The sequence below is a fragment of the uncultured Tateyamaria sp. genome, from assembly GCF_947496075.1.
Taxonomy (GTDB): domain Bacteria; phylum Pseudomonadota; class Alphaproteobacteria; order Rhodobacterales; family Rhodobacteraceae; genus Tateyamaria.
The window spans coordinates 678,335-733,699 of the sequence record NZ_CANMBJ010000002.1 but is presented as its reverse complement, the minus strand read 5'-3'; the positions used below and the strand labels follow the sequence as shown (position 1 = coordinate 733,699).

At 60.4% G+C, this 55,365-nt stretch carries 58 protein-coding genes and 2 tRNA genes (1 of these 60 running past the window's edge); 26 read left to right on the top strand and 34 right to left on the bottom strand.

Features of this window, described 5'->3' with window-relative positions:
• Positions 1–910 carry the 5' portion of a nicotinate-nucleotide--dimethylbenzimidazole phosphoribosyltransferase gene (gene cobT / locus Q1A51_RS07595; RefSeq protein WP_299597882.1) on the bottom strand. The gene continues 98 nt to the left of window position 1, outside the view, so the window shows 910 of its 1,008 coding nt (coding positions 1–910); its start codon is at positions 908–910; the stop codon falls past the left edge of the window.
• Positions 911–981: 71 nt separating this feature from the next.
• On the opposite strand from cobT, the gene cobS reads away from it, so the two are divergent.
• Entirely contained in the window at positions 982–1,746 is a 765-nt protein-coding gene (gene cobS, locus Q1A51_RS07590) for an adenosylcobinamide-GDP ribazoletransferase (protein WP_299597898.1), read from the top strand.
• A gap of 63 nt (positions 1,747–1,809) precedes the next feature.
• Here the strand turns inward: cobS and Q1A51_RS07585 are convergent, their stop codons facing one another.
• The 5 genes from Q1A51_RS07585 to Q1A51_RS07565 all read right to left on the bottom strand — a co-directional run bounded on the left by Q1A51_RS07585 (position 1,810) and on the right by Q1A51_RS07565 (position 6,795).
• Positions 1,810–2,322 carry a CarD family transcriptional regulator gene (locus Q1A51_RS07585; protein WP_299200952.1) on the bottom strand — a complete coding sequence of 171 codons (513 nt, stop codon included), beginning with the start codon at positions 2,320–2,322 and terminating at the stop codon, positions 1,810–1,812.
• 289 nt (positions 2,323–2,611) lie between these two features.
• Positions 2,612–2,947 (bottom strand): ferredoxin FdxA, encoded by a 336-nt coding sequence (gene fdxA / locus Q1A51_RS07580; RefSeq protein ID WP_299597940.1) that lies wholly within the window; start codon positions 2,945–2,947, stop codon positions 2,612–2,614.
• Positions 2,948–2,998: 51 nt separating this feature from the next.
• Positions 2,999–3,385: an RNA-binding S4 domain-containing protein gene (locus Q1A51_RS07575; RefSeq protein WP_299597945.1), complete on the bottom strand. Its 387-nt coding sequence runs from the start codon at positions 3,383–3,385 to the stop codon at positions 2,999–3,001.
• Positions 3,386–6,220, bottom strand: coding sequence for a helicase-related protein (locus Q1A51_RS07570; protein ID WP_299597955.1), 2,835 nt, complete (start codon positions 6,218–6,220; stop codon positions 3,386–3,388).
• 17 nt (positions 6,221–6,237) lie between these two features.
• The gene (locus tag Q1A51_RS07565; protein WP_299597958.1) at positions 6,238–6,795 is read right to left on the bottom strand and encodes a tetratricopeptide repeat protein; all 558 of its coding nucleotides are present in this window, start codon (positions 6,793–6,795) and stop codon (positions 6,238–6,240) included.
• Between the two features lie 74 nt (positions 6,796–6,869).
• On the opposite strand from Q1A51_RS07565, the gene Q1A51_RS07560 reads away from it, so the two are divergent.
• The 6 genes from Q1A51_RS07560 (at position 6,870) to Q1A51_RS07535 (ending at position 13,544) form a co-directional block, all read left to right on the top strand.
• Entirely contained in the window at positions 6,870–7,160 is a 291-nt protein-coding gene (locus Q1A51_RS07560; RefSeq protein WP_299200962.1) for an SCP2 sterol-binding domain-containing protein, read from the top strand.
• A complete protein-coding gene (locus Q1A51_RS07555; RefSeq protein ID WP_299597965.1) occupies positions 7,160–8,101 on the top strand; it encodes an alpha/beta hydrolase in 942 nt (313 codons plus the stop codon). Before Q1A51_RS07560 ends, Q1A51_RS07555 begins: the two co-directional genes overlap by 1 nt.
• Before the next feature lie 38 nt (positions 8,102–8,139).
• Positions 8,140–9,144: a ligase-associated DNA damage response exonuclease gene (locus Q1A51_RS07550; RefSeq protein WP_299597968.1), complete on the top strand. Its 1,005-nt coding sequence runs from the start codon at positions 8,140–8,142 to the stop codon at positions 9,142–9,144.
• Positions 9,141–10,733: an ATP-dependent DNA ligase gene (locus Q1A51_RS07545; RefSeq protein WP_299597971.1), complete on the top strand. Its 1,593-nt coding sequence runs from the start codon at positions 9,141–9,143 to the stop codon at positions 10,731–10,733. Before Q1A51_RS07550 ends, Q1A51_RS07545 begins: the two co-directional genes overlap by 4 nt.
• A complete protein-coding gene (locus Q1A51_RS07540) occupies positions 10,726–11,583 on the top strand; it encodes an amidohydrolase family protein (protein ID WP_299597974.1) in 858 nt (285 codons plus the stop codon). The genes Q1A51_RS07545 and Q1A51_RS07540 overlap by 8 nt, the downstream gene beginning before the upstream one ends.
• Before the next feature lie 140 nt (positions 11,584–11,723).
• On the top strand, positions 11,724–13,544 hold the full coding sequence (locus tag Q1A51_RS07535; RefSeq protein WP_299597977.1) for a M3 family oligoendopeptidase: 1,821 nt from the start codon (positions 11,724–11,726) through the stop codon (positions 13,542–13,544).
• Positions 13,545–13,565: 21 nt separating this feature from the next.
• On the opposite strand, the gene Q1A51_RS07530 is transcribed toward Q1A51_RS07535, so the two are convergent.
• From Q1A51_RS07530 to Q1A51_RS07520, 3 genes are all read right to left on the bottom strand, one after another.
• The gene (locus Q1A51_RS07530; protein WP_299597980.1) at positions 13,566–14,336 is read right to left on the bottom strand and encodes an alpha/beta hydrolase; all 771 of its coding nucleotides are present in this window, start codon (positions 14,334–14,336) and stop codon (positions 13,566–13,568) included.
• A gap of 167 nt (positions 14,337–14,503) precedes the next feature.
• Entirely contained in the window at positions 14,504–14,773 is a 270-nt protein-coding gene (locus Q1A51_RS07525; RefSeq protein ID WP_299597983.1) for a DksA/TraR family C4-type zinc finger protein, read from the bottom strand.
• A gap of 48 nt (positions 14,774–14,821) precedes the next feature.
• Positions 14,822–15,823: a Gfo/Idh/MocA family oxidoreductase gene (locus Q1A51_RS07520; RefSeq protein WP_299597987.1), complete on the bottom strand. Its 1,002-nt coding sequence runs from the start codon at positions 15,821–15,823 to the stop codon at positions 14,822–14,824.
• Between the two features lie 146 nt (positions 15,824–15,969).
• Between Q1A51_RS07520 and Q1A51_RS07515 the strand changes: the two genes are divergently transcribed.
• The gene (locus tag Q1A51_RS07515) at positions 15,970–17,145 is read left to right on the top strand and encodes a membrane dipeptidase (protein WP_299597990.1); all 1,176 of its coding nucleotides are present in this window, start codon (positions 15,970–15,972) and stop codon (positions 17,143–17,145) included.
• Here Q1A51_RS07515 and Q1A51_RS07510 read toward each other — a convergent pair whose 3' ends face one another.
• From Q1A51_RS07510 to Q1A51_RS07495, 4 genes are all read right to left on the bottom strand, one after another.
• Complete coding sequence (locus tag Q1A51_RS07510; protein ID WP_299597994.1) at positions 17,146–19,224, bottom strand: SUMF1/EgtB/PvdO family nonheme iron enzyme; 2,079 nt, start codon at positions 19,222–19,224, stop codon at positions 17,146–17,148.
• Positions 19,221–19,538 (bottom strand): hypothetical protein, encoded by a 318-nt coding sequence (locus Q1A51_RS07505; RefSeq protein ID WP_299597997.1) that lies wholly within the window; start codon positions 19,536–19,538, stop codon positions 19,221–19,223. The genes Q1A51_RS07510 and Q1A51_RS07505 overlap by 4 nt, the downstream gene beginning before the upstream one ends.
• A 149-nt stretch (positions 19,539–19,687) precedes the next feature.
• The gene (gene rpoH / locus Q1A51_RS07500; RefSeq protein WP_299598000.1) at positions 19,688–20,584 is read right to left on the bottom strand and encodes an RNA polymerase sigma factor RpoH; all 897 of its coding nucleotides are present in this window, start codon (positions 20,582–20,584) and stop codon (positions 19,688–19,690) included.
• 210 nt (positions 20,585–20,794) lie between these two features.
• Positions 20,795–21,820, bottom strand: a complete 1,026-nt coding sequence (locus tag Q1A51_RS07495) for an RluA family pseudouridine synthase (RefSeq protein WP_299598003.1) — start codon at positions 21,818–21,820, stop codon at positions 20,795–20,797.
• On the opposite strand from Q1A51_RS07495, the gene Q1A51_RS07490 reads away from it, so the two are divergent.
• The gene (locus Q1A51_RS07490) at positions 21,819–22,109 is read left to right on the top strand and encodes a DUF6476 family protein (RefSeq protein ID WP_299598006.1); all 291 of its coding nucleotides are present in this window, start codon (positions 21,819–21,821) and stop codon (positions 22,107–22,109) included. The genes Q1A51_RS07495 and Q1A51_RS07490 overlap by 2 nt on opposite strands.
• A 170-nt stretch (positions 22,110–22,279) precedes the next feature.
• Here the strand turns inward: Q1A51_RS07490 and Q1A51_RS07485 are convergent.
• Both Q1A51_RS07485 and Q1A51_RS07480 read right to left on the bottom strand, forming a co-directional pair.
• A tRNA-His gene (locus Q1A51_RS07485) sits at positions 22,280–22,356 on the bottom strand.
• A 43-nt stretch (positions 22,357–22,399) separates the two neighbouring features.
• Positions 22,400–22,882, bottom strand: a complete 483-nt coding sequence (locus Q1A51_RS07480) for a GNAT family N-acetyltransferase (RefSeq protein WP_299598008.1) — start codon at positions 22,880–22,882, stop codon at positions 22,400–22,402.
• A gap of 81 nt (positions 22,883–22,963) precedes the next feature.
• On the opposite strand from Q1A51_RS07480, the gene Q1A51_RS07475 reads away from it, so the two are divergent.
• Positions 22,964–23,152, top strand: coding sequence for a DUF6324 family protein (locus Q1A51_RS07475; RefSeq protein WP_299201024.1), 189 nt, complete (start codon positions 22,964–22,966; stop codon positions 23,150–23,152).
• A gap of 155 nt (positions 23,153–23,307) precedes the next feature.
• Here Q1A51_RS07475 and Q1A51_RS07470 read toward each other — a convergent pair whose 3' ends face one another.
• Both Q1A51_RS07470 and Q1A51_RS07465 read right to left on the bottom strand, forming a co-directional pair.
• A complete protein-coding gene (locus Q1A51_RS07470) occupies positions 23,308–24,360 on the bottom strand; it encodes a hypothetical protein (protein WP_299598012.1) in 1,053 nt (350 codons plus the stop codon).
• A gap of 220 nt (positions 24,361–24,580) precedes the next feature.
• Positions 24,581–25,042: an MmcB family DNA repair protein gene (locus Q1A51_RS07465; RefSeq protein WP_299598015.1), complete on the bottom strand. Its 462-nt coding sequence runs from the start codon at positions 25,040–25,042 to the stop codon at positions 24,581–24,583.
• Between the two features lie 107 nt (positions 25,043–25,149).
• On the opposite strand from Q1A51_RS07465, the gene Q1A51_RS07460 reads away from it, so the two are divergent.
• The 7 genes from Q1A51_RS07460 (at position 25,150) to Q1A51_RS07430 (ending at position 30,387) form a co-directional block, all read left to right on the top strand.
• Complete coding sequence (locus Q1A51_RS07460) at positions 25,150–26,427, top strand: hypothetical protein (protein ID WP_299598018.1); 1,278 nt, start codon at positions 25,150–25,152, stop codon at positions 26,425–26,427.
• Complete coding sequence (locus Q1A51_RS07455) at positions 26,424–27,179, top strand: hypothetical protein (protein ID WP_299598021.1); 756 nt, start codon at positions 26,424–26,426, stop codon at positions 27,177–27,179. Before Q1A51_RS07460 ends, Q1A51_RS07455 begins: the two co-directional genes overlap by 4 nt.
• 101 nt (positions 27,180–27,280) lie before the next feature.
• On the top strand, positions 27,281–27,688 hold the full coding sequence (locus tag Q1A51_RS07450) for a cupin domain-containing protein (RefSeq protein ID WP_299598024.1): 408 nt from the start codon (positions 27,281–27,283) through the stop codon (positions 27,686–27,688).
• Positions 27,685–28,005, top strand: a complete 321-nt coding sequence (locus tag Q1A51_RS07445; protein WP_299201038.1) for a metalloregulator ArsR/SmtB family transcription factor — start codon at positions 27,685–27,687, stop codon at positions 28,003–28,005. The genes Q1A51_RS07450 and Q1A51_RS07445 overlap by 4 nt, the downstream gene beginning before the upstream one ends.
• Positions 28,002–28,421 (top strand): SRPBCC domain-containing protein, encoded by a 420-nt coding sequence (locus tag Q1A51_RS07440; RefSeq protein ID WP_299598028.1) that lies wholly within the window; start codon positions 28,002–28,004, stop codon positions 28,419–28,421. The genes Q1A51_RS07445 and Q1A51_RS07440 overlap by 4 nt, the downstream gene beginning before the upstream one ends.
• Positions 28,421–28,861 carry an SRPBCC domain-containing protein gene (locus Q1A51_RS07435; protein WP_299598031.1) on the top strand — a complete coding sequence of 147 codons (441 nt, stop codon included), beginning with the start codon at positions 28,421–28,423 and terminating at the stop codon, positions 28,859–28,861. Before Q1A51_RS07440 ends, Q1A51_RS07435 begins: the two co-directional genes overlap by 1 nt.
• Positions 28,862–29,475: 614 nt before the next feature.
• Positions 29,476–30,387, top strand: a complete 912-nt coding sequence (locus Q1A51_RS07430; RefSeq protein ID WP_299598034.1) for a pirin family protein — start codon at positions 29,476–29,478, stop codon at positions 30,385–30,387.
• Positions 30,388–30,447: 60 nt separating this feature from the next.
• On the opposite strand, the gene Q1A51_RS07425 is transcribed toward Q1A51_RS07430, so the two are convergent.
• Positions 30,448–31,032, bottom strand: coding sequence for a TetR/AcrR family transcriptional regulator (locus Q1A51_RS07425; RefSeq protein WP_299598037.1), 585 nt, complete (start codon positions 31,030–31,032; stop codon positions 30,448–30,450).
• A gap of 105 nt (positions 31,033–31,137) precedes the next feature.
• Between Q1A51_RS07425 and Q1A51_RS07420 the strand changes: the two genes are divergently transcribed.
• The 5 genes from Q1A51_RS07420 (at position 31,138) to Q1A51_RS07400 (ending at position 35,804) form a co-directional block, all read left to right on the top strand.
• Positions 31,138–31,422, top strand: coding sequence for a hypothetical protein (locus Q1A51_RS07420; RefSeq protein WP_299201052.1), 285 nt, complete (start codon positions 31,138–31,140; stop codon positions 31,420–31,422).
• 82 nt (positions 31,423–31,504) lie between these two features.
• On the top strand, positions 31,505–32,791 hold the full coding sequence (locus Q1A51_RS07415; RefSeq protein WP_299599657.1) for a homoserine dehydrogenase: 1,287 nt from the start codon (positions 31,505–31,507) through the stop codon (positions 32,789–32,791).
• A gap of 31 nt (positions 32,792–32,822) precedes the next feature.
• Entirely contained in the window at positions 32,823–33,791 is a 969-nt protein-coding gene (gene glpX, locus Q1A51_RS07410; protein WP_299598041.1) for a class II fructose-bisphosphatase, read from the top strand.
• A gap of 96 nt (positions 33,792–33,887) precedes the next feature.
• A complete protein-coding gene (gene recJ / locus Q1A51_RS07405) occupies positions 33,888–35,627 on the top strand; it encodes a single-stranded-DNA-specific exonuclease RecJ (protein WP_299598044.1) in 1,740 nt (579 codons plus the stop codon).
• A gap of 102 nt (positions 35,628–35,729) precedes the next feature.
• A tRNA-Glu gene (locus Q1A51_RS07400) sits at positions 35,730–35,804 on the top strand.
• Between the two features lie 218 nt (positions 35,805–36,022).
• Here the strand turns inward: Q1A51_RS07400 and Q1A51_RS07395 are convergent.
• The 5 genes from Q1A51_RS07395 to Q1A51_RS07375 form a co-directional block, all read right to left on the bottom strand.
• Positions 36,023–37,060 (bottom strand): diguanylate cyclase, encoded by a 1,038-nt coding sequence (locus tag Q1A51_RS07395; protein WP_299598047.1) that lies wholly within the window; start codon positions 37,058–37,060, stop codon positions 36,023–36,025.
• Positions 37,057–37,644: a heme NO-binding domain-containing protein gene (locus tag Q1A51_RS07390; RefSeq protein ID WP_299210568.1), complete on the bottom strand. Its 588-nt coding sequence runs from the start codon at positions 37,642–37,644 to the stop codon at positions 37,057–37,059. The genes Q1A51_RS07395 and Q1A51_RS07390 overlap by 4 nt, the downstream gene beginning before the upstream one ends.
• Before the next feature lie 98 nt (positions 37,645–37,742).
• The gene (locus Q1A51_RS07385; protein ID WP_299598050.1) at positions 37,743–39,305 is read right to left on the bottom strand and encodes a trimethylamine methyltransferase family protein; all 1,563 of its coding nucleotides are present in this window, start codon (positions 39,303–39,305) and stop codon (positions 37,743–37,745) included.
• 118 nt (positions 39,306–39,423) lie between these two features.
• Positions 39,424–40,146 (bottom strand): HAD family hydrolase, encoded by a 723-nt coding sequence (locus tag Q1A51_RS07380; protein ID WP_299598053.1) that lies wholly within the window; start codon positions 40,144–40,146, stop codon positions 39,424–39,426.
• A complete protein-coding gene (locus Q1A51_RS07375; protein ID WP_299598056.1) occupies positions 40,137–40,421 on the bottom strand; it encodes a DUF3572 domain-containing protein in 285 nt (94 codons plus the stop codon). Before Q1A51_RS07375 ends, Q1A51_RS07380 begins: the two co-directional genes overlap by 10 nt.
• A 94-nt stretch (positions 40,422–40,515) precedes the next feature.
• On the opposite strand from Q1A51_RS07375, the gene Q1A51_RS07370 reads away from it, so the two are divergent.
• Positions 40,516–41,913, top strand: a complete 1,398-nt coding sequence (locus Q1A51_RS07370) for a diguanylate cyclase (RefSeq protein ID WP_299598059.1) — start codon at positions 40,516–40,518, stop codon at positions 41,911–41,913.
• A 69-nt stretch (positions 41,914–41,982) separates the two neighbouring features.
• Here Q1A51_RS07370 and Q1A51_RS07365 read toward each other — a convergent pair whose 3' ends face one another.
• From Q1A51_RS07365 to Q1A51_RS07350, 4 genes are all read right to left on the bottom strand, one after another.
• Entirely contained in the window at positions 41,983–43,353 is a 1,371-nt protein-coding gene (locus tag Q1A51_RS07365) for a glutamate--cysteine ligase (RefSeq protein ID WP_299598062.1), read from the bottom strand.
• Positions 43,354–43,490: 137 nt separating this feature from the next.
• A complete protein-coding gene (locus tag Q1A51_RS07360) occupies positions 43,491–44,024 on the bottom strand; it encodes a hypothetical protein (protein WP_299598065.1) in 534 nt (177 codons plus the stop codon).
• Positions 44,025–44,027: 3 nt separating this feature from the next.
• Entirely contained in the window at positions 44,028–44,792 is a 765-nt protein-coding gene (locus Q1A51_RS07355; protein ID WP_299598068.1) for a GNAT family N-acetyltransferase, read from the bottom strand.
• Between the two features lie 89 nt (positions 44,793–44,881).
• On the bottom strand, positions 44,882–45,607 hold the full coding sequence (locus Q1A51_RS07350; RefSeq protein ID WP_299598073.1) for a 16S rRNA (uracil(1498)-N(3))-methyltransferase: 726 nt from the start codon (positions 45,605–45,607) through the stop codon (positions 44,882–44,884).
• A gap of 12 nt (positions 45,608–45,619) precedes the next feature.
• On the opposite strand from Q1A51_RS07350, the gene ubiA reads away from it, so the two are divergent.
• The 3 genes from ubiA to Q1A51_RS07335 all read left to right on the top strand — a co-directional run bounded on the left by ubiA (position 45,620) and on the right by Q1A51_RS07335 (position 48,874).
• Positions 45,620–46,582: a 4-hydroxybenzoate octaprenyltransferase gene (gene ubiA, locus Q1A51_RS07345; RefSeq protein WP_299598076.1), complete on the top strand. Its 963-nt coding sequence runs from the start codon at positions 45,620–45,622 to the stop codon at positions 46,580–46,582.
• 65 nt (positions 46,583–46,647) lie between these two features.
• Entirely contained in the window at positions 46,648–48,561 is a 1,914-nt protein-coding gene (locus Q1A51_RS07340) for an OmpA family protein (protein WP_299598079.1), read from the top strand.
• Positions 48,548–48,874, top strand: a complete 327-nt coding sequence (locus Q1A51_RS07335) for a hypothetical protein (RefSeq protein ID WP_299210472.1) — start codon at positions 48,548–48,550, stop codon at positions 48,872–48,874. Before Q1A51_RS07340 ends, Q1A51_RS07335 begins: the two co-directional genes overlap by 14 nt.
• A gap of 132 nt (positions 48,875–49,006) precedes the next feature.
• Here the strand turns inward: Q1A51_RS07335 and Q1A51_RS07330 are convergent, their stop codons facing one another.
• The 7 genes from Q1A51_RS07330 to Q1A51_RS07300 form a co-directional block, all read right to left on the bottom strand.
• Positions 49,007–49,447 carry a molybdenum cofactor biosynthesis protein MoaE gene (locus Q1A51_RS07330; protein ID WP_299598083.1) on the bottom strand — a complete coding sequence of 147 codons (441 nt, stop codon included), beginning with the start codon at positions 49,445–49,447 and terminating at the stop codon, positions 49,007–49,009.
• Positions 49,448–49,451: 4 nt separating this feature from the next.
• Positions 49,452–49,697 (bottom strand): molybdopterin converting factor subunit 1, encoded by a 246-nt coding sequence (gene moaD / locus Q1A51_RS07325; RefSeq protein ID WP_299210476.1) that lies wholly within the window; start codon positions 49,695–49,697, stop codon positions 49,452–49,454.
• Between the two features lie 5 nt (positions 49,698–49,702).
• On the bottom strand, positions 49,703–50,362 hold the full coding sequence (gene pgsA / locus Q1A51_RS07320; protein WP_299210478.1) for a CDP-diacylglycerol--glycerol-3-phosphate 3-phosphatidyltransferase: 660 nt from the start codon (positions 50,360–50,362) through the stop codon (positions 49,703–49,705).
• Positions 50,363–50,435: 73 nt separating this feature from the next.
• The gene (gene uvrC / locus Q1A51_RS07315) at positions 50,436–52,322 is read right to left on the bottom strand and encodes an excinuclease ABC subunit UvrC (RefSeq protein WP_299598090.1); all 1,887 of its coding nucleotides are present in this window, start codon (positions 52,320–52,322) and stop codon (positions 50,436–50,438) included.
• Between the two features lie 288 nt (positions 52,323–52,610).
• Positions 52,611–53,411, bottom strand: coding sequence for an SDR family oxidoreductase (locus Q1A51_RS07310; RefSeq protein ID WP_299599659.1), 801 nt, complete (start codon positions 53,409–53,411; stop codon positions 52,611–52,613).
• Entirely contained in the window at positions 53,411–54,361 is a 951-nt protein-coding gene (locus tag Q1A51_RS07305; RefSeq protein WP_299210572.1) for a calcium/sodium antiporter, read from the bottom strand. Before Q1A51_RS07305 ends, Q1A51_RS07310 begins: the two co-directional genes overlap by 1 nt.
• 179 nt (positions 54,362–54,540) lie before the next feature.
• Entirely contained in the window at positions 54,541–55,338 is a 798-nt protein-coding gene (locus Q1A51_RS07300) for a S49 family peptidase (RefSeq protein ID WP_299598094.1), read from the bottom strand.
• Between the last annotated feature and the right edge of the window lie 27 nt (positions 55,339–55,365).

Below are 55,365 nucleotides of genomic sequence, written 5' to 3'. Positions count from 1 at the left end.
CTTCACCAAGACGCAGACCAAGGGACAATAGCGGCGCCTTACCCAGAGCATCCAGCATCCGGCCATGCGCCGCTTCGGCGCTTTCATGTCCCGCCACCACGTGATCCAGCGCATCCTCTTGCGTCTTGGCAAGGCACGCAGCCGCAGCGGTACAAATGAAGCCGTCCATGATCACTGGAATGCGCAAAGCTCGGGCGCGGGCAATGGCCCCGACCATCCCGGCCAGCTCACGCCCGCCCAGACGCATCAGTACGTCGAGCCCGTCTGTCGCGGCAGCATGCAAGGCCACCCCGTCCGCAACAACCTGCATTTTGAGCGCCAGTGCGTCGCCCTCGACGCCGGTGCCACGCCCTGTCCAATCACCAGCCTCGCCACCAAACAGCTTGGCCGCGATAGCCGCGGCCGAGGTTGTATTGCCAATCCCCATCTCTCCGACCACCAACAGGTCCGCATCCTCGGCAACAGCATCCCAGCCGGCCCGCAACGCGTCTACAACCTCGGCCTCCGTCATGGCCGGGCCTTGGGTGAAATCTGCTGTCGGTGTGTCCAGATCCAGAGCCACGACGTCCATCCGCGCGCCAAAAGCCTTGGCCAACTGGTTGATCGCAGCCCCACCCTGTTCAAAATTCGCAACCATCTGCACGGTCACTTCCGGCGGAAAGGCGGACACACCGCGCGCAGCAACGCCATGGTTGCCGGCAAAGACGATGACCTGCGGCGCATCAATGGACGGGCGCGCATCGCCCCGCCAGCCCGCATACCACTGCGCCAGATCCTCAAGCCGCCCCAAAGCCCCCGGCGGTTTGGTCAACTGCCCATTGCGCTCTGCCGCACCTGCACTGGCGGCGCTGTCAGGACCGGGCATATCAGCCAATAGAACGCGCAGCGCATCCAAACTTTCAAAACTCATGGGTCTTGTCCTTGCCTGTTCGTCCCACGCTCTTTACCCAATCGGAACGCACCCGCAAGTCAGGACCGGACATGGCACAGAATGATTCCGACATTGCCCTTGCGGCACGCCTTTGGGACGTGCCGGCCGCTCTGGTCCTGCTGACGCGCCTGCCCATACCCGCACTGCCCGATCATGCCTTTGCCCACGGTGCTCGGGCCGTGTGGGCCTACCCGGTCGTCGGCTTGGTCTTGGGCGGCCTCCTTGCACTGTTCGCCGCTGTCCTGAATGGACTGGGCTTGAGCGCACCAATCGTCGCCGGTTTGACACTCGGCGCCCTTGTCATGCTGACCGGCGCAATGCACGAGGACGGGCTGGCCGACACGGCAGACGGGCTTTGGGGCGGGCACGACCGCGAGCGGCGGCTCGAGATCATGAAGGACAGCCGCATCGGTGCTTATGGCGTGCTGGCGCTGATCCTCGTGATGGGCCTGCGCTGGCTGGGACTGGCTGAGGTGACATGGACCGGCCTGATCGCAGCCCTGATGCTGAGCCGCGCAATGATGCCCCCGCTGATGCTGGCCCTGCCCCACGCGCGCGGCACAGGTCTGTCTCACAGTGTCGGTGCGCCGAACACGGGTGCCGTCGTAGCTGCGGTCCTTATCGGAAGTGTGGGTGCAATGCTGCTGACCGGAGGGGCCGGACTGCTTGCTGCCCTCGTGGCGGGGGCCGTCACCGTCTGCGTAGGACTGATTGCAAACGCCAAGATCGGTGGGCAAACGGGTGACATTCTGGGCGCGACACAGATCCTGGCCGAGATCGCGGTTCTGTTGACGCTGGCGACCTTGACCCAATAAGGCAATGTGTCCCCGCGGGGACACATTTGTTTTCAGCGGCTTACGATTTTTGTTAACCGGTTTTTAAGCAGCAATTCGGCTGCTGAGCACGTCGCCCACTTCCTTGGCGGCGGCAATCTCGTCCCCGCCTGACACGGCGGCCACTTCGCGGGTCAGACGCTCGAGTGCTGCTTCATATAGCTGACGCTCGGAATAGCTTTGCTCGCGCTGGTCGTCGGTACGGTGCAGGTCGCGGACCACCTCGGCAATGGCGATCAGGTCGCCCGAGTTGATCTTTTGCTCGTATTCCTGCGCCCGGCGGGACCACATGGCGCGCTTGACCTTGGCCTTGCCTTTAAGGGTTCTCATGGCCTGGCTTATGACATCGGGGCTGGACAGTGCACGCATCCCGATTTCGGTCGCCTTGTTGGTGGGCACGCGCAGTGTCATCTTGTCCTTCTCGAACGAGATGACGAACAATTCCAGTTCGATACCTGCCACTTCCTGCTTTTCCACGGACGTGATCTGCCCCACACCGTGCGCGGGGTAGACGACGTATTCATTGGGGCGGAAGTCGAGTTTCTTAGATTTTGTCATTCCTGATCCTCATGCGACTCCGGGTTGGCCAGCCTTTTGACAGTCAAAACCGCATCAGGCGGGGCATGCGCTGCCACGTCTTGGTGCGGTTCGGGTCAAAATTTCAGTCAAATCTGTCGCGTTGGCGACGGATCAGGGCAGCGTCCATCTGTCTGTTGTTCGAAGAGTATATCACAAAAAACGGGCTCTCGGAAGTTTACTCAAAGGAAACTTTCAGAAGTCCCTGATTTTCCAAGTCATTCCGTCTCGATTTCAGGGCAAAGGAACCACCTCAAAGCGATTCGGTCGCTCAGCCACCCTCGCCCGGATTTTCCGAGAACAGATCCATCTTACCCTCTTTGCCGTCCATCTCTTCGGCGGTGGGCAGCGGGTCCTTCTTGGTGATGATCACCGGCCACATCTCGGAATACTTGCGGTTGAACTCGACCCACTTTTCCATGTCCGGCTCCGTATCGGGGCGGATCGCGTCTGCCGGGCATTCGGGTTCGCACACCCCACAGTCGATGCATTCATCGGGGTGGATCACCAACATGTTCTCACCCTCATAGAAACAATCGACCGGACATACCTCGACACAGTCGGTGTATTTGCAGGCAATGCAGGCGTCGTTGACGATATAGGTCATAAGGGGTGTCTCATCTTGTCGGGCATAGCTTAGCTAAAGGAGTGCAGGCCATCATTCAAGATGGCGCGACCGGGAAAGATCAGCTTGCCGCCTGTCTTTCTTGGTCGGGCGTCCTTTTCCTTCGAACCTCGGGTTTTCCGGAACAGGCGTTTCCTTGGGCGGCGGTGGCGGGGACATATCATTATAAAGCGCCTGCGCTTCGGGAGCAGGTCCCCGGCGTGTGCCGATGGCTTTGACCTCGATTACCCGGACCACACGACCTTGTGAAAAGGTCAGCACATCACCGGGACTGATCGTGGTCGACCGCTTGGTGACCCGGTCGCCGTTGACGCGCACGTCACCACCGGCAACACGCGTGGCCGCCAACGACCGTGTCTTGAAGAAGCGCGCAAACCACAGCCATTTGTCCAGCCGCAGTTTGCCAGCTTCATCAGCCACTTATTTGCCGTCCTTCAACCCCATAAGGGCTGCAGCAAAGGGGTTGTCGGGATCGATTGCCTTTTCCTTCTTCGGCGGTCGGCTCGAGAAGTTCTGAGGTTTGTTGCCGCCATCACGACGCGGACCTTTGCCCTTGGGCTTGCCACCTTTGGGGCCGCCCTTACCACGTGGTTTGCCGCCTTGTTGCGGACGGCGATTCCCGGCGCTGCGACCCCAGGTGAAGGTATAGAAGACCTCCATCTCTGGCCCGACGGCTTCCTCGTCACCATCGGCAACCGGAACGTCTTCCGACGTGGCTTCGGGCGCGTCCACAGCCTCGGCACTCTCTGTTTGTGGCGCTTCAGTCTTTTCTGGCTTTTCGGCCTTTTCGGGTGTCTCCACCTCTTCAGCCGCAGTTTCTGCCGGTGTGGCCTCGGTCTCAGGTTTTGCGTCGGCTGTCGCAACTGCGTCAGCAAGTTTGACCTTTTCGCGCTCACCTTTCTCCGCCTTGTAGCCCAGCCCTTCCATCAGGCCCGAGAATTGTTCAAGCGTCATGCCGGTGATCGACAGCATATCGGCCTTGGCCTCGAACCCGCCGCGCGAATCCTCGGCGCGCAGCATGTCGGCCAGCCGTTCCAGCATGTCGATGCGGATCGCGCGCTCGCCCGCATTGCGGTAGCCCGACATCGTGTCCACACCCTGTGGGCCATCCGCCATCGCGGGCACGGTGACCAGACCGGGGGGTGGAGATTCAGGGAATTCAGAAAGCCCATTTGCCAATGACCACAGCACCAGGCGCAGGCGCGTGGGTGCGGGTTTCAACAGCAAAGGCATGAAGATGGTGAACTGACCAAAGCGGATGCCGTGCTTGCGCAGCAGCCCGCGCGCGTCCTGATCCAGCGCTTTGACGTCATCGGCGACGGCGGCGCGCGGCAGCACGCCCAGCCCTTCGATCATCTGGAAGGCAAAGCCCTTGGCCAGACCGGCCAGCGCCTCATCCTTCTGCATCGCAATCAGCGGCTCGAACAACGCAGCAACCTTGCGGTCGATGAAATGTTGCAGACGGCGCTGCACCTTCTGCGCCACCTCGGGGCCTGCAACATCATCCACAAACACCTCGACCATGGGCTTCAGCGGGTCCTGTCCCGCCACCAGCTTGCCCACGGCAGAGCTGCCCCACATCAGGCCACCCTGTTCGGTGAAATCCAGTTCGGTGTCCGGCGCATTATAGAACCGGTCGGCCCGCAGGTGGAAATGCGGCGCCAGTGCTTGCAGCGCGGCGGTCTTGATCGTCTTGGCCTCGGCCGCCCCCGCCCCCTTGTCCTGAGAAAACCGGAACCCGTCCAACTTGCCGACGAACTCGCCTTCGACAGTCACTTCACCTGCGTCATTTACTTCGGCCACCATGGCCTCCTTCTGGCCTAGCCGGCGCAAGAGCACGCTCGTGCGCCGGTCTACAAATCTTTGAGTCAGTTTCTCGTGAAGAGCATCTGACAAGCGGTCTTCTACATGGCGCGTCTCGTCCCGCCAATGGCTTTCGTCGTCCACCCAGCCTTTGCGTTGGGCGACATAGGTCCATGTGCGGATAAACGCCAATCGCTTTGATATGGCATCGATGTCACCATCGGCACGGTCAATCCGCTTGATCTGCCGCGCCATCCAGTCATTCGGGATAGATCCGCGTTCGTGCAGGTAGCGAAAGATCACGTCAAGCAGGCTGGAGTGTTCCTGATGGCTGATGCCTCTGAAATCCGGCACGCGACACACATCCCACAGCAGGCGAACCGATTGCGCATCCGTGCAGCGGGCCGTCACCTCGGCGCTTTCGGCGAGCGATTTCAAGACCTGCAAGTCGTCAGCTTCGCGCGCCTTGACCAGCACTTCGTGATCCGAGGGCGCCTCAAGGCTGCGCACCAGTGCGTCGATGGTGCCGAATTGCAGGGCATGGTTGCGCCATTGCAGCTTGCTGAGCGGGGTAAAGCGGTGGTCCATGATGGCCTGCGCAACACCCTCATCCAGCGGACTGACATCGCCCGTGACGCCAAACGTCCCATCCTTTTGCCCCCGCCCCGCCCGGCCCGCGATCTGCGCCAATTCATTGGGCGCCAGCGCGCGCATCCGCCGCCCGTCGAACTTGGTGAGCGAGGAAAAGGCCACATGGTCGATATCCAGGTTCAGTCCCATGCCAATGGCGTCGGTGGCGACGAGGAAATCCACCTCGCCGTTCTGGTACATGTCGACTTGCGCATTGCGCGTGCGGGGGCTGAGCGCGCCCATCACCACAGCCGCCCCGCCCTTTTGACGGCGGATCAGCTCGGCGATGGCATAGACATTATCAACCGAGAATCCGACAATTGCCGACCGGGGCCGCATGCGCGAAATCTTCTTCTGACCAGAATAGACAAGCTGCGACATCCGCTCGCGCCGCATGAACTGCGCCTCAGGCACAAGGGCAGAGATCGGCCCGCGCATGGTGTCAGAGCCAAGAAACAGCGTTTCATGCAGGCCGCGCGCCCTGAGCAGCCGGTCGGTGAAGACATGACCGCGCTCGGGATCGGCACAAAGCTGGATCTCGTCCACGGCCAGAAAATCACAGCCCATGCCCTCGGGCATCGCCTCGACCGTGCAGACCCAGTATTGCGTGCGGGGTGGGACAATCCGTTCCTCCCCTGTCACCAGCGCCACGACAGACGGGCCGCGCAGCGCAACGATGCGGTCATAAACCTCCCGCGCAAGCAGGCGCAGCGGCAGGCCAATCACACCTGTGCGGTGGCCCAGCATCCGTTCGATGGCATAGGTGGTTTTGCCTGTGTTGGTGGGGCCGAGAACGGCAACCACCCGCGCGTCGCCCGACATGGGCTGTCCCCCGGTACTTACAGAGTGCGGCCGATCCCTTGGGCTTTCAGCTGCTCAAGCGCCTTGGTGGCGTTTTCATGGTGCGGATGCAAGTCGAGAACCTGTTGAAAAGCCCGTTCCGCGCGCACGTTGTCCCCGAACTCCTGAAACATGACGCCCAGACCGAACATGGCATTGTAATTGTCCGGGTTCAGGGTCAGCGCCTTTTCAAGGTCACTGATCGCCGGGCCATAGAGGTCCTTCATATAAAAAGCAGTGGCGCGCGCATGCCAGCCTTCGGCAAAATCAGGAGCATGATCAATCAAGGCGGTCAGATGCTCGATCGCAATGTCCGGCTTCTGTTCCTCGAGCGCGTCGCGTCCACGACGCAGCAGCATATCAAGCGACGTGGAGCCCGATTGCGACCACTCCCGCTCGATCTCGCGCGTGAGCCGCGTGGCTTCGGCCGGTTCAGCGTCCTGCAAAGCCTGCAACTTCTCGTCAAGCGATGATTGCGCCAAGGCGGGTAAGGAATTCCCTACTGTCAGTAAAAGTGCCGTGACGACAGGGTAGAGTTTACGCAAGTGAGTGCCCATAACAATGAATGTAACAGGCCGGGCCGCAAATTCCAGAGACCGCACCCGTCCACAGACCAAAAAGGGCATCAAAGATGAGTGACACAGTGACCGAGGCCGTGGCCGTCCTGAACGAAAAGCTGGCTGGCGCAGATTTCACCGGCACCGCGAAATTCGACATCGAAGGCGAAGGCGCCATCATGATGGACGAAAATGGCGCACGTGCCGCCGATGAAGAGGCCGACGTGACCCTGTCGGCAGACGCAGACACGTTCCGCTCCATCCTCGAGGGCGACACGAACCCGACATCTGCCTTCATGACGGGCAAGCTCAAGGTCGATGGCGACATGGGCATGGCCATGAAACTGGCGTCCGTGCTGGCCTGATGACCCTGTCGGCTGCCCCCCTTTTCACCGATGTGCATCCTGCACCGCTGGACGGCACCGCCTACTGGGTGACCGCAGAGGACGGTGTGCGCATTCGGTTGGGAGTTTGGCGGCCTGACGCGGCCAAGGGGACAGTCCTGCTGTTTCCCGGCCGCACCGAGTACATAGAGAAATACGCGCCGTCGGCAGGTGAGCTTGCCGAGCGCGGCTTCGCGACAATCAGCATCGATTGGCGTGGTCAGGGTCTGGCCGACCGGATGTTGGACGATGCCCGGATGGGCCACGTTCTTGCGTTTTCCGACTATCAGCATGATGTGACCGCGATGGTCACTGCAGCCCGGGAACTGGGCCTGCCAGAGCCATTTTTCCTGCTGGGGCATTCGATGGGCGGCTGTATCGGCCTGCGCTCGCTCTACGAAGGGCTGCCTGTCAGTGCTGCCGCCTTTACGGGCCCGATGTGGGGCATCCGCATCTCGGCCCACCTGCGCCCGGTCGCCTGGGCCTTGGGCCGCATGATGCCTGCCATCGGACAGGGCCACCGCCTGCCGCCGGGCACCGTCATCGATTCCTATGTTCTGACGGCACCGTTCGAAGACAACCTGCTCACCACCGATCTCGAGATGTTCGACATGATGCGCGACCAGTTGCACGCACATCCTGACCTCGCCCTCGGCGGCCCCAGTTTCGTGTGGTTGCGCGAGGCACTGGATGAAACATTGGCCTTGTCGCGCATGGCGGCCCCGAAACTGCCTTGCGACACCTTCCTTGGAACAAACGAGCGCATTGTCCATGTGGGGCGCATCCACAACCGCATGGACAGTTGGGAAGACGGCAACCTGCACTTGATCCACGGCGGTGAGCACGAAGTGCTTATGGAAGCTGCCAAGGCCCGCACGGGCATCTTTGACACCATGACCGCCCGTTTCGCCGACGCAGCCTGAGGCTGGTCTGACCCTCCAGACATGCTAGGTTCGCTCACATGAGCGGCGCACTGACCTTTACCCCCGCAGGCATCTACTGCCCCGCAGGTGATTTTTACATCGACCCGTGGAAACCGGTGAGCCGGGCGCTGATCACCCACGGCCACGCAGACCATGCGCGCTGGGGGATGGAATCGTATCTGGCCACTGATATTGCCGCGCCAGTAATGCGCCACCGCCTCGGCGATGTGTCCATAGACACAATTGGTTATGGCGAGCGGTTACAGATCGGCGGCGCAACCGTGTCGTTTCACCCGGCTGGACACGTGCCCGGCTCAGCCCAGATCCGAGTCGAAGTGGAGGGCGAAGTGTGGGTCGCTTCAGGCGACTACAAGATGGTGGATGACGGCCTCTCGACCCCGTTCGAACCGGTCAAATGTCACCACTTCATCACCGAAAGCACGTTCGGCCTGCCCGTCTTCCGCTGGCAGGATCAGGCCGTCATCGCTGCGCAAATCAACGATTGGTGGGCGGGGTGCGCCGCAGCAGGCAAAACCGCCTTTCTCGGCTGTTATGCGTTGGGCAAGGCGCAACGGCTCATGTCCATGCTGAACCCCGACATCGGCCCGATCCTGACGCACACGGCCATCGAGAACACCAATGCGGTCATGCGGACACAGGGGATCGCCTTGCCAGACACTGTGCAAGCCGGGCCCGACCTGAACCCCAAGGATCATCGGGGCGCAATTGTTCTGGCACCGCCCTCGGCGCTCGGGTCCGCGTGGGCGCGCAAATTCGGAGCACAGGAAAACGCCTTCGCCTCCGGGTGGATGGCTCTACGCGGCATCCGTCGTCGGCGCGCAGGCGACCGCGGCTTTGTCATCTCGGATCACGCAGACTGGTCCGACCTGCTGTCCGCCATCACGGGCACCGGCGCTGAAAACATATACGTCACACATGGTTACACGGAAATATTCACGCGATATCTGAATGATCAGGGTTGGAATGCGCAAGTGCTGCAAACCGAGTTCGGCGGCGAGGATGCCGAGGACGAAGCAGCATGAAACGCTTTGCCGCGCTGTTCAACGCCATCGACCAATCCACAAAAACCACGGTCAAGGTCGCAGCCCTCGCAGAGTATTTCCAAGAGGCCCCCGAAGAAGACCGTATCTGGACCATCGCCATCTTCTCGGGCCGACGCCCCAAGCGCGCGGTCAACACCACGCGCCTGCGCGAATGGGGGGCCGAGGTGGCGGGCATCCCGCTGTGGCTGTTTGAAGAGGCTTATCCCATTGTCGGTGATCTGGCGGAAACCATCGCACTGGTCCTGCCCCCGCCCGACACTGAAACGGATCACGGATTGACGCATTGGATCAATGCGTTGCGCGACCTCTCTCAAGTCGAAGAGCCAGGCCGCAAGGCCTTCGTTCTCGACGCCTGGGCTTCTCTCGATCCCACTCAACGCTTCCTCTTCAACAAACTGCTCACCGGCGGCTTCCGGATCGGTGTCAGCCAAAAACTGATGACCCGCGCATTGGCCAGCGCCACGGACAAGGACGAGGCCGAGATGGCCCATCGTCTGATGGGCGATTGGGACCCGGCCACAACCACATGGGCACGCCTGATCCTCGAAGATGACCCCGCCGCCAATGCCTCGCGCCCGTACCCGTTCTACCTCGCCTACGCGCTGGAAGATGAACCGGAAAACCTGGGCGAACCAAAGGATTGGCAGGCGGAATGGAAGTGGGACGGCATCCGCGGCCAACTCATCCTGCGCGACGGCAAACATTTCGTCTGGTCCCGTGGCGAAGAGCTGATGACCGACCGTTTCCCCGAACTCTCCCGCGCCCGCGACTTTATCCCCGACGGCACGGTACTCGATGGTGAATTGCTGGCATGGGGCGACGGCGCCCCACAAAACTTCAACGCTCTGCAAAAGCGCATCGGGCGCAAGACGGTGCCCAAGAAGCTGCTGAGCGAAGCGCCGGTGATCCTCTATGCCTACGATCTACTCGAATGGGGCGGCGCGGACCTGCGGCAAACACCACTTCAGGACCGCCGCGCAACCCTCGAAACCCTGTGCGCCTCACTGCCCGATGACGCGCCGGTCAGGCTCTCTCCCACCGTGCCGTTCGACAGTTGGGACACGCTCGCCCAAACCCGCACCGCCGCCCGCGATGCGCAGGCCGAGGGGCTGATGCTGAAACGCAGCGACAGCCCGTACCTCACAGGCCGCAAAAAAGGCGATTGGTGGAAATGGAAGCTCGACCCGCTCACCATCGACGCCGTGATGATCTATGCCCAATCGGGCCACGGGCGGCGCGCAAACCTGTTCACTGACTTCACCTTCGCCGTCTGGAACGGCAATGACCTCGTCCCCTTCACCAAGGCCTATTCGGGCCTCACTGACGAAGAGTTCCGCAAGATCACCGCATGGGTCAAAAAGAACACCCAACAACGCTTCGGCCCTGTCCGCCAAGTCACGCCCCATCACGTGTTCGAAATCGCGTTCGAGGGCATCCAGGCCTCTTCCCGCCATAAATCAGGGGTGGCGCTGCGCTTTCCCCGCATGTCACGGTGGCGGCACGACAAACCCGTGCAAGAGGCCAACAGCCTCGACGACCTGAACGAGATGCTTGCAATTTATGGATAGCGCCCTGCCGCCGCCTGCACCAACAACCCCCGAAACGGCACTGCCCACAGGCGCATGGGACGCCCATGTGCACCTGCTGGGCGGCCCCGAACACCCCCTCTCGCCCACCCGCGCAGAAAACCCGGCCAAAGGCATCGGCTTCGATGGCTGGCTCACCCGCTACCGCGCCCACCTGGACGCGCTTGGCTGCTCAAACAGCCTTATCGTGCACTCCATCCTCTACGGCACCGACAACACCGTGACGCTCGAAGCGGTGCGCGCCATGGGCCAGGGCTTCAAAGGCGTGGGCCTTCTGCCGGATGGCGCACCGACACGCGACATCAGGCAGTTTGCAGACAACAAAATCGTCGCCGTCCGCCTGAACTACGTCCACGGCGGCGTGCTCACATGGGACGGAGCCAAGGCCATGGCGTCCACGCTGGCCGATCACGGGATGCACATCCAGATGCTGCTGCACGCCGACCAGCATATCGAGGAGCTGGCCGACGACATCTGCGCCCTGCCCGTCCCACTGGTCATCGACCATTGCGGCTGGCCCACCAACCTCAACCCGAACACAACAGCCATCGACACCCTCTGTGCCCTGCTGGCCGAGGGTCACGCCTTCGTCAAACTCTCCGCTCCCTACCGGCTGACGGACGACATCATCCAAACCCACCCTCTGATGCGCCGCCTGATTGACGCCAACCCAGATGCCTGCCTCTGGGGCTCCGACTGGCCCCACATCATGCTGAACGGCGCGCAGATGCCCCACGCCGCCACACTGGCCGACAACCTGTCATCCATCACAACTGAAGAAGAACGACAAAAGATCTTCCTCGACACGCCCAACCGCCTCTTCACCCCTTAGCCTTTCTTCTGGCCAAAAATACCTCGGGGTCTGGGGCAGAGCCCCAGCCGGTCGCCGCGCACAAGGCGCGGCGAACCCCTTGCTCCTCCCGACGACGCCCCATACCTATGGGCGCAACACGTAACCAAAGGTGCCGACACATGTTCCAACTCCCCTTCCCCGTCCGCGACGCAAACGCCTCTGCCGGGGATCAGCCCTTGGGCAACTTGCCCGAATGGAACCTCGATGACCTTTACACGGGCGAAAATGCCGCCGAACTCAAACGCGACCTCGACTGGCTGGAGGACGCATGCAAGAGCTTTGCCGCCGACTACGAAAATAAGCTCGACCAGTTGGACGCCAAAGGACTGTTGGAGTGCATCCAGCGCCAAGAGCGGATCAATCAGGTTGCCGGTCGCATCATGTCCTATGCGGGCCTGCGCTATTACCAACTGACCACCGACGCAGACCGGGCCAAATTCATGTCGGACATGCAGGAGAAGATCACCAACTTCACCACCCCGCTTGTGTTCTTCACACTGGAACTCAACCGGCTGGAAGATGACCACTTGAGCGGCCTCTTGGACGAGAACACCGACCTCGCTCGCTACAAGCCGGTCTTCGAGAAGATCCGAGCGATGAAACCCTACCAACTGTCCGACGAGTTGGAGAAATTCCTGCACGATCTCGGTGTTGTGGGCGACGCTTGGGAGCGGCTCTTTGACGAAACCATTGCCGGTCTGACCTTCGACATCGACGGCGAAGCCCTGAACATCGAGGGCACGCTGAATTTCCTCACCGACCCCGACCGCAAAAAACGGGAAACGGCGGCGCGCGAACTGGCCGAAGTGTTCTCGGGCAACATCAAGACCTTCGCCCGCGTGCACAACACGCAGGCCAAGGAAAAGGAAATCCTCGACCGCTGGCGCGGGATGCCCACGGCCCAGACCGGGCGTCACCTGTCGAACCAGGTCGAACCCGAAGTGGTCGAGGCGCTGCGCAACGCCGTCGTCGCGGCCTATCCCAAACTCAGCCACCGCTACTACGAGCTGAAACGCAAATGGCTCGGCCTCGAGAAAATGCAGGTCTGGGACCGCAACGCGCCCCTGCCCATGGAAGACCCCCGCATCGTGAACTGGGACGAAGCGGAAAAGACGGTGATGGACGCCTACAACGCCTTCGATCCGCGCATGGGTGAGCTGGCAAACCCGTTCTTCAAGAAGGGCTGGATTGATGCAGGCGTAAAGCCGGGCAAAGCCCCTGGAGCCTTCGCCCACCCCACGGTGACAGACGTGCACCCCTACGTGATGCTGAACTACCTCGGCAAACCGCGCGATGTGATGACCTTGGCGCACGAACTGGGCCACGGCGTCCACCAGGTACTGGCCGCCGGTCAGGGCGAGATGCTGTCCTCAACGCCCCTGACGCTGGCCGAAACCGCCTCCGTCTTTGGCGAAATGCTGACCTTCCGCAAAATGCTCGACGGGGCAAAGGACGACGCCCAGCGCAAGGTCATGCTGGCCGGCAAGGTTGAGGACATGATCAACACGGTCGTGCGCCAGATCGCCTTCTATGACTTCGAATGCAAACTGCACGAAGCGCGCCGGGGTGGCGAGCTGACCCCCGAAGACATCAACGACATCTGGATGAGCGTGCAGGGCGAAAGCCTGGGACCCGCCTTCGAATTCATGGACGGGTACGAGACCTTCTGGGCCTATATCCCCCACTTCGTGCACTCGCCCTTCTACGTCTACGCCTACGCCTTCGGCGACGGCTTGGTGAACGCGCTCTACTCGGTCTACGCGGAAGGCACCGAAGGGTTTGAAGACAAGTATTTCGACATGCTGAAAGCAGGCGGCTCCAAACACCACAAGGAACTGCTGGCCCCCTTCGGCCTCGACGCCTCGGACCCGAAATTCTGGGACAAGGGGCTCAGCATGATCTCTGGCTTCATCGACGAACTCGAAGCGATGGAAGACTGACAGGGTCCCGGCGGGCGGCCCTCAGCCGCCCACCAGAAACGCCCTCATCACGCGCTCGGCCTTATCCGGTTCATCGCGGTGCACCCCGTGTCCGCACCCCTCGAACATCTCGAGCGTCGCATTGCCACCCACGGCCCGCGCAATCTCCTCCGAACAGACCGGCGGCGTGACGGGATCAAGCGCGCCGCCAAGGACGAGGGTCGGGCATGTGATGCCGGAAACCTCGCCGCGCATGTCCATGTCCTTCATTTCGTGACCAAAAAAATGGACCGCAACCTCGGGCCGCTGGATCGCCCGCTTGCGAAAGCCTGCAGCATCGGGGTTTTCCGTCTGGCTGTACAGCGGCAGGCATATCTGGGCATAGCGATCAAAACGCTCCTGCGACGGGTTGGAAAAGAACTCGTTCGCCATCTCCGCGGCCGCATCGCCACCCAGTCTGCGCATCATATTCATGGTCTCGTCCAGACGGAATTGCGCACAGGTGGAGGATAATATGAGCTTGGACGGCCCATCGGGATGCCGCGCACCATAGTGCATCGCGACCATGCCACCAAAAGACTGTCCAAAGACCACCGGCCGCTTGATGCCCACCAAATCACAAAATGCGGCTATGTCATCGGCCCATTGGTCAAGCGTCCATGTCTCGGGATCACCGGTTGATCGCCCGCTGCCACGATGATCCAGATAGATCACCTGAAAATCATCGGCAAAACGGTCAAAATAAGGGCGCAAGGTCGAGTGGTCGAAACCTGGCCCCCCATGGAGCACCAGCAGCGTCGGCCGCTCTTGCATGATGTCGGGGCTAAGCTCCAGCTGGGCGCCAACAGTATCAAAAAAAATTCGGGCAGTATCGAGTTGAATATACACGCGAACCATACTCTCTAATCGTTTGAAACTTCAGATTGCCGCCTGCCGCGCGGCACTAAAAATCCTCTTTTCTCAATGGCATTAGACAAGTTTTACTTTAATTGACTGTCCTTCGACCCACGCCGATTGATGCCGCCACGCTGGACACGAATGGCATCCCGCTCAGCAACACACTCCACGCATAATTTGACTCCGGGCACGGCAATGCGTCGTGCTTCCGGGATTGGTTCATCGCATTCGGCGCAATAGGTCAGACTTTCGCCAACGGGGGTTTTGCGGGCCTGCATCCGCGCAAGCTCGTCCGAGATCGAGGCCTCGATCTGTTCCGACACAGCGCCGTCCTTGGCCCATCCCCCTGCCATGATCCCGCTCCATATTACGACCCAAAAGAATCCCCAAAAGAGGGTCGATCAACCACTGGTAGTTTTGGCTTTGGAAAACACCGCGTCAATGACCTTCTGCGTGCCACGCGCATCTTCAAGGTGCCAAGGGTATGGTGCACCATCCCGAACATGCGCCGAAAACGCCTCGACCTGCAGCACATAGTGGTCCACACCGGGAAACCGTTCTTCGGTCACCGTTGCACCGCCCGCACCGCCATGTACGTTGCGCTGTAGCTCAAGCCGCGCCGTGGCAAAGCGCGCCGGGTTGAACGGCGCGGTCAGCTTGATCACACCGTCAGAGCCGACAAAGGTCATCTCCTGAACGGGATGCATGCGCATCGAGTTGACCCAATGGGCAGAAAAGCCAGGGAACCGGACCGACACGCGGGCCAGCACATCCACGCCATTCTCGAAATCCACATCGGCATGGGTGATCTCGTCCGGTTCCTGACCCGTCAGCCAGCGGGTGCAGCCATAGGTATAAACCCCGATGTCCGGAATACCGCCGCCGCCCGTCTCAGGCCGGTTGCGCACATTGCCGGGTTCGCTCGAATTGTCATAGCCGAACAGACCCTCAACATGGATCAGCTGCCCGATGGCCCCTTCTTCGTACAGGGTGCGTGCGCGCTGCCACTGCGGGTGATGCACGATCATGTAGGCCTCGGTTGCAAAACAGCCCGACGCCTCCCGCGCCGCAATCAGCGCCTCATACTCAGCGGCGGCCATCGCCATCGGCTTTTCACACAGGACGTGTTTCCCAGCCTCCAGCGCTTTCAATGACCATTCCACATGCAAGTGGTTGGGCAGCGGGATGTACACTGCGTCAATCGCAGGATCGGCCAGCAATGCATCATAACTGTCATGGATCCGCAGGCCCGGACAAAAGGCGGAAAAGCCCTCGGCCTTCGCAGGTGATGAAGTAGCCAGGGCCGTCAATGCGGCCCCTTGGGCCGCGTGAATGGCCGGGGCCATATCATTGAGAGCAAAGTTGCTGGCCCCCAGAATACCCCACCTGATCGGATCTTTCATGGCCATCTCCCTCTCTGCATCCAACACCGTTTGCGCTACCATATCGCGCCATGATCCCGGCACAAGGCGATGCCTGCCGCCCCGTCAGTCTGGCACGCGCCACATGCACGGTCCTATGATACCATCCAGCCAAGGGAGGATACGTCATGCGTTGGATCAAACGGGGCCTGATCGGGCTTCTGGTTCTGGTGGTTGCAGGCGTTACGGCCTTTCTGGCCATCGCGCCGGGACATGTCGAACGCAGCCGAAATGCAATTGTCGCGCATGATCCCTACCCCGTGTCGGACGCCGCACAATCACTGCATGACAGCCTGATCGTGGGCGATTGGCACGCCGACAGCCTGCTCTGGAAACGCAGCATCGAAAAACGGGCCGATCGTGGCCATGTCGATGTGCCCCGCCTGATCGAAGGCGGCGTGGCGCTACAGGTCTTTGCCGCCGTCACGAAATCCCCTGCAGGACAGAATTACGAGGCGAACTCCGCCGACGCCTTCGACAACATCACGCCCCTCGCCATCGGCCAGCTCTGGCCGCCCCGCACATGGGGGTCGCTAGCCGAACGCGCAATCTATCAGGCCGAGCGTCTGCACAAGGTCGCCGCCAAGATGCCCGACCGGCTGACGGTCATCACCACGCGGGACGAACTGGACGCGCATCTCGCCGCCCGCGCTGCGGGCAGCCGCGCCGTGGGTGGTTTGCTGGGCATCGAAGGAGCGCACGCGCTCGAAGGGGACATGGCCAATCTCGACCGGTTGGAAGAGGCCGGGCACCGCATCATCGGGCTGCAACACTTCTTTGACAATGAACTGGGCGGCTCCCTGCACGGCACGCGCGACATGGGCCTGACAGAGTTCGGGCGCGCCGTCGTGGCCGAAATCGAGGCACGCGGCATGGTACTGGACCTCGCCCATGCAAGCCCGGCGGTGGCGCAAGATGTGCTGGCCCTCACCGACATGCCCGTGATTGTCAGCCACACAGGCCTGCACGGCTTCTGCCCCGTCACCCGAAATTTCGAGGATGACATCATGAAGGCCGTCGCCGCCAGCGGCGGCGTGATCGGCCTCGGCTATTGGGGCGACATCCTGTGCCGCAACGCCACGCCCGAAGCAATTGCCGCCATGATCGCCAAGGCCGTCGATACCGTGGGTGCCGATCACGTCTCGCTCGGGTCGGATTTCGACGGCTCGGTCAAGACCGCCTTCGACACGTCCAAACTGTCCAGCCTGACACATGCACTGCTTGAGGCAGGGCTCGACACCGAAACCATCGGCAAGGTCATGGGCGGCAACATGGTGCGGGTGCTGCAGGCACGCTTGAACTGATCACTCCAGATCGCGCGCCACGCGGAACCCGATATTGGTCTGGCGCCGGTCTGCGGGCACGGGTTGCCGTGTCTCCGGTGCGGCATTCTTGATCGGGTCATCAAACGACCCACCTTTGAGCGTCCCGCTCTCGCACCCCTCCAGTGCACGTGGCAAAGACAGGTTGCCCCGCCAGCAATCCGCCACCCATTCCCACAAATTGCCCGCCAGATCGTGCAGGCCATTGGCATCAGCCGGGTAGGACGCGACCAGCGCCACGCCCGGATTGCCGTCATTGCAGGACTGGTTGCGCCAGCTGAATTGCGACGTGGCATCGCCGAAATTGCCCAGCGCACAGACCACATCTGCATCGTTGTTGAGGTCACGGTTGAACCCTTCCTCAGCGATCCGATGTTTCAACTGGCGTTCCAGTAACAGCTCGAACTCAGCCTCGGTCGGCAGGCGGTAGCGCGGCCCATCGGTCTGCTCGTTCAACCAATCAACATACCCCATCGCATCCCTGCGACTGACGCAGGACACCGGGTGATCGCTGCTCAGGTCACTTCCCTGGTTAAAGGCCTGTGCAGTCTTGCGCAGCTTGTCGCCCTCCTGCCAGTCAAAGCAACTGGGCCCCTCGGACGTCTTGCCATCAACAAAGGCAACGCCCGTGTCCTCCGCATAGGCCCGGAACTGGCCAATGGTGACCTCGGTGGCCGAGATAAAGAACGGCGCAACCTCCTCAGTGATCGACGGGATCGGATCATCCACAGGACGCGGGCCATAAGCCATTGTTCCGCCCGGCACGCGGATCAACTCCGGGCACGTCTCACAAGGTCGGACACGTATATCCTGCGGCGGAAGGGGCGCTGGTGTCGCGGGCTCTATTGCAGCCCGCTCCGTACGCTCGATCGCCATCACTGTCTCGGGCAGGCCGTCCTCCCCGGACACATCCCCATCACCCTGCGGCTGCGCCAGCCCGGCAAGGGCGGCAATGATCGCGCGCCGCGTGACGTCATCGGCCTGACCGGTTTCCTCCAGCCCCTGATCACGCTGGAACAGAACCAAGGCCACCTGCGTCCTCAGGTTCAAAACGCCTGTGACGCCGCCAGTGTCATAACCAAGATCGATCAGCGCCTGCTGCATCTCGGCAACGCCATCCGACACGGGTGGATCAGGCTCGGGATCATCCTCCTCGGGGGCGAACGCGGCAGGAACGGGAAAGAAGAATGCCCCATCTGATCCCGTCAAATCCCGGATCTGCGGCGTGATAGACCGCTGCCAGCCAAAACGGGTGCGCAGACGCGTCACCTCCTGACCCAGATAGGATTTCAACTCACCGACCGAGACCAGATTATCCTTGCCCAGCGCGTTTGTCGCATCCGCCGCCCCGCGCAACCCGTTGAGAAGGGCATGGGTAAAGACAGAGCCGCCCAACTGGTCTACCGCGATGGTCTGCTCATCTGCACGCCCGGCCGTGATCACGTGGCGCGCGGGTCCGCCCAACTGGGCGCGGGTGATATCCGCCAGATCGGACTGCGGGGCCGACCCCACCAAACCGGAAAAGCAGCTGTCCATCAGGTACAGCACCTGATGCGCGATGATGTAGCTGTCCCAATCGGCGATATCATCCATCGACACCATGGTCGAAAACCGGCCCTTGCGGCTGGTTTTCAAGGGCAGAAAGCCGCGAGCACCCGGCCCCTGACCCAATGTCTCTCCATGTCCGGACCAATAGAACAGGAACCGGTCATTCGGCCCGACAAGCTGGCGGAAATCATCCAGCATCAACTCTTCTAACCGGTCCTTGGTAACCTTGTCGCCGGTCAGGATATGCACGTGGTCAAAGCCCGCCTCGTCGACAAGGTAGTCCCGCATGCGCAACGGGTCCTTGGCGGTTGGCAGGTCGGTGAATTCATCAAAATCGCTGACACCAACAATCAGGGCATAGCTTTTCTGCAGCTCACCGAACCCGGCGCGCACCAGCAACCGCTCGGTGACGGACCGGTCGTCCGGGCGTATCGTGGCCTCGTCCAGACCATCCGTTTCCGCCCAAAGCGGTGCGGCCAAAAGGGCCAGACCAACCGCCAGCCGCCAGATCATTCGGCCTTGGCTGCCTGGCGCTTCTGCTCCAGCTCCAGCTCCTTGGCCGCAACCTCAAGCTGCGCTTTGCGATAATCGGTCCACTTGCCCAACAGGCCAAAGACGGCCGCACCCAGCGTTGTGACAGCGCCTGCAACAGCCGTGACGGCAGCGGCAATGTCTCCGCCAGTGTCGGGACCTTGCGGCACGATACCGTCCGGCGTCTCTGATAGCAGAATGGCCTCTCCTGCATCCGACCCGATCAGATACCCCAACAACGCCAGCCCGATCAGGCCCATGATCGTAATGACGCTCCATCGTTTCAAGATAAGCATGGCGACCCCGCCCTTTGATGAATGAACTCAAACAATAGGCAAAGCCTACCTCAAGTTGCTCTGTTCTCAAAGCGCGGCAAGAAAAGGGGCCGAAACGAAAACACCCCGCCGAACCCGGCGGGGTGCCTCAATCAAGTATTTGCCAGAGATCAGGCCGGGGTCATAAGCCCCTTGGCCTTGGCGATCTCGCGCATCTTCTTTTGCAGCTTTTCAAAGGCGCGCACCTCGATCTGACGGATACGTTCACGGCTCACGCCATATTCACCCGACAGATCCTCAAGCGTCACAGGCGCATCTGCCAGGCGGCGCTGGGTCAGGATGTCCTTCTCGCGCTCGTTCAGCACGTCCAGTGCTTCGGCCAGCATCTCGCGGCGCACTTCCAACTCGTCGCGGGCCTCGTAGTCAGCCGCCTGGTCGGCATCTTCGTCCTCAAGCCAGTCCTGCCATTGCATGGTGCCTTCGCCTTCGGACCCGACGGTCGCGTTCAGCGACGCGTCGCCGCCCGACAGGCGCCGGTTCATGGAAATGACCTCGGCCTCGGTGACACCCAGATCCGTCGCAATACGCTTGACGTTTTCAGGCCTCAGATCGCCCTCTTCCAATGCACCAATCTTGGCCTTGGCCTTGCGCAGGTTGAAGAACAGCTTTTTCTGGGCGGATGTCGTGCCCAGCTTCACCAGCGACCACGACCGCAGGATATATTCCTGGATCGACGCACGGATCCACCACATCGCATAAGTGGCGAGGCGGAAACCCTTTTCCGGGTCAAAGCGTTTGACGGCCTGCATCAGGCCCACATTGGCCTCTGAAATCACTTCGGCCTGCGGCAATCCATAGCCGCGATAGCCCATGGCGATCTTGGCCGCGAGCCGCAGGTGACTTGTCACCATCCTGTGGGCGGCACCTGTGTCTTCTTTTTCGACCCAGGCTTTTGCCAGCATGTATTCCTCTTCCGGCTCCAGCAGGGGAAATTTGCGGATTTCCTGCATATAGCGGTTCAGTCCGCCTTCCGGCGTGGGTGCGGGAAGATTTGCATAATTAGCCATAATGTCCCTCCAGTATCCCCGTTTCATGTTTAGGGGCTTAACATTCCATATGGGACGGCGACCGACCGCATACAAGAGGCGGGTGTCGTCGCGCACCCAATATCGCATGCAGAACGGCGGTTTTGCAGGGCTCAAACCGTGCAGTCACGCGCATGTGCTGTTCATTACAGGGTTATGTAAAGACCGTCGGACCGAGCGGTTTTTGGGCGCTCAAGCCTCCAAAACGGCCAGCAAATCGGCAAAATCCCGCGGCAACGGGGCTTCGAACCGTAACATCTGACCGCTCACGGGATGCTCGAATCCCAAAACCGCAGCATGCAACGCCTGCCGCGCAAAACCGGAAACGGCCGCAGCAGCGGCTTCGGACAGCGCCCCACGGGCCAGTTTGCGCTTGCCGCCATAGGTCGGATCGCCAATCAGCCCGTGGCCAGCATGGGCCATGTGCACGCGGATCTGGTGCGTGCGCCCCGTCTCAAGCCAGCACTCCACCTGGCTCAACACGGGCGGCGTGCCATAACGCTCGACCAACCGTGCCCGCGTGACAGCGTGACGCCCGCCCAGAAACAATACGGCCTGCCGCTGCCGGTCGGTCTTGTGGCGCGCAAGCTGCGTGGTCAGTTTCAACACGTTGCCGGGTTCAAAGGACGCTCCCTTCACACCGCGCAGACGCGGATCGTTCCCGTCAGGGACGCCATAGACAAGCGCACGGTAATAGCGCTCGACCGTGTGCTTGGCGAATTGCGCAGCCAGCCCGTGATGGGCCGCGTCGGACTTTGCGACCACAAGCAGCCCGCTCGTGTCCTTGTCGATCCGGTGCACGATGCCCGGACGTTTCATGCCACCAACACCAGACAGATCATCGCCGCAATGGTGCATGAGCGCATTGACCAAAGTCCCCGAGGGCGATCCCGGCGCCGGATGCACGACCATCCCCGCAGGCTTGTTGACGACGATCAGGTCATCATCTTCAAACACCACGTCCAGCGGGATATCCTCGGCCCCGATATGGCTCTCCTCAGCGGCTTCCACGGTCACCTCGACCACAGCCCCCTCGGCCACCTTGGCCTTGGGGTCCGACGCAACTGTCCCGTCCACGGTCACAGCCCCGTCGGCCAAGAGCCGCGCCAAGCGCGTGCGGGACAGGGCCGCGCCCTCTGGCACGTCGCGGGCGATGGCCTTATCAAGACGCGCGGGCGGATCAGCCGCAATGACAAAGGAGACGGACGTGGACGACATGGACACCCCAGAAATGCCGGCCAACCTGACCTTTCTGCGGCGGCTGGTGACGGTGTTGACGATCATCATGATCGGGGGCGTTGTAACGGTGGTCGCCCTGCTTGTCATCCGGCTGAATGCCGACCCCGCGCCGCTCCCCCTGCCCGATCAGGTCACGCTACCTGACGGCACGACGGCCACGGCTTTTACCGTTGGATCGGATTGGTTCGGGATCGTAACGGAAAACGATGAAATCCTGATCTACGATCAGGTCACCGGCACCCTGCGCCAGACCATCACCCTGGACTGAGGTTTTGTCTTGGTGAAATGGAAGCCAAGGCAAACCATGGAACACGCCGCAAGGCGCTCAATTGGATTGCGAATGGCAGCGCCTAGATGTTCAGGCGTGTGAGGCCGCGTGTTTTCTTCGAAAACACTCTCACCTCACCGTCACTTTCTCACTTCGTTCGAAAGTGCGGATGGTACCACCGCCCCGGCTCGAACGGGGGACCTCCTGATCCACAATCAGGCGCTCTAACCAACTGAGCTACGGCGGCACTGCGCGTCAAATACCTATGCCGCCGACCGATTGCAAGACCATCAAAAGCGATAAACCCACGTCTGTTCCACCAAATCCTGTCCAAAGGAATGGACAGGTTTCGATGCCACCATATCCCACCCCGTACGAGCATACAGGGCACACGCCGCCGCGTGGCTTTCATGGGTCCACAGGGTCATCCCGGCATATCCGGTTTCGCGCGCAAACGACATGCATTGATCCAACAGCATCCGCCCCGCACCCCTGCCCCGTGCCTCGGGCACCAGCAGGAACAAGCGCAGCTTGGCCGTCGTTTCATTGTGACGCACACAAAAGATCGACCCCAAAGGCCGCCCATCCGCCTCGGCAATCCACCCACGCTCACAGGATGCATCATGCTCGGCATTGAACGCCTCGAGGATGGACCGAACCAGCGGACCAAAGCTGTCATCGAACCCGGCTTCGCGCGCATAAAGACTGTCGTGCTGATCAACCAACCAATCGGTGTCTTCGGGTCGAAACGGGCGTATGGCTACATCTGTCATGGCATGACCATGGCGGACGCCTTCTTGCCTTTCAATCCCGATCGGGCTAGCACCCGGCTTCAACTTCCGCCGGAGATGACCATGGGCATCAACAAAGAAAGCGACATCGAAGCCAACCTGCAGATCGGCCCGACCGACGCGGGCATGGTGCGCATCTATGTCGAGGCAAAAGGCGTTGAAATTCCAATGGATTTCGACCCCGAAGAGGCCGATGAAATCGCGGATGAGATCAAGGCGGCCGCCAAAGCTGCCGGGGCCATGAAACGCTAACGCCGCGTACGGTGCGCTTGTTGTGCTCCGCCCTTCGCGGCGCCGTTTGATGCCATCATGTGGGCGCAGGGTGCCAGTCTTTTCATCCAACGGTGACGTTCAGCGCGTCAAAACCCTTCGAGAATCGCTGATCACAGACGACCGCAGACAATCGATCAGAAGCGAATGTCGTAGCCAGCCTTCAGGCCGTAGTTCTCCGGGGCATACGTCCCCAAACCTCCCCAAAAGCTGTCGATCGCAATCGAGCCGCCCGCCTGGGTCGAAAATCTGATGCCCAAGCTCACGCGACCGCTACCACTGCGCTGGCCTGGCAACGCCAACGCATCATGCCCAAAGCGGCGGGTCGATGTCCGCGAGAATGCGCCGCCCCCTGTCAGGATGATGGGGGCGCCGTTCGCCTCACGCAGCGTGTGGCGAAACTCCAATCCCAACTGCATCTGGCGCTGCTGAATGCCTTGCACCCCAAGCGGATCGCTCCCGCGCGGCAACACATCATCCGTGGCGTATGACGCCAGAAAACTCGGGGTCAGGGTCGTAACGCCGTAGCGCAGCTGACCCGTCAGTTTCAGTTGCGCCAGACCGCGCCGCGTGTCCGGCCACAGCGCGCCATCACCGGAACCGCGGATGCTATGAGAGGCCCGCCCCCGCAAAAGACGCCCTTCGACAAACAAAGGCTGATTGGCGTGGCGCGCCAGGAAATAGGACCCGGCCATCACGCCCCCGCCCGCCCTGTCGGACTGGGCACCCGCCTGCGACAGGTAATCCGCCTCGATCATGCCGCCAACAACAAGCGTCGGCGTGACATAGGTATGCAGACCCATCGCACCAAATCCGTATTTGACCTTCCGTTTACCGTTGTCGTCCCACCGCCCGATCACCCGCGCCCAAAGCGGCGCATCCACACCACTGGAAAAATGCAACACACCGTGATCGTCTGTCACATCGGCGTTCAGGGCACCCGATCCGACACCTGACAAAAGCGCCGCCAGTTCCGGTTGGTGCCGGATCAGGTTGTCCAACCGTGTTTTTTGCAACTGATGCATAAGCCTGCGAGTCTCGGCCGTATCCGCCCGACTGCTCATGTCACCCATCCCAAACAGGGCCACAACTGCAATCAAAACAGTGGGCAAAACGCATCTGGCAAGTGACACCGCCATCTGCGGAAAAGCAGCCAGGTACATCGCTTTGGGAACATGGATCACGTTCATCACATAGGCCCTTGGCAGAGCGGGGTCAGACAGGATGTGGCGAAGTCGTTTGGCCGCTCAAGCAGAGGACCAGCATGCGCACACTTACACACGCGCTGATTGATCAGCCACCCAAAATTTCGTGAAAGCCAGACAAAGACCGCACAGCGACCGTCAACATGCGAAACAAATCGCCGCGCAAACCTGCAACTCTACAGGCAGCCGCAGCAAGAGGACCCGGTCAGGACCACCCCAGCCCAGCCCCAGGATCACGCAAGCTCTGCAACCGCCGCGCGGCATGGGTGGCGAATTTCTGGACCATCACCTTGCGCCGCGCCGGTGCCAGCTTGTCCTCGGGGGCCATACGAATGATCTCGGCATCATAGGCATCCGCAATCATCAACCCGGTCCCCTCCGGCAGCAGATCAACGGGAAAATCCCCGTCCACGGCCCAAAAGAAACGGTCGCACCACTCCAGATACCCTTCCCACTTGTGGTCGGACATGAAATCTGCGCGGCTGGACTTGCATTCGATCACCCAGATCTCGCCCTTCGTCCCCAACGCCATCACATCGACCCGCAAACCACGTGCGGGCACCAACTCCTCCACCGCCGCCAGACCAAGGCTGGCCAGATGGCGCGACACACCCCGGGCCAGCAACTGGCCAAGCATCATCGTGGCGGGATCAAGTGTGGTTTGCATAAGATCGAGAATATGAACAAAACCTGAACAAACGCAAGAGCGGGCTTTCCCCTTGGCGCTCCGCTGTCCTGCGCCTACCTTTAGCCGACAGCACGAAGGGACCGTTCATGAGTGATGAGACACGCCTGACCCAGGGGCAGGCCCGCGGGGTCCGCTACGCCCGCGAGCTTGAGGGGCACCTCGGTTGGCTCGACACATTCTCGGGCACGGCACTTGGCGTGCTGGCCGTCGCGTCGGGCATCTACACCTATCTGGGGGTCTCGTCCCTTCTGGATGAAAACGGCGCCATGTCGGTCTTTGCCGCCATCGCCTACTCGGTCGCCGTGTCGGTCGGCATCTTCGTCTTCTGGTCCTACATGATGCGCCTGTTTCCCGCCGTCCGCTCGGCCCGCGCCCGCATCGGGCTGATCGTGGCCATGGGCGTCGGATCACTTGCCATCGTGGCCATGTCATCCTGGCTCAACGCCGCAGCCCTCGCCGGATCGGCTGCGGTCGAACAGCACCTCGCCAAAACCGTGCAGGACTACCAGAACAGCCTCGAACGCGCGCACGAAGTCGCGCTGACAGGCCAATCCCTCGAACGCGACGTGGCCCGCGTCCGCCAGTCATTCGAGGATCTCTCCGAACAGGAAGCCGCCGGCGCGCTCTCGGGCCTCGCAGGCCGCGGCGCCGTGTTCCGTGTTTTGCGCCAGAAAGCCGCCGAACTCTCCGGGCTCGAAGGGCAAATCAGCGCGCAAACCCCGCTTGTCGAAAGCGCCTTTGCCGAGGGCAACGTGATCCTCTCCCGCATGCGCGCGCTCACTGTCGAACCCGGCCCGGTCGAGGCGCGCAGCGTCGAATTCTCGGAACAGGCGGTGCGGCTCGCGGGCCTGATCACACAAATACGCCAGCTCTCGGTGGCCCCGCTTGTTGAACGCGCGGCCCAGGACCTTGCCGCCTCGGTTGTCCTGCCCGAGCTTGACAGCACAACCGAACAGGGGCGCACCGATCAGGCAGCCACCATCACCTCGGTGCTCGAAGTGCTGGCCCAACGCGCCACCACGCTCGAACGAGCCGCCCAGACGGTACAGGCGCTGGAACCGGCCACCGATGTGACCTACACGCCGATCTCCTCCGCCGACGCGGTCATCCTCTACGCCCGCAATTTCGTGCCCTCCTGGGCAGGGGCCATCGCCATCGACCTGTTGCCCGCCGTCCTGGTGTTCATCCTGGCCATCACCCAATCCGCCATCCGCGGCGGACGCGAAGGGGCGGCGGTCGAGGACACGTTGACACTGGCCGAACTGCGCGCAGCCATGGTGGCCCTGCGCGACGTCGAAACCACGATGACCGCCCCGGCCGAGCCGGTGAAGGCCCCAACCCCACCCAAACGGGTCGCCGAATGACGACCGCCACGGGCAAGCAGCGCAATCCCATCGCGCGCGTGCTGATGGGGGTGCTGATCTTCCAAGTGGGGATCGGCGGGCTGCTGATCCTTGGCGACATGCAGGGCCTGCGCCTACCCAGCTTTGGCCCCGATGCCCCACGGCTGACAGAACCGGTGCGCCCCGGCGACCAGCGCCGCACCTTCCGCCCCGACCGCGACCGCCCCGTCACCCAACCCGCCCGCGATCCGGGCGAATTGCCCAACCGACTGGTACTGACACAGGCCAGCGGCACCACCTACCGGCTCGAGGGCGAAATCAGCGCAGGCGACGCAGACCGGCTCGCGGACCTTATCGCGCAGGCTGACCCCGCCCCCGAAACGCTGATCCTGCAAAGCCCCGGAGGGTCGGTCCAAGACGCACTCGCACTGGGGCGCGTGATCCGGCGTGAAGGGATCGGCACCCAAATGCTCGCAGGCGAATTCTGCTATTCCGCCTGCCCCTACCTTCTGGCGGCTGGGACAATACGAACCATCGACGACGCGGCATCGGTCGGCGTGCACCAACACTATTTCGGCCAGAACACCTTCCTGCCCGCCGCCTTCGCAGTCGAAGACATCCAGCGCGGCCAGGCTGAGGTGATGACCTACCTGAACGAGATGGGAATCGACCCGCTTGTCATGCAGCACGCCCTGTCGACGCCACCAAACCAGATATATGTCCTGCTGCCGGAGGAACTTGAGACATACGGATTTACGCAATCTTCTGAATAGCTTAGCGCACCCAACCTGCGCACGGATTTAAGCGGCTTGACATGATACCAAAAGGTATCTCATTAATATGATACCAAATGGCATCATATGTGAGACACCCGATGAAATCCCTCGCCCTCCTCCTGCTCGCAGCCACCCCCGCGCTGGCTGACCCCGCAATCACCCTCACCCCAGCGGGCGCGCTCGACTGGGAAACCACTCCCGAAGGCGTCGCCTTTGCCGCCCTCTCCGGTGACCGCTTGACCGAAGCCTACTTCGCCATGGTCAAACTGCCCGCAGGCACGACCAGCCCGCCTCATGTCAAAACCTTCAACATGTACGGCGTGATGATCGAGGGCGAGATGACGCACACGGCCCTCGGCGCAGATGCCGCCACCACGGTTGGCCCCGGCGGCTACTACGAAGTGCCCGCAAACATGCCCCACATCTCGGCTTGCGTCTCTGACAGCCCCTGCATCACCATGCTCTACCAGGACGGCGCGTTCGACTTCCTGCCGGTGACGCAATGACGGACCCGACCCAAAACGCCTTCCGCGCCCTCGCCGACCCGACCCGGCGCGACATCCTGCGCATGCTGTCGGGGCAAGACATGACCATCGCCCAGGTCTCCGACCGCTTCGACATGACACGCGCCGCCGTCAAAAAACACCTCACCGTGCTCAGCGACGGCGGCCTCATCACGGTCGAAGCACGCGGCCGCGAACGCATCAACACGCTCAATCCCGCCGGGCTCGCCCCGGTCTTCAGCTGGCTCGAATTCTTCGACCGCTTCTGGGATGACCGCCTGTCCGATCTTAAAACCGCCATCGAAAAGGACCTCCAATGACCGATGCGACCCTGCAGAAAACCATCTTCCTCAAAGCACCGCGGCAGATGGTGTGGGACTATCTCACCCAGCCCGACCATCTCGCCAAATGGTTCCACGCCCCCAAAACCCCCATGACCGAGGGCGAAAAGCTGGAAATGTACGGCACGACCAGCGGCAACCTGTTGATCTGGGGCAAGGTGATCAAGGCCGACGCCCCCGACTACCTCGAATACACGTTCACCGTCGGCCCGATGGGCGATGCGGTCAGCACGGTGAAATGGACGCTCTCGGACGTCCCGGGCGGCACGCAACTGGCGCTGACACACGAAGGGCTGCCCCAGGGCGAAGCCGCCTTCGGCCTCATCCTCTCGCTCGACAACGGCTGGGATGAACACCTCATGCGCATGCGAAACGACATCCATGGAGAGGATTGATGGACTACACCGCCACGATCACCACTAGCGCGCCACCCGAACAGGCCGCGCGTCAGATTGCCGACGATCTTGAACTCTGGTGGTCCACCCGCGTGGACCGCCGACCAGGCGGCTTCACCATCCGCTTCAACACAAGCCACGCCACCTTTGCCATCGATCCCGGCAGCACGGCGCAAGGCTTCACATGGACCTGCACCGACGCCCACATGATCATGGAGGGCGTGGACGATCCGGGCGAATGGAAAGGCACCCGCCTTGTCTGGCGGATCGCCCCCGCCTCGGGCGGCAGCACGGTCACGCTGACCCACGAAGGGCTCTCGCCACAGATCGCCTGTTTCGACATCTGCCAACGCGGCTGGCAACACTTTTTCGAAGACAGCCTGCGCGATCACCTGAACGGCGAAACAGCCCGGCCCGAGACCAGCCAACCTGCGGCATAAGGTATCGCGTTAACCCGTCCGCGCGCCTCAAATCCGGCGCGCGGAACAAAATGCGCATTTTCGGGCTCAAATTGTGCACTTTGCCAAAACCGGCGTAAAACAGCTCCGTTTTGACCCGACCGAAATACGCAGTTTCCCGTCCAAACATCGCAGTTTGCCCAAGTCACGGCTCCAAACCCGCCGCGAAACGGCTCCCGAACCCACGATTAACGCAGCGCACGTTCCAAACGTGCAAATCCACCTTCCCTGTTTCCAAAAATCCTCCCCGAAGGGTCGATCAGCCAAGACGCCGACCGGATCCACCTTGTCCCGGACGCCACACACCCCTATGTAGCGCGGTGGCGGGTTCTACCCTTCTCGTGACAGGTTGCATTCCGGTGGCCTTAAGCAATTCCGAGGGAGCTGGCTCTGTCCGGGCCCTGGTCCGGTTACCTGGCGCCCACCTGTATATACAGGTCCTCGGGAATGAGAGAACCAAACGGTTGTGGTGGTCCCGTCACCTTACCCCAACATCTTGCGCTGCACCTGCGCACAGCACCGGTTCGTGGCCGCGGATTGCGCACTTTACGTTCGGGCCTATCTTTGCCTCAACGCACAGATGAAAGGAGACAACCATGTCCCTGAGACCGACACTCGAAACCCGTCAGGCCCAGCCCACACTCGAAGGCGCAGGCGTGCACCTGCACCGCGCATTCGGCTTCCAGGACCCATCGGAACTGGACCCGTTTCTGCTGTTTGACGACTTCCGAAACGACATCCCCGCGCATTTCGAAAAAGGGTTCCCCTGGCACCCACATAGAGGAATAGAAACAATCACTTACGTGCTGGAAGGCACGGTCGAACACAGCGACTCCCTCGGCAATTCCGGCACGCTGGGTGCGGGATCCGTACAATGGATGACCGCCGGGTCTGGCATCCTCCACCAAGAGATGCCGCACGGCAACGCACGCGGTCAAATGCACGGCTTCCAGCTCTGGGGCAACCTGCCATCGGACCAGAAGATGACAGCCCCGCGGTACCAGGACATCGCCGGGTCCGACATCCCCGAAGTCATCGACGATGACGGCACCCGGGTGCGTGTGATCACAGGCGAATTCTGGGGCAGGAAAGGCCCGGTCGACGGAATCGCGGCTGACCCGCAATACCTAGATATCTCCATCCCTGCCGGGGTGAGGAAAACGTTCAAAATCGACACGTACCGGCGCGCATTCGCCTACGTGTTCCAAGGCGCAGGCGCCTTTGCCGACGCCTCCGATCCGTCAGGTGTGTTGCTCGAAAAAGAGGTTGCAGGGCAAGAGGTTAATATCCGTGACCTCTCCGGGGACCGGACCTTGATCCGCTTCGGCACGGGCGATGAAATCACGGTGCAGGCCGGCCCCGACGGCCTGCGGTTCCTGCTTGTCTCAGGCGCGCCGATCAATGAACCGGTCGCATGGCACGGACCGATTGTGATGAACACGCAGGAAGAGCTGATGCAAGCCATGCGCGACCTGCGCAACGGCACGTTCATCCAACCCCAGCACTAGGGCAAAACGGGACGGCGGGTGGGGCGACTTTGCCAACGGCAAAGAGCGTCCGACCCGCCGTCACGCCATCACGGCTTTGCGCACCATGTCCCAGTACTGATCCTGCACGTCCGCAAGGCTCAAGCGCCCCTCGTCCCGGAACCATGTCGTCACGCCGGTCAACATCGCAATCACGGCGAGGGTCGCGATCTTCGGGTCCGCCACTTCGAACACCCCTGCTTCCGCACCATCCTGCAAAATCCGTTCCAAAACAGCCTCGTAGCGCCCCCTCAGCCCTTCGATCTCAGCAAAGTTCTGCGCCTCCAGATTGCGCAATTCCATATACGCAATGAATACAGCGTCCGGTCGTGCGTGGTGAAACTCAATGTGAAACCGCACGAAGGCTTCAAGCTGATCCACCGGCGCATCCGTATCCATGACCGGCACCGCATCAAGCAATTCAACCATGTGATCACGCATCAAGGCAAACAACAGGCTCTGCTTGTCTGGTGTGTAATTATAGAGCGCCCCTGCCTGCACCCCGACCTCTCCCGCGATTTGGCGCATGGAAACAGCAGCATAGCCGTGCCGCGCGAACAATCGCAGTGCCGCTTCGCGAACGCGCGGGCCGGTGATGTCGGAATGTGAGCCAGTGGTGCGAGCCATGGGCAAGAATTATCTGAACGTATGTTCAAAACCAAGCCGCACTTGCACGATGCAAGGGCTTGGTGCATCACATAGGCAACACCAGATTTGCGGAGCGTCTCGCCTATGCGCGCAACGACAGCCCTTCTTTGTCTGACCCTGACTGCCTGCACGCAGTTTCCCGAGTTGGACAATACAGTCTCCCCCGAAGTCGAAGCGTCGGAGTTCCCTGCTCTTGTGCCGCTGGAGCCGCTTCTGGCTGGTGCAGCACCGGTTGTGAGCGATCCGGTTGAGACCACGAAAACCCTTGAGGCACGCGTTGCCGCACTCAGGGCCCGGGCACGCGCACTGCAACAACGCAGTATAGTCGACCCCGCCACGCGAGCCAGGATGCGCGCACGCTTGGGCTAAGCCCTACAAGCAAGGGCAATTGCACCCGGCCCACGAACCCGTTACATCGCCCGCGATGACGTATCGCTCAAAGGACCCCAACATGAACGCACCGCTTCGGCTTGGCATTGCAGGGTTGGGCACCGTCGGGATCGGCGTGGTCAAGATTATTCGCCAGCACAGCGCGATGCTGGAAGCGCGCACAGGTCGTAAGATCGAAATCAGCGCTGTCTCCGCCAGGTCCCGCGACAAGGACCGCGGCGTGCCATTGAACAGTTATGCATGGGAGGATGATCCCGTTGCACTCGCTGCGCGCGAAGACGTTGATATCTACGTCGAGTTGATGGGGGGTACGGACGGCCCGGCCAAAGCATCCGTCGAAGCCGCCATTGCGGCGGGCAAGGATGTGGTGACTGCGAACAAGGCCATGCTTGCCATTCACGGCCAAGCTCTCGCTGAAGCGGCAGAGGCCAAGGGCATCAGCCTGCGCTACGAGGCTGCCGTTGCAGGCGGCATCCCCGTGATCAAGTCCCTGACGGAAGGACTTGCCGGCAATGAGATCACGCGCATCGTTGGGGTTATGAACGGCTCGTGCAACTACATCCTGACCCGCATGGAAAGTGCCGGCCTGACCTATGAAGAGGTCTTTGCCGAGGCTGACGGGCTTGGATATCTCGAAGCGGATCCGCAACTTGACGTCGGTGGCATCGACGCGGCGCACAAGCTGGCGATCCTTTCGTCGATTGCTTTCGGCACCCGCGTGGATTTCGACGGAATCGAGCTTGAGGGCATTGAACGCATCAGCATTGACGACATCCGACATGCCGCCGACATGGGCTTCAAGATCAAGCTGCTGGGTGTCGCCCAGAAAACCGGGCGCGGATTGGAACAGCGCATGATGCCGTGCCTCGTGCCCGACACGTCGCCCTTCGGCCAGTTGCAGGGCGGCACCAATATGGTCGCCATCGAGGGGCATGCTGTAGAACAAGTCGTTCTGCGCGGCCCCGGCGCAGGCGAAGGTCCCACAGCGTCCGCAGTGATGGGCGATGTCTGCGACATCGCCCGTGGCTTCACTCTGCCCGTCTTTGGTCAACCCGCCGGAACGCTGGAAACTGCGCCGCGCGCAGCATCCGTCCTGCCTGCGCCTTACTACCTGCGCATGGCGCTGGTCGACAAACCCGGTGCGCTCGCAAAGATCGCGACCGTTTTGGGAGAGGCCGGCGTCAGCATCGACCGCATGCGGCAATACGGCCACAGCGACACAACCGCCCCTGTTCTGATTGTAACCCACACCTGCACACGCGCAGCCGTCAACGAGGCGATCAACGCGATGCAGGGCACCGGCGTCCTTGCTTCGAACCCCGTTGTCTTACGCATCGAGTCCGTCTGAAACTTCATACCTCCCCAAAGGATCAACTAAGATGACAGCCACCGCACAATTCCAGGATCGCATGCTTTCACTGGGCCTTGCCCGCGTGTCGGAGGCCGCCGCGCTTGCTTCGGCCCGGCTTGTTGGCCACGGGGACGAAAAAGCCGCAGACCAAGCCGCGGTGAATGCGATGCGAGAGCAATTGAACATGCTCGACATCGCGGGCGTCGTGGTCATCGGTGAAGGCGAACGGGACGAGGCGCCAATGCTGTTCATCGGCGAAGAGGTTGGGACGGGCACCGGTCCCGGCGTCGATATCGCCCTTGATCCGCTCGAAGGCACGACCCTTACGGCCAAGGACATGCCCAATGCGCTGACCGTCATTGCGATGGGCCCACGCGGCAGCATGTTGCACGCGCCCGACGTCTATATGGACAAGCTGGCCATCGGCCCGGGTTTTGCCCCGGACACTGTCACGCTGGATATGAGCCCATCTGAACGTGTCGAAGCTCTTGCCACGGCCAAGGGATGCTCTGCGTCGGACATCACCGTGTGTATCCTTGAACGACCGCGCCACGAAGCAGTCATTTCTGCCGTGCGCGGCACGGGCGCCTCAATCCGCCTGATCACCGACGGAGACGTCGCTGGCGTGATGCATTGCGCCGACCCGACCACAGGCATCGACATGTACATGGGCGAAGGTGGCGCACCCGAAGGCGTGCTGGCCGCTGCAGCTCTGAAATGCATGGGTGGACAGATTTATGGCCGCCTGCTTTTCCGAAATGACGACGAAAAAGGCCGTGCGGCCAAGGCCGGGATTACTGATCTGAACCGGATCTACACCCGGGACGAAATGGTGACACAGGACGTTATCTTTGCCGCAACCGGCGTCACCAGCGGATCGCTCTTGCACGCAGTGCAGCGCGAGCCCGGTTGGCTGACATGCGAGACACTGCTGATGCGATCCAAGACCGGATCGGTCCGCCGCATCAACTACCGGACGCCAACGCATACGGTTTGACGTGCGGGGCGGACGACACGTCCGCCTTACGACATTGTTGCCACAGGTGCGCCCGCGCCTAAACTGGCGCAATCTTGCGCGAAGGGGAGGCGCTCTGTGGCATTCTTGGGGATTGAACAGTCACTGACCGGACGGGCCTGGATCGGCCCGGACGTCTCGACCGAACGTGCTGCCGAAGCCCTGGCGCAGCATACGCAATTGCCCCGCCCTGTCTGTCAGATCCTCGCCCGCATGGGCGTATCCGCCGAAAGGGCAGAGACCTACCTGTCCCCCACCCTGCGGGATCTGATGCCTGATCCGCGTTCCTTGCGCGACACGGAACCTGCCGCCACCCGGCTTCTGGACGCCGTGCAGAAACGTCAAAAAATAGCAGTCTTTGCAGATTACGATGTGGACGGCGGCAGTTCTGCCGCATTGTTGATCACGTGGCTCAGAGCGATGGGGACAGCCGCAACGCTCTATGTGCCCGACCGCATTGACGAAGGATACGGCCCAAATGACGAGGCGATGGCGCGGCTCGCCGCTGCGCATGACCTGATCATCTGCGTCGATTGCGGGACCTTGTCGCATGGCCCGATCGCCGCAGCGGAAGGAGCAGATGTGATCGTTTTGGATCACCACCTTGGCGCTGAAACACTGCCCGATGCCTATGCAGTCGTGAACCCGAACCGGCAGGATGAGGATGGGGCATTGGCCCATCTATGCGCGGCAGCGGTCGTATTTTTGGCACTGGTCGAAGCGGGTCGCCAGTTGCGAGAAGGGGGAAAGCAAGGGCCGGACCTCATGGCCATGCTCGATCTCGTGGGTTTGGCGACCGTGGCTGATGTTGCGCCCTTGGTCGGTGTCAATCGCGCCTTTGTAAGACAGGGGCTCAAAGTGATGGCTCGGCGTGAACGCGTTGGACTGGTTGCCTTGGCCGATATCGCTGGCCTTGATACCGCGCCTACACCGTATCACCTCGGTTATTTGCTCGGGCCACGCATCAACTCAGGTGGGCGCATCGGACAGGCGGATTTGGGGGCGCGCCTCTTGGCAACAACCGATCCACACGAGGCGGCAGCGCTGGCCGAACGCCTCAATACGCTCAACGCTGAGCGGCGCGAGATCGAAGCGCACGTCCGCGCCGAAGCCATCGCGCAATGCGAAACACGCGGCGCGGATGGCGCCTTGGCTTGGGCTGCGGGTCCCGGGTGGCACCCCGGCGTGGTCGGTATCGTGGCATCGCGTGTGAAGGAGGCAACCAACCGCCCGTCGATCGTCATCGGGGTCGAGAATGGGATCGGTAAGGGATCGGGCCGATCTGTGTCGGGCATTGACCTAGGTGCGCCCATTCAGAGGCTGGCAGCCGAAGGTTTGTTGATCAAAGGCGGCGGGCACAAGATGGCCGCGGGCCTTACGGTCGAAGCGGACAAGATCGAGCCAGCCATGGAGCGTCTGTCGAATCTGTTGGCGAAGCAAGGAGCCGATGCTCTCGGCCCCGCGGACCTGCGCCTTGATGGCGTGTTGATGCCCGGTGCGGCCACCGTCGAGTTGCTGAACCAGATTGACGCAGCGGGTCCGTTCGGAGCGGGCGCCCCTGCCCCGCGCTATGCATTTGCGGCGATGCGAATTCTGCAAGCCCGGCGCGTGGGAGAAGCACATCTGAAGCTCACTTTTGGAGAACCCGGCGGGGCACGTCTGGATGGCATCGCGTTTGGTGCTTTCGACGGTCCATTGGGCCAAACGCTGATGGATCATGGCGGTGCACCATTCCACCTGGCGGGTCGGATTGAGGTCAATTCTTTCCGCGGTCGACAGTCCGTTCAACTGCGGCTCGAAGATGCCGCTCGGGCGTGACATCAAAGGCGACAAGCATTCGTCAGAAATATCGCTAGTCGGACGTTTTTTCCGCTTGCGCAACATCGTTGAATTGCCTATCTGAGCGCTCACACCAGCGCTGGCCCGTTCGTCTATCGGTTAGGACGCCAGGTTTTCAACCTGGAAAGAGGGGTTCGATTCCCCTACGGGCTGCCAGTCTTCAATACTTTGTCTTGGTTTTGCGGGGTGTTTATCCCTTAGGCTTACCGCGCCGCGTTGGATGTTGGTCATCTTGGACACTTGGGGATGACATCGGCACACTGTACTGGGTTCGGCAAGCGAAGCGTCACGCATCGTTCTACCTCACCTCCTTATGTAGTAAACATCGCCCACATAAATCTCTCGGAACTGGCCGAAGCAACAGACAAGCTGGATCAAGCATTGCTTGCGGCGTCCCGCCCCACCGGGGGCACCAGGTTCTGAGCATTCTGTCGCAAGACTGGTATGTAGTGAGTCTGTTGTCCGCGGCCACCATGTTTGGACGCATAGAGCGCGACATCGGCATCATCCATGACTTCTGCCGCAGACTGTTCGGATTCCGGATCAAATATGGCTGACCCAATACTTGCCGAGATGCGACATAACTCGCCCTGAAACGGAATTGGCTGTGACAGTCGCTGAATGATTCGACGGCCAATCCCCTCCATCGCATCGCCATCTTTTGCGTGGGGGAGAATGACCACAAATTCGTCACCGCCAACACGCGCGACGGTGTCACTCTCCCGCGTTTCTTCGACCATGACGCGCGCGACCGTTTGCAACACGTGATCACCGGCTGCGTGCCCAAGCGTGTCGTTCACGGCTTTAAACCAATCCAGATCTATCTGCATCAAGCCAAAGCGCGTACCCCAATCCATATGACGAGCAAGCACGTGATCCATTGCGCGACGGTTCTTGAGCCCGGTCAATGTATCAGTGAACGCCTGTTCTTCTGCAGCAATCATTGCGCCTTGCAGACGCAAATTGAGTTTGCGTGACGCCTCCATTGCAGCTGACTTGGCCTCAACAAGATACAGCATCTCAATCGTGAGATCGGTAGCTGCAAAGTCAGAACTGTTAAGAGCATAATCCGACACGGCATCAACCACAGAGATGCCAAATGACAGGTTTACAATGCTTTGTCCTTCTTCCGGGCCAGCAACCAACAACCCTTTGACCTCGGTCTTGGGGGCGTCGCGAAACTGCAAGTGAAGCTTTGTTCCTGCCGTGGCACGCAGACCATCGATCGAAGTTATTGCGCGCGGCCGCCTCAGGTCGAAAATTTCGAGGAACCGCCGACCAACCATTGGACTGCCAGGACGTAATTTCTGAAGCGTGGGACCGGCATGCACCACATGCCCAGTTGGCCCCAGCACAAGATGCATCGGGCAAAGCACATCCATCGCCTGCATCAGTGCAGCCTGATCCATCATGATGCCCGCGCCCCCAAATCAAAAACACGCCCCTCTGCGAACTCGGTTTCAACCAAGCTTACCGAAATCGTCTCGATGCCATTGCCACGCCCAGTGTGTTCGAGAAGTGCAAGAGCACCATAATCATCCGCCATTGTCCGCAGAATACCCATCATCACATGTCCGTACCCATGAATGGGGCTTTCGCAGATCAGGCTGAAATGCGTCGGAGAGTGATCGCGCAACTCGATCCGCGGCAGATCTAGATCAGAGACAGCAAGACGGGCACGATCCGGCAAATCATCGAGCGAATGCAGAAACTCAACAAATGTCACGCCGCCAAAACGGAGCAGTCGTCGTAGCGCTTCGACATTGGGATGGGACACCAGATATGTACCCATATCCTCCATCACGTCGCTGCGAGGTCGATTCAGAATTTGACTGATGGCATCCAGAATACGCGGTGTAATGTCGTCATCGTAGATCAACATCGACTCGAATTCGACAAAGTCGAGATCCGCAAACCGGGTCGCCTCGACCCATTTGTCCGCTCCATAACTGTCTGTTACGAAACATTGAATTGCCCGATTGATCAGTCCATGCATTGCACGACGTTCCCATTTCCACGGGAGCACCATGCGCAATCAGCTCTAAACAATCCTCTAACAGATGCAATTTGACCTAGTTTTTGGACCCAAAAGGCTCAAAAATCTGTTGGGGCTCCACCTTCGGCTTTGCGACGCGCCACGAAATCGGCAAGTTCTTCACGAATGCACACCTCCATCGCTGGCGCCTCGAAACTTGCGACAATCTCCTTGAACAGCCGGTGCGCCCGCTCAGGCGTCCATACGGCACCGGCTGCCTCCCACCCTTCATAGTTCTTCCAGTCGCTCAGGAAAGGTTGATAAAAGGCGGTGCTATAGCGATCCTGCGTATGCTGGATGCCAAAGAAATGCCCCTCGTTTCCTACCGATTTAATGGCGTTCAGCGCTATATCATCCGTGCCTGTTCCTACAATCGACGGCTCCATATAGCGTTGAATTTGCTGAAGAACTTCGCAGTCCATGACGAATTTCTCCGGGCTCGCGATCAGCCCACCCTCAAGCCATCCAGCCGCGTGGTAAACCATGTTGGTTCCTGACTGAACCGCCGCCCACAAACTGTTCGAGGTTTCCCACATGGCCTGCCCGTCCGGCACGTTGGCTGCGCACACGCCCGACGATCGCAGCGGCAAGCCGTAGAACCGCGCCAATTGGCCTGTCATCTGGGTTGCGCGCATATACTCTGGCGTTCCGAAGGCAGGCGCGCCGGACTTCATATCGACATTCGATGTGAACGTGCCAATTGCACAGGGTGCACCCGGAGCAACATATTGGAAGAGCGCAATCGCACACAGTGCCTCTGCAATTGACTGCGCCACGGCGCCTGCCATAGTGACCGGAGCCATCGCCCCCGCCAGCGTAAACGGTGTCACCACAACCGCTTGACCACGGCGCACCATGCGCAGACAGCCGTCGATCATGGGGTGGTCATGCTTCAGCGGAGAGGTCGAATTGATGTTGGTATACATTCGCGGAGCTGCGTCAAATTCTTCGTGGCTCAACCCGCTGGCAATGCGGACCATCTCCATCACGTCCTCAACACGCTCTTTGCCAAGCGAGTATGCGTGCATGACTTTGTCAGTCAGTGTAAGCTTGTCATAAAGCACGTCCAGGTGCCGTACGCTGGCGTGTATATCGACCGGTTCAACAGGATACCCGCCAGCGAAATGGATGCAGTTGAAATACTGGGTAAGCTTTAGAAGGTTGGCGCACTTCTCACGCGTGCCCGGCACCTTCGTACCAATTTCCATGTCCCAGTAGTTGGGCGGTGACGACACGTTGCCAAAAAGCAGATGCTTGCCACCTACGGTGATCGCCCGGTCAGGGTTGCGCGGTTTAATGGTGAATTCGGATGGTGCCTTGCGCACCATTTCCATCACGAAATCGCGGTCCATGCAGACAATATCGCCGTCAACACGGCACCCAGCGTCGCGCAGAATGCCAAGTGCCTCCTCGTTGAGAAACTGAATGCCGATCTCTTCAAGGATCCGCATGGCCCCGTCGTGGATTGCCTCGACGCCTTCGGGACGCAAAGGCTCCACCGGCGGATCGGTAATGACGGGCGGATTCCATGGCATCTGTTCAATGACAGCCGCACCCCTGCGGGCCGCCGCCCCGGCCCTGCCACCGCCACGCGTCCTGCGTCGTGTCGCCGTGTCTGCCATCGTATCGTCCCTTCGAACTGCATGTGCAGACCACGACACCGCAGCAAGCCTTTCGGTACATCTCCGTTTGCGACGGGCTGTGTCGTTTTTCTTAGTCGAAGTGGCGAATTTGCACTCGTCAGACCGTTGCCAATTGATCAAGCCAGTCCGGCAGCGCACCGATGTCGGATAAAACGATGTCTGCATGCGGGACCAGAACATCAAGTGGCGCCATGCCTGTCAGAACGCCAACCGTACTCATCCCGGCCGCTCTGCCGGCATGCAGATCATGGGTGCTGTCCCCCACCATAACGACTGTTTTGGCTGCAAGCCCGGTATCGGCGCAGAACGCCAGCAACTGTCCTGGCGCAGGCTTGCCACCAAAACCGCTGTCGCTGCCTGCGATGAAGTCGAAAAAGCCGTCTACACCCGCGGACTGCAAATGCGCGCGGGCGGGCGCTTCGGCATCATTTGTTGCAACGCCCAGCGCAAGGCCACGCGCGCGCAACGTGGTCAAAAGTGGCTTGAGAGGAACAGCCTCGGCCTGGGGTGCGTGAGCCGCCTCGTCATTCAATAGCGCCACCAACTCATCAAACGACAGATCCGGAAAATAGGCATTCAACTCAGACGCAATTTCGATGGGCGTACCGGCGATCACAATGCTTTTGGGCAGGAACCGTGCGCGCGCAAGATCAAAGCCAATCGCGGCACCAGCCCTTTGCGCACGTTCTTCGTCTCCACATGCCGCGCGACGCAAGAACGCTGCGGCCCAAGCCTCCCACGTCGTAGAAAAGTCAAAAAGCGTTCCATCCTTGTCAAAGATGATCCCGCGAACAGGACAGCCGGATACAGTCACGTCCAATGAAATTCTCCACCGCCTGGCAAAGCCGTACGCGCACGCATGGGCGTATCATAAGTCAAACCCTGAGCATCGCAAAATTCTGCCACCCACGCGTCATCCATCATTATGAAATCCAGCAAGCCCCCTAAGAAGGCCGGATCTCCTACCCCGGCCCGCATGTCGGCTTCGCTGACACCGGTGGCACCAAGGAAGACGGGAAGCAACTCTTCGTTCCCGACCATCCATGCGATGGCCTGCAAACCGACCACTTCGGCGGATTCTTGCGAATGGGACATCAAGTTTGGCCTTTGCAGTCTGATGGAAACGCTTTGTTAACCTAAACGATCAAAAACCTAATGCACGGCTTTTGCAATGAATTGGAAGCGTCTCATGCACGGTAAGGTCCTCGTTATCGACCCAATTGCGACAAACCGCATTGTGTTGCGTGTCAAGCTGGCGGCCAGTCACTACAACATGCTCCAAGCCGGTTCGATTGCAGATGCCATGCAAGTTCTGGCGCAGGATACACCCGACCTGATCCTGTGCGCGGGAACTCTTCCTGATGGAGATCCGCTGCGGCTGCTTTCTCGGATTCGCAAGATGGGATTGGCCGGAAAGATGCCGATCATCGCATTGAGTTGCGCGGACAGCGAATCCGAACGCTTGCGTTTGCTTGCGGGAGGCATCGACGATGTACTTCAGAAACCAATCAATGACGCACTGCTTCTGGCCAGAACCCGGTCGATCATTCGCGCCTATGCAACTGCAAGCGAATGGACCCTGCGCGAGGGCACGTCGCGCGCGCTGGGATTTGGGGAAGAGATAGCGACGTTTTCGCCGGCGCAGACTTTACGCATCGTTGCCGAGGACAGAGCCGCTGCTGCCCCCTGGATCACGGCACTATCTGACCGTATCAATGCACGAACCGTATTTGCCAAACCCGCCGCAGCGGTGTCGGAAGCGGAGCCAGGATGCACACCCGACGCATTTGTGCTGGTGATCGGACCGGATGAAGGCCCGCAGATGTTGCAGTTGCTGGCAACGATCCGCAGTCAAGCCAACACACGTCACTGCGCAATTCTTGCGGTGTTGGACAGTGAGTATGCGACGCTTGGTGCCCAAATGCTGGACATGGGCGCCAATGACTTGATGCGCTGCACCCGGTCGTCCGAGGAATTGGCGCTGCGCCTCGAAGCGTTGCTGAGCAGGAAGATGGTGACCGATTCACTACGCGACACCGTGCGTTCGGGCATCGAAGCGGCAGTGATCGACCCGCTCACCGGTTTACACAATCGCCGCTATGCAATGCCGCACCTGTCACGCATTGCAGAGCGTGCAACGCGCACGGGCAAACCCTATGCGGTGATGATTGCGGACATGGATCACTTCAAGCGGATCAATGACACGCTCGGCCACGCTGCGGGGGATGCCGTTCTGGTCGAAACGGCGCGCAGGTTGAAAGAGAACCTGCGCGCCGTTGATCTCGTGGCGCGGATCGGAGGTGAGGAATTTCTGATCGTGCTTCCCGGCGTTGGCCTTGGAAACGCCCGAAGGGCCGCCAAACGGCTCTGCCAGATCATCCAAAATACCCCCTTCGAGGTGCCCGACAGGACGGCCCCAGTCGATGCCACGATCTCGATTGGGATGACTGTGATTGATCCGGTGAACGGGACTCACTCGACCGTCGCGCAAAAGCCCGAGGCACTGCTCGACCGCGCAGACAAAGCGCTCTACGGGGCGAAAGCGAAGGGGCGCAATCGCGTTATCCTGAGCCGTCCCGCCGCGTAGGTTGCCGTCGCACAAAATCGGAATGCATGTTTCCGTATCGAGATGCGCTTGCTGCGACAGTTACTGTTGTCAGTAAGAGTATTCCGAAAACACCCGGCTAATGTCACCGTTCCAATCACCATGGTAGCGATCCAGCAACTCATCTGCCGGAACCTTGCCGGTCTCAACACTTTCCTGTAGAGCGTTAAGAAAGTGAGTCTCGTCCGGAACCAATCCTCCGGCCCCAGGACGCGCCCGCGCCTTCAGACCCGCATGTGAGATTGCAACCGATTCGCGCGCAAGGTCGTGCATTTTCACGCCGTTCACCTCAGCCTGCAGCCCATCGACCGAAGCTGCCACATGCAAACCGCTCCGAGTTTCAGCGTCGAGTCCCTTGACCAGATCCCAGGCCGCATCCAAAGCAGTCTGGTCATATGTCAGCCCGACCCAGAACGCCGGCAAGGCACACAAGCGACGCCACGGTCCCCCATCAGCCCCGCGCATTTCAATGAACTTTTTGACCCGCGCCTCGGGAAAGGCGGTCGTCAGGTGGTCTGCCCAATCGCTGAGTAAGGGCGTCTCGCCCGGCAGTGCTGGCAGCTTGCCGTTCAGAAAGTCTCGGAAGGATTGACCTAGCGCATCGATGTATTTGCCGTCTCGATATACGAAGTACATGGGCACATCGAGTGCATATTCGACCCAGCGTTCAAACCCGAAGCCTTCTTCGAACACGAAGGGCACCATGCCGGTGCGTGCCGGGTCAAGATCGCGCCAGACACGGCTGCGCCAGGACTTGTGGCCGTTCAGCTTGTTTTCAAAGAAGGGCGAATTGGCAAAAAGCGCTACGGCCACCGGCTGCAAAGCCACGGCCACACGCATCTTTTGTACCATGTCCGCCTCGGACCCGAAATCAAGGTTCACCTGCACTGTACACGTCCGACGCATCATCGTCCGACCCATCGTGCCGACCTTGCCCATGTAGGCGTCCATTAGCTTGTAACGCCCTTTGGGCATCAGCGGCATTTCCTCGTGGCTCCAGATTGGTGCTGCACCAAGACCGATGAACCCCACGCCAATCTCGTTGGCGATGTCCATCACCTCACGCAGGTGCTGATTCACCTCGTCACAGGTCTCGTGGATCGTCTCAAGCGGCGCGCCGGACAACTCAAGCGCCCCACCGGGTTCGAGAGAAATGTTAGCGCCATCCTTTTCCAAGCCAATCAACTTGCCGCTCTCGCGCAACTCACCCCAATGGTGGCGGTCGCGCAGTGCGCTCAGAACCGCCTCGATCGACCGTGCCCCTTCGTAAGGGAGCGGTTTCAGTGTGTCGCGGCAGTAGCCGAATTTTTCGTGCTCGGTCCCAATACGCCAGTCCGCCTTCGGCTTGCATCCATCAACCATGTATTGGACCAGCTGATCGTGATGTTCGATTGGCCCGCCGCCGGACTGAGGGATGGACATGGGGCGCTCCGCTTTGCGTTTGTCTCAGGCTGCAAGGGATGGGGCGAATTGTCGGAGGTGTCAATGCGCTGGGAACGTGCGTGAAATCACGGGGCTGTGCGCATCCATGCGCAACGGGTCACAAACCGCCTTGCCCATTACGCCCGCCCGCGTGGCTCCATTTGCGCAAGTGTCGGTGCGCTGCGCTCCCAGATCAGAACCGAAATGTCTGGTCTGGAACGCAGTTGGGCCAACATCCGTTCGGTTTTGAGCCCTGGCAGCGCAGCGAAGGCATCAAACAGGTCATCTGCCCCTTCAGCATCCACAGGAATCATCAGCGGCGGCTGATGAGGTTGATCAAGGCGCCAATGCGCGGGCGACTGCGCGCCGTCCAAAATCAAACGTTGCACTTCACGCATGGACACCGACCCACCGCTGAGCGGCCCAAAATAGGTGACCTCCCCCTCATCCACTTGCACCGTGCCAAGGCCTCCACCAGCCCCGCGAAAACGCCCGCGTTGCAGACCGACCATGATCAGCGCACCTGCACCCACCAGCATAACAGGCGCGATGTATCCCAGAACACCGCGCGCTTGCGCCAGCCACCACAGCGCAAGGACGGCCAGCGCCATGCCTGCCAGAACCTCGCGCCAACGCCAAAGCGTGGCCTTTGCCTCAGGTCGAAAGAACATCCGTTACTCCGCAATCGTCCTTGGTGTGTTGAACATGACCACGCGGTATGTGCCAACGTGGCGAAATCCAATGGAAACATATGCTGCTTCGGCCGCCTTGTTTGCCGCAAACAGGATGGCACAACGCACACCATTGTCCCGCGCCTGCGCCAATTGTGCCGCCACAACCCGGCGACCATAGCCCCTGTTCCGAACTGACCGAGGCACGAACACGCCACCGATCTGGATCGTGTTTTCAACAGCGGCGTTCACTGATGTCATCGCAACGGGTTGCCCTTCGCTTTCGAGTATCTGCACCAATCCATCAACCAGAGCACTCTGAACGCGCCGTTTAATATCGACCTTGGAAAACGGCAGACCCGTTTCCTTGCCATAGCTGCAGAACCAGTTCGACAGAATGTCGCCATCCCCCGAACACACAGCACGCAGCGTGTCGTCTCCAGTTGCCAGATCGTGCAAATCAAGGGCAAGCAAGGGCTCATCCGCCACAAGATCATCTTGGTCAGGCAAAAGTCCCAGCGCTGGCAACACATTGCCAACCTGATCCGAGGCACCGCTCATACCCAAAACGTGGCGACCAGCCCAGAAAGGGATCAAGGTTGCAAGATCAGGCACGCGATCTGGCATCTGCACAAGAAGGTAACCGGATCTGGTCAGACCAAACACCGCGCGAATATCGTCGTCTTCGCGCCACAGAATGTAATCCGTTGCATGCGCCCCTTCCCTATTGCCGATACCGCACTCTGCAAGATTGGAACGCAGGAACATGGATGTCTCTGAATACCGGGACAAGAAACTTTCAATGGCATCGGCATCTTCGGGCCCGGCGCGGCAGTAACGGGTGGTCACCGACCCAGTCACCGCCAATCCCCCAACTGTTGTTGCCACACTGTCAGCGCGGCGACGGCTGCCGTGTCAGCCCGCAGGATGCGCGGCCCGAGCTGCACTGCATGTGCGTTATCCAGTGCATGCAGGCGCGTGCGTTCCTTGTATGAAAACCCACCCTCCGGACCGATCAAGATCGCCCATGGCCCCGAGATGTCCGGCAACGCGGAACTGTCCCCTGCCCCTGCCAAGGCCTCATCGCAGAACATCACCTGCCTGTCGCCAAGATCGGCCAGCACCCGGTCGAGCCGGGCCATGTCAGTCACCTCGGGCACATAGGTTCCGCCGCATTGCTCTGCTGCCTCAACCGCATGGGCCTGCAAGCGATCACGCTGCACGCGCCCCGCATTCGTGAAATCGGTCTGGACCGGTACGATGCGCCGTGCACCCATCTCGGCCGCCTTTTCGACGATGAAGTCTGTCCGTGCTTTTTTGATCGGGGCGAACATCAGCCACAAGTCCGGGGGCATTTGCAGTGGTCGGGTCTGAGCCTCGCACAGAAGTGTACCGCCGCGCTTGCCAACCTCGACCACTTCGGCCCGCCACTCACCATCCTGCCCGTTGAACAGCGAGACCGCTGCCCCACCGGTAAGGCGCATGACGCCAAAAAGGTAATGGGCCTGTTCCCGCGACAGGACGACGGATTGCCCCTGCCCCAACGGGTGTTCTACATAAAGGCGGATCTTCGCATCACTCATGAGCCCCTACATATGACCAACACGCAGCCATCACCAGACGGACAAGTCGCCGACGCAGTGTCGGGCAACTGGGTGGACACGCTGGCCCCCGCCTGGAGCCGCCCCTACCTTCGCCTGAGCCGCGCGGATCGGCCCATTGGCACATGGCTGCTGTTGCTGCCTTGCCTGTGGGGGCTGACGCTTGCAATGATCCACGATCAAAGCCCACGCTGGGAAGACGCATGGATCGCGATTGGCTGTGCGTTGGGGGCCTGGTTGATGCGTGGAGCAGGCTGCACGTGGAACGATATCACCGACCGTGGCTTTGACGGACAGGTCGAGCGCACACGGTCGCGCCCCATCCCTTCGGGTCAGGTCACCGTGCGTGGTGCCGTCATCTGGATGTGCCTGCAATCGCTCATCGCCTTTGCCATCCTGCTGACCTTCAACACGGCTGCCATCCTGTTGGGCGTTCTCGCGCTGCTACCGGTCGCGGTCTATCCCTTTGCCAAACGGTTCACATGGTGGCCACAGGTTTTTCTGGGTCTTGCTTTCAACTGGGGTGCACTGCTGGCCTGGACAGCGCACACCGGGCAATTGGAGGCACCAGCCGTGGTGCTTTACCTCTCAGGAATCGCATGGACGCTGTTCTATGACACGATCTATGCCCATCAGGATACCGAGGATGACGCTCTTATCGGTGTCAAGTCAACCGCGCGCCTGTTTGGTAACAACACGGCCCAATGGCTACGCAGGTTCCTGATGGCGACCGTGGGTCTGATGGGGATCGCCGTGATCTTTGCCGCACTCGACGCCGCCAATGTGCTGGCGATGGTGCTGGCACTGGGGGGACCATGGGCCATGGGCTGGCATATGGTATGGCAACTGCGCGGGCTGGACATCGACGACCCGGCAAAATGCCTGCAGTTGTTCCGGGCCAATCGAGACACGGGCGCAATTCCGCTCCTCTTTTTCTGCGCAGCATTGCTGGTATGATTGAACCCCAGCTCCAAGCCGCGTAAACCGGGTCGCGCTACTGACCTTAGAAAGGGTTGCATGTAATGCGTTTGTCGTCCCTTCTGATCGTCGTCACCACGTTTGCCTTAGCGGCTGTGCTGGCGTTGGTGACGGCCAATCTGTCGGTAAAACTGATCGAGGAAACGTCGGAAATCGGGGTCCGGGATGCGCTGGATGAAGCGAGCCTGACCTGGGCGGAGGTTGAAGCAGACGGTTTACAGGTCACGCTGGCAGGCATCGCACCCACGGAAGCTGTGCGATTTGCCGCTCTGTCCACGGCAGGCAGCGTTGTTGACGCCGCCCGTGTCATCGACGAGATGGAGGTCGAGGCTGCGGCGGCTATTGCGCCGCCCCGCTTTTCTGCTGAAATCCTGCGCAACGACGCGGGGCTGTCCATCATCGGCCTGATCCCCGCGACAACAGATCGAACCGCCGTGATCGACCGCATCACGGCCATTGCAGGCGACCTACAGGTGACCGACCTGATCGAGGTAGCAGACTATCCGGCGCCCGCAAATTGGGAGGATTCTCTTGGGTTTTCGCTCGCCGCTATGGAACGTTTGCCACGCGCCAAGGTATCGGTCACGGCGGGCCGTGTTTCCATCCGCGCCATCACCGACAGCGCCGAGGAAAAGGCGCAGCTTGAAACACAATTGAACCGCGCCGCGCCACCCGGATTGCGTGTGGCGTTGGACATCGCGGCCCCGCGCCCCGTCATCACGCCGTTCACGCTACGACTGGTCAAGGACGAGAACGGAACACGCTTTGATGCCTGTTCCGCCGACACAGAAGCCGCACGGACACGGATTGTGACCGCGGCCCTCGAAGCCGGACTGACCGGTTCTGCGACCTGCACCGTTGGCATGGGTGTGCCCAGCCCGAAATGGAGCACCGCCGTCACGCAATCCATCGGGGCCTTATCCAAACTGGGCGCAGGCTCAGTGACGTTTTCCGATGCGGACATCACCTTGATTGCCGCCGAGGGCACGCCGCAAGCCGATTTCGACCGCGTGGTCGGCGAATTGGAGAATGAGCTCCCCGAGGTGTTTGCACTGTACGCCAAGCTGCCCGAGACAGTGGACCCCAACCAGGGCCCACCCGAGTTCGTCGCCACGCTCAGCCCTGAAGGCCTCGTTCAGCTGCGTGGTCGGATTTCGGATGAAAACCTTCGCTCGCTCGTGAACAGCTATGCGCAAGCTGCTTTCGGCACTGACAGCGTCTATACCGCGACGCGTATCGTCGACGACCTGCCGTCGAACTGGCCCGTTCGCGTGCTCACTGGGCTTGAGGCTTTGTCACAGCTTTCGAACGGTGCTGTGACCGTAACACCCGACACGCTGACCGTTTCCGGAAACACGGGTAACCCAAAGGCCAGTACCAACATCGCCTCGCTGCTCGCCTCGAAACTCGGCGAAGCAGAAGAGTTCGACATCCGTGTCATCTATCAGGAAAAACTCGACCCCATTGCCGCACTTCCGACGCCAGACGAATGCGAGGCAGAAATTGCGACGATCCTATCATCTTCGAAAATCAGGTTCGAGCCAGGCAGCGCAACCATCGATGCCAGTGCCCTTGGCACCATGGATGATATTGCCGAAGTGCTGCGCCAATGCGGTGATCTGCGGTTGGAAATTCAAGGGCATACAGACAGTCAGGGCCGTGAAGAGATGAACCTGAACCTCAGCCAGGCGCGGGCGCAATCGGTGTTGAACGAATTGCGCGCGCGACGTGTGCTCACGTCCACCTATTCGGCCAAAGGATATGGCGAGGCCGATCCTATCGCCGAAAATGACACCGAGGAAGGGCGCGAGGCCAACCGGCGCATCGAATTCAGGTTGATCCGCCCAGCCCCTTCCGCGCCGGAAGGTGAAACAACGCTGGAAACCCTGGCCGGAACAGGCGATACAGAGGCGGGCACAGAGGACAGCGCCGAAGGACGGGACGATGAGCAGAACTGAGTTTGTCATCGCGACAGCTATCATTCTTTTCATTGCGTTTTGCCTTGGCTGGTTCGCCAACTGGCTGATCCATCGCTTTACCCGTGTCGCAGCCGGGGATGTTGCAGAACTGGACCGCATGAGCCAGGAACTGCACGAAGCCGAAGAGACGCGCGATCAGGCCATCACATACCTGCAGCAACGCGAGGCTGAGTTGACCAATCAACTAAGCCAGACCGAGGCCGAATTGCGTGCCGCCATGGACGGCTTGCGCGATGCGCGCCACGAGACGGAAGAGCTGCGCGCCTGGATTGATCGACAGCAAGCGAGCTGACGCGCGGCGCGGATCAAGGTCCGCCTTACAGGATGGTTGGTAAGGCGTAAGGCGGATTTCAATCCGCCGCTCCTAAGCAATCTTGAGGGCTTCTCATTCGCCTACTGTCGTCAGACGGATCTTGATCCGCCATTACCAGCGCGTAAGTGCGTCTTCGTCTTCATCCCGCGCCGCGACCCATTCTGCACCATCTTTGGTGATCTCCCGCTTCCAGAACGGTGCACGGGACTTGAGGTAATCCATCAGAAATTCGGCGGCCTCGAACGCATCCTTGCGGTGCCGCGCGGCGGTGGCGACCATCATGATCATCTCGCCCACATCCAACCGCCCGTGGCGGTGAATCACCAACGCATCCTCAAGTGACCATCGGGTCACGGCCTGGTCCGCAATCTCGGTCAGGGCGGCCTCGGTCATTCCGGGATAGTGTTCGATCTCCATCGCCTGCAACCCGCCATCCACATCCCGAACAATGCCCGTGAACGTGACTACAGCGCCAGATACAGCGCGACCTTCGGCAAAACCCGCCGCCTCGGCCCCGAAATCGAATGGGGTGTCCTGTACCACGACGCGCATAACGCTAGCCGCCCGTCATCGGAGGAAAAAAGGCAACTTCGCGCACACCGTCCAGAGGCGCATCAAACTCCGTCAACTGCTGGTCCACTGCCACGCGCAGGGCCGTGATGTCGGCAAAAGCAGCGGCATAGCGCTCTTCGCGCCCACGCAGTTCGTCCACAAGGTCCATGACTGTTGTAGCCTTAGTTTCGACCGCCTCACGGGGAATGCCAATCCGTTCGCGGACCCAGGCGAAATAGAGCACGTCCATCCTTGTCACCCTTTCAAATGCGGCATGGCCTTACGGAAGTAATCCCAGCCGGTAATAAAGGTAAGTGCGGCGGCGATCCACAGCAACCAAAGGCCTATACGACCAGACCAATCGGCCCCGGCCAGTTTCCAAGACAGCCCCATGTGATCCGGTTCATCGCCATTCAGGATGGCGCTGACCATCGCCTGATCCATGCCCCAGATCGACATGCCAAAATAGTGCTCGAACACCCCTTGCGAGAACAGAACCGCAATGGCGATCATCTGAAGCGTCGTCTTCCATTTCGCCAGTTTCGTGACACTCAGCGTTCCAGCCGTATCGCCCAGATACTCACGCAGACCCGACACGAAAACCTCGCGGAAAAGAATCATTGTCGCGGGCAAGACAAGCCAGGGTGACCAACTGGAAAAACCGATGATGACCATCAAGGCAATCACCACCATCGCCTTGTCCGCAATGGGGTCCAGCATTGTGCCCAGTTTCGTCTGCTGCCCCCATGCGCGGGCAAGGTAGCCGTCGAACCAATCAGTGATAGCGGCGCCCACGAACAGGATCACAGCAAGGATGTCGGCGTAAGGTCGTGTGAAGTAGAGGAACATGACCGCCACAAGCGGGGCGGCGATCAATCGAAGAGTCGTCAGTGTGTTCGGGATGTTCCAGGTCATGCGGCAGGTCTAGCGTGAACTTGCAGGAGCGGGAAGAGCCGATGGATCATGTATCAAGCCGCACTAACAAGCCCTACTGATCATGAAAAAAATCGTAGACCTTCTGCGCCAGCCCCTCGGATACACCATCCACTGCTTTGAGGTCCGCAAGATTGGCGCGGCTCACAGCCTTGGCCGACCCGAAATGCGCCAGCAGAGCGCGCTTACGCGACGCACCCACGCCGGGAATGTCATCCAGCGGGTTCTTCATATTTGATTTGGCCCGCTTGGCACGGTGCGTCCCGATGGCAAAGCGGTGCGCCTCGTCTCGCATACGCTGCACAAAATAAAGCACCGGATCATTGTGGCGCAGCGCAAACGGGCGTTGGCCGACACGGTAGAACTCTTCTTTGCCGGCATCGCGGTCCACACCTTTGGCCACGCCGACCATTGGGATATCCTCAACACCATGTTCGGCCATGATCTGGGCAACGGCATTCACCTGCCCTGCCCCACCATCAATCAAAAGCAGGTCCGGCCACATGCCCTTGGCCCGATCGGGATCTTCGGACAACAGCCGTCTGAAACGGCGGTGCAGCACCTCTTTCATCATCCCGAAATCGTCGCCGGGCGTCAGATCATCCCCCCGAATGTTGAACTTGCGGTAGCTATTTTTCATGAACCCGTCCGGGCCAGCGACAATCATTGCACCGACGGCATTGGTGCCCTGGATGTGAGAGTTGTCGTAGACTTCGATCCGCTCGGGCGGTTCAGACAACTCAAATGCCTCTGCAAGCCCGCGCAGCAGTTTGGCCTGTGTCGCGCTCTCGGCCATCTTGCGGGCCAGGCTTTCGCGAGCATTGCGCAGAGCGCTGTCCACAAGTTCCGCCTTTTCCCCGCGCTGCGGCACCAGCAACTCAACCTTACGTCCCAATTTCTGCGTCAACGCCTCGGCCATGAGATCGGGGTTTTCGATCTCGTTCGACAGGATCAATTGCCGGGGCGGTTCTTTGGTGTCGTAGAACTGGCCCAAGAATGCTTCCAGCACCTCTGCAGCGTCCACATCGGCTCCCACGCGCGGATAAAAATCGCGGTTGCCCCAGTTCTGGTTCGCCCGGATGAAAAACACCTGCACACAAGCCTGTCCGCTGTCCATGTGAAGCGCGATGATATCAGCCTCAGTCACGCCACGCGGGTTGATACCTTGTGCCGACTGCACCTGCGTCATCGCACGGATACGGTCGCGCAGAGCGGCGGCGCGTTCGAACTCCATCTCTTCCGAGGCCTGCTGCATCTGGTCAGCGAGCTTTGCCTGAATGTCAGTGCTTTTGCCGGACAGGAAGCGTTCGGCATCCTTGACCGATTGAGCGTAGTCGGCTTCCGAAATCAGGCCCACGCATGGTCCTGAACACCGCTTGATCTGGTATAGCAAGCAGGGGCGCGTGCGGCTCTCGAACATAGAGTCGGTGCAATTGCGCAGCAGGAACACCTTTTGCAGCTGGTTCAGCGTGCGGTTCACCGCACCTGCGCTGGCGAAAGGTCCGTAATACGCCCCCTTCTGCTTTTTTGCCCCGCGATGCTTTTTGATCTGCGCATAGGCGTGATCGCCCGTCACAAAGATGTTCGGAAAACTCTTGTCGTCCCGCAGCAGCACGTTGAATTTCGGCTTGAGCTGCTTGATCAGATTCTGTTCCAGCAACAACGCTTCGGTTTCCGTCCGCGTGGTCAGGAACATCATCGACGCCGTCATCGAAATCATGCGGGCAATCCGACTGCTATGACCTGAGGGCCTTGCGTAGTTCGACACCCGCGCTCGCAGGTTGCGCGCCTTGCCCACGTAGAGCACCCGGCTCTCACGGTCGAGCATCCTGTAGACGCCGGGGGATGAATCCAACGTCTTGAGATAGCCCTGGATCACCTCGTGCCCGACGGGCGCGGGGTGTTCAATTTGGGCGTGTGAGGATGGCTCGTTTTTCTCCATGCGATTCGTGCTGTCTTTCCTGTTTTGGCTGCACTTATTTGACTGGCCGATCAAGCATACTTGCATCCACGGATCATGTGGATAAGTGTGCGGGTAACTTCTGGGCGTTCAGGTTTTTTCTTTGTTTTTTGGGCGTTTCGCTGAAATGCCTAATTTTTAGGCACATATGTAACGCATTGTTTTCACGTATATTTTTATTACATAAGCAACAAGTCACTGAAATCACAGGGCTTTTGGTAACAGTTTTGTAACCAAAATGAATCCAGTGCAAAACTCACCTAGCGTAACCTACTCGACCCCGATCACATCAGGTGTTTCCCACGCCAGGTGCTGCCCCCCATCGACACACAAAAGCTGCCCCGTGATGCCCGGTGAATCGAGGAAGTATCCCAAAGCGCCAACAATGTCCGCAGGGTTTGATCCACGCGACAGCACAGTTGCCGCCCGTTGCTTGGCAAAATGCTCGGCGCTTTGACGCCCGCCTTGTAGTGTCGGCCCCGGTCCAATCGCGTTCACACGAATACGCGGTGCCAACGCCCGTGCGCTGGTCTGGGTCAGCGCCCAGAGCCCCATCTTGGCGATGGTGTAGGTCATGAATTCGGGCGTCAGCTTGCGCACGCGTTGATCCACCATGTTGAGGATCAGCCCGGCCGCGACCGGCTCATTCATATCGTCTTGCGTGGGCATCAGCCCCTGGGCCGCCATGGCCTGTGTCAGTACGAACGGCGCGCGCAGATTGCTTTCCATGTGCCGGTCCCAGCTGTCCCGGGTGGCGCTCTCTACGGTGTCGTATTCGAAGATGGAGGCATTGTTCACCAGGCAGGTGATCGGACCACCCAGCGCATCCACGGCGCGTCCGAACAGCGTTTGTGTGTCAGCCTCGTCCAGCAGGTTGGTTTGCAAGGCAACACCACGCTGCCCCTTGGCTTCGATCTGTGCGACTGTCTCGCGCGCGCCCTTGCCTGAGCTGGCGTAGTGTACAGCCACGTCATATCCACGCCCCGCCAGATAGACGGCCATAGCCTGGCCCAGGCGGTGCCCTGCCCCTGTTACTAGTGCGCGCGTCATCGCACCCTCCCTCTTTGAAATCAGCTTAGTACGATAGCCAGATAGGTCAGATAGAGGACGGTCAAGATCACGCCCCACACCCGGGTGATATCACGGCGCATGTAGACAAACGGCACCAGCAGGATCGATGCCCCCAGCATGACCCAGAGGTCGAACCTTAGGAACGCGGAGTCCACGGGGATCGTACCGACAAAGCTGGCCACGCCAATAATGGCGAGCAGGTTGAACATGTTCGATCCGATTACATTGCCCAAAGCGACATCCGCCTGCCTGCGCAGTGCGGCCATAACGGTTGTGGCCAGCTCAGGCAGGGACGTGCCCACAGCCACAAGCGTGAGACCGATCACCGTGTCACTGACCCCGTACATTTTGGCAATGATCGTTGCATTGTCGACCAGCAAATCCGCGCCCAACGGCAGGCCAATCAGGCCAAGGATCAGAAAGATCGCAATACGCCAGCCAGGTAGATCCGGATCCACCCCTTCAATTTCTTCTTCATCTACCGTGGCATCGGCACAGGCAGCACGGTGACCGCTGGCTTCGCGCGCGGCATCCCACAGCACGAATGCAAGCGCGGACAGCAAAACGATCGCTGCGATCCAGTCAAATTTGCCGCGGAACGCCAATGCGATGAACAAAATCGACGCCGCAATCATGAAGTTGTAGGTCTTTTTTGTTTCGCATTCGGAGGTGTGCATTGTCGCCAGCAAAGCCGGAATGCCCAAAACCAGAAGGATATTGGCCGTGTTGGAGCCCACGACATTACCAATGGCGATGCCCGGGGCACCTTCCAAAACAGCTTGAATGGCGATCAGAAGCTCAGGAGCAGACGTCCCAAATGCAACAATTGTCAGGCTTACGATCAGTGCAGGCACGCCAAGGCGCAATGACAAGTTCACGGCCCCCTTGACGAGCGAGTCCCCCGCCAGCAGCAGGATGACGAGGCCAAGCCCGCTGAGAAGCCACGGCATTGCAACCGCCATCAGGTTCCACCCCGTCCACAACTGCACTTGCCCTTTCCAATCCGATACCGTCCGCAAGCACATTTGGCAGCTGCCAATCGCTTACCCCCGATCCAGTGCAGTTTCCCAAAGACGGCCAACACCGCAATGAAGGCAAGGAACAGAAGGACGATCTTGGACATCATGACTTACAGTCCAAACCGGGCGTAGGCCGCGCGTTCTTCGATGGATGACACGGCGTCCTCCATCAGATGCGCCCCCAATCGGGCAAAGAAAGGACGTCGTACGCCATACTGGCGGAACTTCACCTTGTCGCCAAACCGGTCCTGCATCATGGGCTTGAGGTGCCCGATCCCGTCAATCAGCCCCAACGCCTTGGCCTTTTCCGCCAACCAGACTTCACCCGTAAACAAGTCGGCTTCGGCATCAAGTTTGCCCACGCGGCGGGCTTTCACATGCTCGATGAAATTCGTGTGAATGTCGTTCAGCAGCCCCTTCAGACGCTCGACATCCTCTGGCTTTTCCGGGCGGAACGGGTCCAGCATGCTTTTGGACTTGCCTGCCGTATAAACCCGGCGTTCAACACCCTGTCGTGTCAGCAACTCATGCGCACCGAAACTGGCAGAGATCACGCCAATGGACCCGACCACTGAAGACGGATCCGCATAGATTTCGTCCGCAGCTGCTGCCAGCCAATATCCACCGGACGCGGCCACATCCTCGACGAACGCGATGACGGGCACATCTTTTTCAATAGCGAGCCTGCGAATGCGTGCACCGATCAGCGAGGATTGTACCGCGCTGCCGCCGGGCGAATTTATTTCGAGTGCGACAGCAGCGGGCTTTCCCCGGCTGAACGCCTTTTCAAGGGAACTGGCCAGCGCCTGATCGTTCAGCGTGCCGCGCGACCCACCGGCAATGACCCCTTGCAGTCGCACAACGGCGACTGTCGGGTCGGATTTCATGAAAGGGATCCAGCGTTTCATCCAAGCCCATGTAGAATGCAGCCCCAC

Excerpts from the sequence above, each read along its gene's own strand:
- cobS (WP_299597898.1), top strand. The coding sequence starts at position 982 with ATGGCACAGAATGATTCCGACATTGCCCTTGCGGCACGCCTTTGGGAC.
- Q1A51_RS07585 (WP_299200952.1), bottom strand. The coding sequence starts at position 2,322 with ATGACAAAATCTAAGAAACTCGACTTCCGCCCCAATGAATACGTCGTC.
- fdxA (WP_299597940.1), bottom strand. The coding sequence starts at position 2,947 with ATGACCTATATCGTCAACGACGCCTGCATTGCCTGCAAATACACCGAC.
- Q1A51_RS07570 (WP_299597955.1), bottom strand. The coding sequence starts at position 6,220 with ATGTCGGGCGACGCGCGGGTGGTTGCCGTTCTCGGCCCCACCAACACA.
- Q1A51_RS07565 (WP_299597958.1), bottom strand. The coding sequence starts at position 6,795 with ATGGGCACTCACTTGCGTAAACTCTACCCTGTCGTCACGGCACTTTTA.
- Q1A51_RS07560 (WP_299200962.1), top strand. The coding sequence starts at position 6,870 with ATGAGTGACACAGTGACCGAGGCCGTGGCCGTCCTGAACGAAAAGCTG.
- Q1A51_RS07555 (WP_299597965.1), top strand. The coding sequence starts at position 7,160 with ATGACCCTGTCGGCTGCCCCCCTTTTCACCGATGTGCATCCTGCACCG.
- Q1A51_RS07550 (WP_299597968.1), top strand. The coding sequence starts at position 8,140 with ATGAGCGGCGCACTGACCTTTACCCCCGCAGGCATCTACTGCCCCGCA.
- Q1A51_RS07545 (WP_299597971.1), top strand. The coding sequence starts at position 9,141 with ATGAAACGCTTTGCCGCGCTGTTCAACGCCATCGACCAATCCACAAAA.
- Q1A51_RS07540 (WP_299597974.1), top strand. The coding sequence starts at position 10,726 with ATGGATAGCGCCCTGCCGCCGCCTGCACCAACAACCCCCGAAACGGCA.
- Q1A51_RS07535 (WP_299597977.1), top strand. The coding sequence starts at position 11,724 with ATGTTCCAACTCCCCTTCCCCGTCCGCGACGCAAACGCCTCTGCCGGG.
- Q1A51_RS07530 (WP_299597980.1), bottom strand. The coding sequence starts at position 14,336 with ATGCAAGAGCGGCCGACGCTGCTGGTGCTCCATGGGGGGCCAGGTTTC.
- Q1A51_RS07525 (WP_299597983.1), bottom strand. The coding sequence starts at position 14,773 with ATGGCAGGGGGATGGGCCAAGGACGGCGCTGTGTCGGAACAGATCGAG.
- Q1A51_RS07520 (WP_299597987.1), bottom strand. The coding sequence starts at position 15,823 with ATGAAAGATCCGATCAGGTGGGGTATTCTGGGGGCCAGCAACTTTGCT.
- Q1A51_RS07515 (WP_299597990.1), top strand. The coding sequence starts at position 15,970 with ATGCGTTGGATCAAACGGGGCCTGATCGGGCTTCTGGTTCTGGTGGTT.
- Q1A51_RS07510 (WP_299597994.1), bottom strand. The coding sequence starts at position 19,224 with ATGATCTGGCGGCTGGCGGTTGGTCTGGCCCTTTTGGCCGCACCGCTT.
- Q1A51_RS07505 (WP_299597997.1), bottom strand. The coding sequence starts at position 19,538 with ATGCTTATCTTGAAACGATGGAGCGTCATTACGATCATGGGCCTGATC.
- rpoH (WP_299598000.1), bottom strand. The coding sequence starts at position 20,584 with ATGGCTAATTATGCAAATCTTCCCGCACCCACGCCGGAAGGCGGACTG.
- Q1A51_RS07490 (WP_299598006.1), top strand. The coding sequence starts at position 21,819 with ATGGACACCCCAGAAATGCCGGCCAACCTGACCTTTCTGCGGCGGCTG.
- Q1A51_RS07495 (WP_299598003.1), bottom strand. The coding sequence starts at position 21,820 with ATGTCGTCCACGTCCGTCTCCTTTGTCATTGCGGCTGATCCGCCCGCG.
- Q1A51_RS07480 (WP_299598008.1), bottom strand. The coding sequence starts at position 22,882 with ATGACAGATGTAGCCATACGCCCGTTTCGACCCGAAGACACCGATTGG.
- Q1A51_RS07475 (WP_299201024.1), top strand. The coding sequence starts at position 22,964 with ATGGGCATCAACAAAGAAAGCGACATCGAAGCCAACCTGCAGATCGGC.
- Q1A51_RS07470 (WP_299598012.1), bottom strand. The coding sequence starts at position 24,360 with ATGAACGTGATCCATGTTCCCAAAGCGATGTACCTGGCTGCTTTTCCG.
- Q1A51_RS07465 (WP_299598015.1), bottom strand. The coding sequence starts at position 25,042 with ATGCAAACCACACTTGATCCCGCCACGATGATGCTTGGCCAGTTGCTG.
- Q1A51_RS07460 (WP_299598018.1), top strand. The coding sequence starts at position 25,150 with ATGAGTGATGAGACACGCCTGACCCAGGGGCAGGCCCGCGGGGTCCGC.
- Q1A51_RS07455 (WP_299598021.1), top strand. The coding sequence starts at position 26,424 with ATGACGACCGCCACGGGCAAGCAGCGCAATCCCATCGCGCGCGTGCTG.
- Q1A51_RS07450 (WP_299598024.1), top strand. The coding sequence starts at position 27,281 with ATGAAATCCCTCGCCCTCCTCCTGCTCGCAGCCACCCCCGCGCTGGCT.
- Q1A51_RS07445 (WP_299201038.1), top strand. The coding sequence starts at position 27,685 with ATGACGGACCCGACCCAAAACGCCTTCCGCGCCCTCGCCGACCCGACC.
- Q1A51_RS07440 (WP_299598028.1), top strand. The coding sequence starts at position 28,002 with ATGACCGATGCGACCCTGCAGAAAACCATCTTCCTCAAAGCACCGCGG.
- Q1A51_RS07435 (WP_299598031.1), top strand. The coding sequence starts at position 28,421 with ATGGACTACACCGCCACGATCACCACTAGCGCGCCACCCGAACAGGCC.
- Q1A51_RS07430 (WP_299598034.1), top strand. The coding sequence starts at position 29,476 with ATGTCCCTGAGACCGACACTCGAAACCCGTCAGGCCCAGCCCACACTC.
- Q1A51_RS07425 (WP_299598037.1), bottom strand. The coding sequence starts at position 31,032 with ATGGCTCGCACCACTGGCTCACATTCCGACATCACCGGCCCGCGCGTT.
- Q1A51_RS07420 (WP_299201052.1), top strand. The coding sequence starts at position 31,138 with ATGCGCGCAACGACAGCCCTTCTTTGTCTGACCCTGACTGCCTGCACG.
- Q1A51_RS07415 (WP_299599657.1), top strand. The coding sequence starts at position 31,505 with ATGAACGCACCGCTTCGGCTTGGCATTGCAGGGTTGGGCACCGTCGGG.
- glpX (WP_299598041.1), top strand. The coding sequence starts at position 32,823 with ATGACAGCCACCGCACAATTCCAGGATCGCATGCTTTCACTGGGCCTT.
- Q1A51_RS07395 (WP_299598047.1), bottom strand. The coding sequence starts at position 37,060 with ATGATGGATCAGGCTGCACTGATGCAGGCGATGGATGTGCTTTGCCCG.
- Q1A51_RS07390 (WP_299210568.1), bottom strand. The coding sequence starts at position 37,644 with ATGCATGGACTGATCAATCGGGCAATTCAATGTTTCGTAACAGACAGT.
- Q1A51_RS07385 (WP_299598050.1), bottom strand. The coding sequence starts at position 39,305 with ATGGCAGACACGGCGACACGACGCAGGACGCGTGGCGGTGGCAGGGCC.
- Q1A51_RS07375 (WP_299598056.1), bottom strand. The coding sequence starts at position 40,421 with ATGTCCCATTCGCAAGAATCCGCCGAAGTGGTCGGTTTGCAGGCCATC.
- Q1A51_RS07370 (WP_299598059.1), top strand. The coding sequence starts at position 40,516 with ATGCACGGTAAGGTCCTCGTTATCGACCCAATTGCGACAAACCGCATT.
- Q1A51_RS07365 (WP_299598062.1), bottom strand. The coding sequence starts at position 43,353 with ATGTCCATCCCTCAGTCCGGCGGCGGGCCAATCGAACATCACGATCAG.
- Q1A51_RS07360 (WP_299598065.1), bottom strand. The coding sequence starts at position 44,024 with ATGTTCTTTCGACCTGAGGCAAAGGCCACGCTTTGGCGTTGGCGCGAG.
- Q1A51_RS07355 (WP_299598068.1), bottom strand. The coding sequence starts at position 44,792 with ATGTTCCTGCGTTCCAATCTTGCAGAGTGCGGTATCGGCAATAGGGAA.
- Q1A51_RS07350 (WP_299598073.1), bottom strand. The coding sequence starts at position 45,607 with ATGAGTGATGCGAAGATCCGCCTTTATGTAGAACACCCGTTGGGGCAG.
- ubiA (WP_299598076.1), top strand. The coding sequence starts at position 45,620 with ATGACCAACACGCAGCCATCACCAGACGGACAAGTCGCCGACGCAGTG.
- Q1A51_RS07340 (WP_299598079.1), top strand. The coding sequence starts at position 46,648 with ATGCGTTTGTCGTCCCTTCTGATCGTCGTCACCACGTTTGCCTTAGCG.
- Q1A51_RS07335 (WP_299210472.1), top strand. The coding sequence starts at position 48,548 with ATGAGCAGAACTGAGTTTGTCATCGCGACAGCTATCATTCTTTTCATT.
- Q1A51_RS07330 (WP_299598083.1), bottom strand. The coding sequence starts at position 49,447 with ATGCGCGTCGTGGTACAGGACACCCCATTCGATTTCGGGGCCGAGGCG.
- moaD (WP_299210476.1), bottom strand. The coding sequence starts at position 49,697 with ATGGACGTGCTCTATTTCGCCTGGGTCCGCGAACGGATTGGCATTCCC.
- pgsA (WP_299210478.1), bottom strand. The coding sequence starts at position 50,362 with ATGACCTGGAACATCCCGAACACACTGACGACTCTTCGATTGATCGCC.
- uvrC (WP_299598090.1), bottom strand. The coding sequence starts at position 52,322 with ATGGAGAAAAACGAGCCATCCTCACACGCCCAAATTGAACACCCCGCG.
- Q1A51_RS07305 (WP_299210572.1), bottom strand. The coding sequence starts at position 54,361 with ATGCCGTGGCTTCTCAGCGGGCTTGGCCTCGTCATCCTGCTGCTGGCG.
- Q1A51_RS07300 (WP_299598094.1), bottom strand. The coding sequence starts at position 55,338 with ATGAAACGCTGGATCCCTTTCATGAAATCCGACCCGACAGTCGCCGTT.